Annotated in this window: 51 protein-coding genes (2 of these 51 cut by a window edge); 25 read left to right on the top strand and 26 right to left on the bottom strand. The window is 59.8% G+C overall.

Annotation, left to right across the window (positions count from 1 at the left end; translation table 11 throughout):
• Nucleotides 1–470 carry the 3' portion of a tetratricopeptide repeat protein gene (locus C9383_RS10645; RefSeq protein WP_090366816.1) on the top strand. It extends 280 nt beyond the left edge of the window, so the window shows 470 of its 750 coding nt (coding positions 281–750); its start codon lies beyond the left edge, outside the window; the stop codon is at nt 468–470.
• A 49-nt stretch (nt 471–519) separates the two neighbouring features.
• On the opposite strand, the gene C9383_RS10640 is transcribed toward C9383_RS10645, so the two are convergent.
• The 5 genes from C9383_RS10640 to C9383_RS10620 all read right to left on the bottom strand — a co-directional run bounded on the left by C9383_RS10640 (nt 520) and on the right by C9383_RS10620 (nt 5,729).
• Nucleotides 520–1,683 carry a type III PLP-dependent enzyme gene (locus C9383_RS10640; RefSeq protein WP_090366814.1) on the bottom strand — a complete coding sequence of 388 codons (1,164 nt, stop codon included), beginning with the start codon at nt 1,681–1,683 and terminating at the stop codon, nt 520–522.
• Nucleotides 1,684–2,253: 570 nt separating this feature from the next.
• Entirely contained in the window at nt 2,254–3,411 is a 1,158-nt protein-coding gene (locus C9383_RS10635) for an osmoprotectant ABC transporter ATP-binding protein OsmV (RefSeq protein ID WP_090366812.1), read from the bottom strand.
• Nucleotides 3,408–4,061 carry an ABC transporter permease gene (locus C9383_RS10630; protein WP_090366810.1) on the bottom strand — a complete coding sequence of 218 codons (654 nt, stop codon included), beginning with the start codon at nt 4,059–4,061 and terminating at the stop codon, nt 3,408–3,410. Before C9383_RS10630 ends, C9383_RS10635 begins: the two co-directional genes overlap by 4 nt.
• A 12-nt stretch (nt 4,062–4,073) precedes the next feature.
• A complete protein-coding gene (locus tag C9383_RS10625; RefSeq protein WP_090366809.1) occupies nt 4,074–4,967 on the bottom strand; it encodes a glycine betaine ABC transporter substrate-binding protein in 894 nt (297 codons plus the stop codon).
• Nucleotides 4,968–4,976: 9 nt separating this feature from the next.
• Nucleotides 4,977–5,729 carry an ABC transporter permease gene (locus tag C9383_RS10620; RefSeq protein WP_413037832.1) on the bottom strand — a complete coding sequence of 251 codons (753 nt, stop codon included), beginning with the start codon at nt 5,727–5,729 and terminating at the stop codon, nt 4,977–4,979.
• Nucleotides 5,730–6,024: 295 nt separating this feature from the next.
• On the opposite strand from C9383_RS10620, the gene C9383_RS10615 reads away from it, so the two are divergent.
• The 3 genes from C9383_RS10615 (at nt 6,025) to C9383_RS10605 (ending at nt 8,393) form a co-directional block, all read left to right on the top strand.
• Entirely contained in the window at nt 6,025–7,608 is a 1,584-nt protein-coding gene (locus C9383_RS10615; RefSeq protein ID WP_060754891.1) for a peptide chain release factor 3, read from the top strand.
• Between the two features lie 178 nt (nt 7,609–7,786).
• Complete coding sequence (locus tag C9383_RS10610; protein WP_090366805.1) at nt 7,787–8,032, top strand: hypothetical protein; 246 nt, start codon at nt 7,787–7,789, stop codon at nt 8,030–8,032.
• A gap of 97 nt (nt 8,033–8,129) precedes the next feature.
• A complete protein-coding gene (locus C9383_RS10605) occupies nt 8,130–8,393 on the top strand; it encodes a hypothetical protein (protein ID WP_090366803.1) in 264 nt (87 codons plus the stop codon).
• 114 nt (nt 8,394–8,507) lie between these two features.
• On the opposite strand, the gene C9383_RS10600 is transcribed toward C9383_RS10605, so the two are convergent.
• The 11 genes from C9383_RS10600 to C9383_RS10550 form a co-directional block, all read right to left on the bottom strand.
• Nucleotides 8,508–9,479, bottom strand: a complete 972-nt coding sequence (locus C9383_RS10600) for a peptide ABC transporter ATP-binding protein (RefSeq protein ID WP_090366801.1) — start codon at nt 9,477–9,479, stop codon at nt 8,508–8,510.
• Complete coding sequence (locus C9383_RS10595; RefSeq protein ID WP_060754895.1) at nt 9,479–10,447, bottom strand: ABC transporter ATP-binding protein; 969 nt, start codon at nt 10,445–10,447, stop codon at nt 9,479–9,481. The genes C9383_RS10600 and C9383_RS10595 overlap by 1 nt, the downstream gene beginning before the upstream one ends.
• A 10-nt stretch (nt 10,448–10,457) precedes the next feature.
• Nucleotides 10,458–11,369, bottom strand: coding sequence for an ABC transporter permease subunit (locus tag C9383_RS10590; RefSeq protein ID WP_060754896.1), 912 nt, complete (start codon nt 11,367–11,369; stop codon nt 10,458–10,460).
• A 10-nt stretch (nt 11,370–11,379) separates the two neighbouring features.
• Complete coding sequence (locus tag C9383_RS10585; RefSeq protein WP_090366799.1) at nt 11,380–12,390, bottom strand: ABC transporter permease subunit; 1,011 nt, start codon at nt 12,388–12,390, stop codon at nt 11,380–11,382.
• Nucleotides 12,391–12,465: 75 nt separating this feature from the next.
• Nucleotides 12,466–14,064 carry an ABC transporter substrate-binding protein gene (locus C9383_RS10580; protein ID WP_090366798.1) on the bottom strand — a complete coding sequence of 533 codons (1,599 nt, stop codon included), beginning with the start codon at nt 14,062–14,064 and terminating at the stop codon, nt 12,466–12,468.
• 80 nt (nt 14,065–14,144) lie between these two features.
• Nucleotides 14,145–15,539 (bottom strand): OprD family porin, encoded by a 1,395-nt coding sequence (locus C9383_RS10575; protein ID WP_090366796.1) that lies wholly within the window; start codon nt 15,537–15,539, stop codon nt 14,145–14,147.
• A 170-nt stretch (nt 15,540–15,709) separates the two neighbouring features.
• Entirely contained in the window at nt 15,710–17,314 is a 1,605-nt protein-coding gene (locus C9383_RS10570) for an ABC transporter substrate-binding protein (protein WP_090366794.1), read from the bottom strand.
• A gap of 300 nt (nt 17,315–17,614) precedes the next feature.
• Nucleotides 17,615–19,243 carry an ABC transporter substrate-binding protein gene (locus C9383_RS10565; protein WP_090366793.1) on the bottom strand — a complete coding sequence of 543 codons (1,629 nt, stop codon included), beginning with the start codon at nt 19,241–19,243 and terminating at the stop codon, nt 17,615–17,617.
• Nucleotides 19,244–19,501: 258 nt separating this feature from the next.
• Nucleotides 19,502–21,103, bottom strand: a complete 1,602-nt coding sequence (locus tag C9383_RS10560; protein WP_090366791.1) for an ABC transporter substrate-binding protein — start codon at nt 21,101–21,103, stop codon at nt 19,502–19,504.
• A 102-nt stretch (nt 21,104–21,205) separates the two neighbouring features.
• On the bottom strand, nt 21,206–24,367 hold the full coding sequence (locus C9383_RS10555; RefSeq protein WP_107338865.1) for a dermonecrotic toxin domain-containing protein: 3,162 nt from the start codon (nt 24,365–24,367) through the stop codon (nt 21,206–21,208).
• 325 nt (nt 24,368–24,692) lie between these two features.
• On the bottom strand, nt 24,693–25,406 hold the full coding sequence (locus tag C9383_RS10550) for an SIMPL domain-containing protein (protein ID WP_090366787.1): 714 nt from the start codon (nt 25,404–25,406) through the stop codon (nt 24,693–24,695).
• A 218-nt stretch (nt 25,407–25,624) separates the two neighbouring features.
• Here C9383_RS10550 and C9383_RS10545 point away from each other — a divergent pair, with 218 nt between their 5' ends.
• The 3 genes from C9383_RS10545 (at nt 25,625) to C9383_RS10535 (ending at nt 29,264) form a co-directional block, all read left to right on the top strand.
• Complete coding sequence (locus C9383_RS10545; RefSeq protein WP_090366785.1) at nt 25,625–26,887, top strand: ATP-binding protein; 1,263 nt, start codon at nt 25,625–25,627, stop codon at nt 26,885–26,887.
• Entirely contained in the window at nt 26,880–27,440 is a 561-nt protein-coding gene (locus C9383_RS10540) for a response regulator transcription factor (protein ID WP_003171731.1), read from the top strand. The genes C9383_RS10545 and C9383_RS10540 overlap by 8 nt, the downstream gene beginning before the upstream one ends.
• A gap of 99 nt (nt 27,441–27,539) precedes the next feature.
• A complete protein-coding gene (locus tag C9383_RS10535; protein ID WP_090366783.1) occupies nt 27,540–29,264 on the top strand; it encodes an ABC transporter ATP-binding protein/permease in 1,725 nt (574 codons plus the stop codon).
• 196 nt (nt 29,265–29,460) lie between these two features.
• Here C9383_RS10535 and C9383_RS10530 read toward each other — a convergent pair whose 3' ends face one another.
• A complete protein-coding gene (locus C9383_RS10530; RefSeq protein ID WP_060754907.1) occupies nt 29,461–29,898 on the bottom strand; it encodes a Z-ring associated ZapG family protein in 438 nt (145 codons plus the stop codon).
• Nucleotides 29,899–30,044: 146 nt separating this feature from the next.
• Between C9383_RS10530 and C9383_RS10525 the strand changes: the two genes are divergently transcribed.
• From C9383_RS10525 to zapE, 3 genes are all read left to right on the top strand, one after another.
• Complete coding sequence (locus C9383_RS10525; RefSeq protein WP_060754908.1) at nt 30,045–30,674, top strand: alpha/beta hydrolase; 630 nt, start codon at nt 30,045–30,047, stop codon at nt 30,672–30,674.
• 24 nt (nt 30,675–30,698) lie between these two features.
• Nucleotides 30,699–32,054, top strand: a complete 1,356-nt coding sequence (locus C9383_RS10520) for a tryptophan--tRNA ligase (RefSeq protein ID WP_090366781.1) — start codon at nt 30,699–30,701, stop codon at nt 32,052–32,054.
• Between the two features lie 79 nt (nt 32,055–32,133).
• Entirely contained in the window at nt 32,134–33,228 is a 1,095-nt protein-coding gene (gene zapE, locus C9383_RS10515) for a cell division protein ZapE (protein WP_060754910.1), read from the top strand.
• Nucleotides 33,229–33,360: 132 nt separating this feature from the next.
• On the opposite strand, the gene C9383_RS10510 is transcribed toward zapE, so the two are convergent.
• Nucleotides 33,361–34,281: a GlxA family transcriptional regulator gene (locus C9383_RS10510; protein WP_174554048.1), complete on the bottom strand. Its 921-nt coding sequence runs from the start codon at nt 34,279–34,281 to the stop codon at nt 33,361–33,363.
• Between the two features lie 220 nt (nt 34,282–34,501).
• On the opposite strand from C9383_RS10510, the gene C9383_RS10505 reads away from it, so the two are divergent.
• Nucleotides 34,502–35,638, top strand: a complete 1,137-nt coding sequence (locus tag C9383_RS10505) for an acyl-CoA dehydrogenase family protein (RefSeq protein WP_060754912.1) — start codon at nt 34,502–34,504, stop codon at nt 35,636–35,638.
• 113 nt (nt 35,639–35,751) lie between these two features.
• Here the strand turns inward: C9383_RS10505 and C9383_RS10500 are convergent, their stop codons facing one another.
• Nucleotides 35,752–36,792: an NADP(H)-dependent aldo-keto reductase gene (locus C9383_RS10500; protein WP_090366779.1), complete on the bottom strand. Its 1,041-nt coding sequence runs from the start codon at nt 36,790–36,792 to the stop codon at nt 35,752–35,754.
• A gap of 248 nt (nt 36,793–37,040) precedes the next feature.
• Between C9383_RS10500 and rplM the strand changes: the two genes are divergently transcribed.
• The 8 genes from rplM (at nt 37,041) to C9383_RS10460 (ending at nt 42,841) form a co-directional block, all read left to right on the top strand.
• A complete protein-coding gene (gene rplM, locus C9383_RS10495) occupies nt 37,041–37,469 on the top strand; it encodes a 50S ribosomal protein L13 (RefSeq protein ID WP_060754914.1) in 429 nt (142 codons plus the stop codon).
• Nucleotides 37,470–37,483: 14 nt separating this feature from the next.
• Nucleotides 37,484–37,876 (top strand): 30S ribosomal protein S9, encoded by a 393-nt coding sequence (gene rpsI, locus C9383_RS10490; RefSeq protein ID WP_016971570.1) that lies wholly within the window; start codon nt 37,484–37,486, stop codon nt 37,874–37,876.
• Nucleotides 37,877–38,142: 266 nt separating this feature from the next.
• Entirely contained in the window at nt 38,143–38,739 is a 597-nt protein-coding gene (petA, locus tag C9383_RS10485; RefSeq protein WP_060754915.1) for a ubiquinol-cytochrome c reductase iron-sulfur subunit, read from the top strand.
• Nucleotides 38,739–39,950 carry a cytochrome b gene (locus C9383_RS10480; protein ID WP_060754916.1) on the top strand — a complete coding sequence of 404 codons (1,212 nt, stop codon included), beginning with the start codon at nt 38,739–38,741 and terminating at the stop codon, nt 39,948–39,950. Before petA ends, C9383_RS10480 begins: the two co-directional genes overlap by 1 nt.
• Nucleotides 39,950–40,729 (top strand): cytochrome c1, encoded by a 780-nt coding sequence (locus tag C9383_RS10475; RefSeq protein WP_060754917.1) that lies wholly within the window; start codon nt 39,950–39,952, stop codon nt 40,727–40,729. The genes C9383_RS10480 and C9383_RS10475 overlap by 1 nt, the downstream gene beginning before the upstream one ends.
• Before the next feature lie 149 nt (nt 40,730–40,878).
• Nucleotides 40,879–41,496 carry a glutathione S-transferase N-terminal domain-containing protein gene (locus tag C9383_RS10470; RefSeq protein WP_060754918.1) on the top strand — a complete coding sequence of 206 codons (618 nt, stop codon included), beginning with the start codon at nt 40,879–40,881 and terminating at the stop codon, nt 41,494–41,496.
• A gap of 17 nt (nt 41,497–41,513) precedes the next feature.
• The gene (locus C9383_RS10465) at nt 41,514–41,933 is read left to right on the top strand and encodes a ClpXP protease specificity-enhancing factor (RefSeq protein WP_060754919.1); all 420 of its coding nucleotides are present in this window, start codon (nt 41,514–41,516) and stop codon (nt 41,931–41,933) included.
• Nucleotides 41,934–42,091: 158 nt separating this feature from the next.
• Nucleotides 42,092–42,841 carry a FadR/GntR family transcriptional regulator gene (locus tag C9383_RS10460; RefSeq protein WP_090366777.1) on the top strand — a complete coding sequence of 250 codons (750 nt, stop codon included), beginning with the start codon at nt 42,092–42,094 and terminating at the stop codon, nt 42,839–42,841.
• 3 nt (nt 42,842–42,844) lie between these two features.
• Here the strand turns inward: C9383_RS10460 and C9383_RS10455 are convergent, their stop codons facing one another.
• On the bottom strand, nt 42,845–43,999 hold the full coding sequence (locus C9383_RS10455; protein WP_060754921.1) for a hypothetical protein: 1,155 nt from the start codon (nt 43,997–43,999) through the stop codon (nt 42,845–42,847).
• A gap of 232 nt (nt 44,000–44,231) precedes the next feature.
• On the opposite strand from C9383_RS10455, the gene kdgD reads away from it, so the two are divergent.
• From kdgD to C9383_RS10430, 5 genes are all read left to right on the top strand, one after another.
• A complete protein-coding gene (gene kdgD, locus C9383_RS10450; protein ID WP_060754922.1) occupies nt 44,232–45,143 on the top strand; it encodes a 5-dehydro-4-deoxyglucarate dehydratase in 912 nt (303 codons plus the stop codon).
• Between the two features lie 54 nt (nt 45,144–45,197).
• Nucleotides 45,198–46,643, top strand: a complete 1,446-nt coding sequence (locus C9383_RS10445; RefSeq protein ID WP_090366775.1) for an aldehyde dehydrogenase family protein — start codon at nt 45,198–45,200, stop codon at nt 46,641–46,643.
• 96 nt (nt 46,644–46,739) lie between these two features.
• Nucleotides 46,740–48,104 (top strand): MFS transporter, encoded by a 1,365-nt coding sequence (locus C9383_RS10440; protein WP_090366773.1) that lies wholly within the window; start codon nt 46,740–46,742, stop codon nt 48,102–48,104.
• Nucleotides 48,105–48,115: 11 nt separating this feature from the next.
• The gene (gene garD / locus C9383_RS10435) at nt 48,116–49,669 is read left to right on the top strand and encodes a galactarate dehydratase (protein WP_090366771.1); all 1,554 of its coding nucleotides are present in this window, start codon (nt 48,116–48,118) and stop codon (nt 49,667–49,669) included.
• A gap of 344 nt (nt 49,670–50,013) precedes the next feature.
• Nucleotides 50,014–50,955, top strand: a complete 942-nt coding sequence (locus C9383_RS10430) for an AEC family transporter (RefSeq protein ID WP_060754926.1) — start codon at nt 50,014–50,016, stop codon at nt 50,953–50,955.
• On the opposite strand, the gene C9383_RS10425 is transcribed toward C9383_RS10430, so the two are convergent.
• The 6 genes from C9383_RS10425 to gatC form a co-directional block, all read right to left on the bottom strand.
• Complete coding sequence (locus tag C9383_RS10425; protein ID WP_060754927.1) at nt 50,952–51,332, bottom strand: carboxymuconolactone decarboxylase family protein; 381 nt, start codon at nt 51,330–51,332, stop codon at nt 50,952–50,954. The two genes, C9383_RS10430 and C9383_RS10425, sit on opposite strands and share 4 nt — an antisense overlap.
• Nucleotides 51,329–52,384 carry a calcium/sodium antiporter gene (locus C9383_RS10420; protein ID WP_162843544.1) on the bottom strand — a complete coding sequence of 352 codons (1,056 nt, stop codon included), beginning with the start codon at nt 52,382–52,384 and terminating at the stop codon, nt 51,329–51,331. Before C9383_RS10420 ends, C9383_RS10425 begins: the two co-directional genes overlap by 4 nt.
• Nucleotides 52,385–52,434: 50 nt before the next feature.
• A complete protein-coding gene (locus C9383_RS10415; RefSeq protein WP_090366767.1) occupies nt 52,435–52,806 on the bottom strand; it encodes a septal ring lytic transglycosylase RlpA family protein in 372 nt (123 codons plus the stop codon).
• Nucleotides 52,807–52,951: 145 nt separating this feature from the next.
• A complete protein-coding gene (gene gatB, locus C9383_RS10410) occupies nt 52,952–54,397 on the bottom strand; it encodes an Asp-tRNA(Asn)/Glu-tRNA(Gln) amidotransferase subunit GatB (RefSeq protein WP_060754930.1) in 1,446 nt (481 codons plus the stop codon).
• A gap of 10 nt (nt 54,398–54,407) precedes the next feature.
• Nucleotides 54,408–55,859: an Asp-tRNA(Asn)/Glu-tRNA(Gln) amidotransferase subunit GatA gene (gene gatA, locus C9383_RS10405; RefSeq protein WP_060754931.1), complete on the bottom strand. Its 1,452-nt coding sequence runs from the start codon at nt 55,857–55,859 to the stop codon at nt 54,408–54,410.
• Between the two features lie 16 nt (nt 55,860–55,875).
• Nucleotides 55,876–56,163 (bottom strand): Asp-tRNA(Asn)/Glu-tRNA(Gln) amidotransferase subunit GatC, encoded by a 288-nt coding sequence (gene gatC, locus C9383_RS10400; RefSeq protein WP_003188556.1) that lies wholly within the window; start codon nt 56,161–56,163, stop codon nt 55,876–55,878.
• A gap of 210 nt (nt 56,164–56,373) precedes the next feature.
• On the opposite strand from gatC, the gene mreB reads away from it, so the two are divergent.
• On the top strand, nt 56,374–56,603 hold the start of the coding sequence (gene mreB, locus C9383_RS10395; RefSeq protein ID WP_002555108.1) for a rod shape-determining protein MreB. It continues 808 nt past the right edge of the window; 230 of the gene's 1,038 nt are visible here — the first part of the coding sequence; it begins with the start codon at nt 56,374–56,376; its stop codon lies off the right edge, out of view.

Here is a 56,603-nt window from a genome sequence, read left to right as displayed (position 1 = left end):
TCGACGAGGCGGCGGCTGCGCGGGAATATCGCCTGGCGGCGCAGGCTGGGTTGGATTGGGGTCAGTACAACTATGCCAATCTGCTGGCGACCGGCCGAGGTGTCGCTGAAGACCGACGGCAAGCGTTGAGGCTGTATCGCCTGGCGGCAGAGCAGGGCCATGCCAAATCCATGAATCTGGTGGGCCGTTATCTGGAAGACGGGCAGTGTTGCCCAAGGGATCTGGACGCCGCCGTCGAGTGGTATCGCCGCTCCGCCGAGGGCGGTGATTTTCGCGGGCAATTCAGCTACGCGGCGGTGCTGGCCGATAGAGCGCAAATCGATGAAGCGTTGGGTTGGCTGCGCAAAGCATTGGCGGGCGGCAATCGCAAGTTTCTGCTGACGGCGTACAAGGCGTTGGCGGCGGCCAATGATCCGCAGGTCCGCGCAATGGCCGATGCCTACCGGCAACGCGCCGCCAGCTTGTCTTGAGGCATAAAAAAACCCATGACCTGTCATGGGTTTTTTGTATGCGGCGGGCTTACACGTAGTAAGACTTCAACGGTGGGAAGCCGTTGAATTCAACCGCGCTGTAGCTGGTGGTGTACGCACCGGTCGACAGCCAGTACAGGCGATCACCGATCGCCAGGTTCAGCGGCAGGCCATATTTGTAGTTTTCGTACATGATATCGGCGCTGTCGCAGGTAGGACCGGCGATGACCACTTCTTCCATCTCGCCTTTCTTCTCGGTCCAGATCGGGAACTTGATGGCTTCGTCCATGGTTTCGATCAGGCCGGAGAACTTGCCCACGTCGGTGTACACCCAACGCTCGACGGCAGTACGGGACTTACGCGCCACCAGCACCACTTCGCTGACCAGGATACCGGCGTTGGCAATCAACGAACGCCCTGGCTCCAGGATGATTTCCGGCAGGTCGTCGCCGAAGTCTTCCTTGAGGAAGCGGATGATTTCTTCCGCGTAGGTTTCCAGGCTGTTGGTGCGGGTGATGTAGTTGGCCGGGAAGCCGCCGCCCATGTTGATCAGCTTGAGGTGGATGCCGTCTTCTTCTTTCAGACGTTCGAAGATCACTTTGACCTTGGCGATCGCCGCGTCCCAGACGCTGATGTCGCGCTGCTGCGAACCCACGTGGAACGAGATGCCGTACGGCACCAGGCCCAGGTCGCGGGCGAGGATCAGCAGGTCCATGGCCATGTCGGTCTGGCAGCCGAATTTACGCGACAGAGGCCAGTCGGCCGTGGTCGAGCCTTCGGTGAGGATACGGACATACACTTTCGCCCCCGGCGCAGCCTTGGCGATGTTGCGCAGGTCGGCTTCGGAGTCGGTAGAGAACAGGCGCACACCCTTTTCAAAGAAGTAGCGGATGTCCTTGGATTTCTTGATGGTGTTGCCGTAGCTGATACGGTCCGGGCTGACGCCGCGGCCCAGTACCTTGTCCAGCTCGTAGATCGAGGCGATGTCGAAGCTCGACCCCTTGTCTTTCAACAGGTCGATGATTTCGACGGCTGGGTTGGCCTTGACCGCGTAATAGACCTTGGCGAATTCGAAACCGGCGCGCAGGTCATCGTAGGCCTGGCTGATCATCGCGGTGTCGATCACCACGAACGGGGTTTCTTGCTTGTCGGCGAACGCCTTCATTTTGTCAAAAGTGGCGCGCGCGAAATAATCTTCGACCTGGATCGACATGCTGGGAACTCCTAAGGGCAAACTGAAATTAGCAATGGGTGCAAATGAACGTCCTCCGTATCCCCACTTTGGTTCGCCTACTTCCCAAGGCATGTCGCCGAAAGCAAAAAGGCCATGGGATCAACCGCTTCCCTTGGCCTTGCTGTCTCGTCGTCAGTACTTGAGCCGGATGGATCGTTTCCAGCATGGACGTTCGGCGCGAACTTTAGGACGTGAGGGGCTATAGATCAACTAAAAATGTCGCGTTTTTGCACGCGTTCGTCGCGGCACCCCGTGCAGCTACTTATGTAACCGACCGGTGTGACGGATTGATGTTCCCCGGATGGGCCAAGAATGATCGTCCCCACGCTCTGCGTGGGAACGCATCCGATGACGCTCTGCGTCAGGAGCGGCGGGACGCAGAGCGTCACGGGCGGCATTCCCACGCAGAGCGTGGGAACGATCACCCCGAGGGGGAAATGTGGGAGGGGGCTTGCTCCCGATAGCAGTGTGTCAGTCAGCTTATCGGTAGCTGTCACACCGCCATCGGGAGCAAGCCCCCTCCCACAGTTTTAACTGCGTTGTGTCAGGTCAAGCCAATGCGGTCTCGGCAGGGGAGACGATGCTGGTTTTGCCCCCACGCGACTTACCGGAACTCAGGTACTCGGCAATCGACTCCTGGGTCACTTCACCGAGGAACACCCGCTCTGCATCCATGACCGGCAACCACGAGCGGTTGAATTCGTACATGCGCGACAGCAGGATGCGCAAATGTTCGTCATACGCGGCGGTGGCGTTGAACTCGCGCAGGTATTGGCCGCAGGTGCCGGTCTGACGGTGCAGGTCGCGACGTCGTACATACCCCAGCGCCTTGTTCTCGGCGCAGGTGACCACCACGTAACGACGGTCATGCTCATCCATCAGTTCCAGCGCATCGGCCACCGGAGTCTCCGGGCTCACCGATGGGGCGTTGTCCGCCGCGTCCTCGGCCTTCACCAGCAGCAGGCGCTTGAGGGTGCTGTCCTGGCCTACAAAATTGCTGACGAACTCGTCGGCCGGGTGGGCCAGCAGGGTGTCCGGATGGTCGATCTGCAGGAGCTTGCCGGCGCGGAAGATCGCGATCTTGTCACCCAGCTTTATCGCCTCGTCGATGTCGTGACTGACCATGATCACCGTCTTGTTCAACGCCCGTTGCATCTCGAAGAACTCGTTCTGGATCATCTCGCGGTTGATCGGGTCGACCGCGCCGAACGGCTCATCCATCAGCAGCAACGGCGCATCGGCCGCCAAGGCGCGGATCACACCGATCCGCTGTTGCTGGCCGCCGGACAATTCACGCGGGTAGCGGTGCAGGTACTGCTTGGGTTCCAGCTTGATCATGCTCATCAACTCGCGGGCGCGGTCGTGGCATTTCTGCTTGTCCCAGCCGAGCAGTTTGGGCACCACCACGATGTTTTCCTCGATGGTCATGTTGGGGAACAAACCGATCTGCTGGATCACATAGCCGATGTTGCGACGCAGGGTCACTTCGTCGAGGTCGGTGGTGTCTTCGCCGTTGATCAGAATCCTGCCCGAAGTCGGTTTGATCAGGCGGTTGATCATCTTCAGCGTGGTGCTCTTGCCGCAACCCGACGGGCCGAGGAATACGCAGATTTCGCCTTCGTTGACGGTCAGGCTGACATCGTTGACGGCAGTGATGGTCTTGCCGTTGCTTTGGAAGGACTTGGACAGGTTTTGGAGTTCGATCATTTGAGCAATCCTTTTGGAGTCAGCGAGCGTTGCAGGCATTGCAGAAGCAGGTCGGCGAAAATGGCCAGGAGGCTGACCAGTACGGCGCCGACAATCAGCATCGACATATCGCTGCGGCTGATGGAAGCCAGAATCAGTACACCCAGGCCGCCGGCGCCGATGGTGGCGGCGATGGTCATCACACCGATATTCATCACTACGGCGGTACGCACACCGGCGAGGATCACCGGTACGGCGATGGGCAATTCGACCATGCGCAGGCGCTGGCCGAAGGTCATGCCGATGCCGCGTGCGGCCTCACGAATGCCCGGCTCGACGCCGGTGAGGGCCAGGTAGGTGTTACGCATGATCGGCAGCAGGGAGTAGAGGAACACCGCCGTGATTGCCGGCATCGGCCCCAGGCCCTGGCCGAACTTGGAGTAAAACGGCAGCAGTAGGCCGAACAGGGCGATGGACGGCACGGTCAGTAAGACCGTGGCGCTGGCCTGCAACGGGCCGGCGAGGGACGGGAAGCGCGTCATCAGGATGCCCAGCGGCACGCCGATGAGGATCGCGAGGATCACGGCAATGCCAACAAGGGTGATGTGCTGCCAGGTCAGGTGCAGGACTTGGGCCCAATCAAGATGGGAAAAGGCGTTCAGGAATTCCATGTCTTCTCCTATTTAGTTGATTGGATGTTGGCGCAGGAAATCGGCGGCCACGGCGGATGGGCTCTCATGGTCGACGTCGACCCGCGCATTCAGTTGGCGCATGGTTTCATCGTCGAACAGGGCGGCCAGCGGCTTGAGGTCAGCTGCCAATTGCGGATGGGCGTCGAGATAAACCTGACGAACCACCGGGGCTGCGGTGTAGTCCGGGAAGTAGTGCTTGTCGTCTTCCAGCAGCTTCAATTTGAAGGCGTTCAGGCGACCGTCGGTGGTGTAGACCAACCCGGCGAACACCTGGCCATTGCGCAACGCGGTGTAGACCAGGCCCGCGTCCATCTGCCGAGTGTTTTTGCGCGTCAGGTTCATGTCATACAGCTTGACCATGCCGGCCAGGCCGTCGGAGCGGTTGGCGAACTCGGTGTCCAGGGCCACCAGACGGTTTTCCTTGGCGTCTTGTGCCAAGGCTTGGGTCAGGTCGCTGATGCTGTTGATTTGAGGGTGTTCCTCGGCAACCTTCTCCGGCAGCGCCAGGGCGTAGGTATTGCTGAAACGCGACGGTGCCAGCCAGGCCAGGCCTTTTTTCGCGTCGAGTTCTTTAACCCGTGCGTAGGATTGTTCGCTGTCGAGTTTCTCGTCGATGTGGTTGTAGGCCACCAGCGACACGCCGGTGTATTCCCAGATCAGGTCCAGTTGCCCGCTTTCCTGGGCGCTGCGTGCCAGGTTGCTGCCCAGGCCGCCAGTCACGCGAGTGTCATAGCCTTTGGTGCGCAGGTATTGGGAGGTGATTTCGGCAAGCAGGGTCTGTTCGGTGAACACCCGGGCGCCGATGCGAATGACGGGTTTTTCCGCCGCCTGTGCGAAACCTGCACACAGCAGGACGCAACTCAGTATCAAGGTCAGTGTTTTCATGTCGGTTCCTTAAGACGCGCGCAGCCCGCGTTCCAGCCAGAGGCGGCTGGTCAGGGTCACCAGGCCGTCAAGCAGCAACGCCAGCAGCGCGGTGCATGCGGCGCCGAGCAGCAGTTGCGGCTGATTGTTCAGGGCGATGCCGGGGAAGATCAGGCTGCCCAGGCTGTTGGCGCCGATCAGGAACGCCAGCGGTGCGGTGCCGACGTTGATCGCCAGGGCCACGCGCACGCCACCGATGATGATCGGCACGGCATTGGGCAATTCCACACGAAACAACACCTGGCGCGGCGTCATGCCGATGCCGGTGGCGGCTTCTTTCAGGGAACCCTGGACGTTTTTGAGGCCTTCGTAGGTGTTGCGCACGATGGGCAGGAGGGAGGCCAGGAACAACGCGAAGATGGCCGGGCCGCTGCCGATGCCGAGGACGCCGAGGGCGATGGCCAGTACTGCCAGGGGAGGGACGGTATTGCCGATGTTGAATATCTGCATGAAGCGTTCTGCGCGCCCGACCATGTTCGGTCGGCTGAGCAGGATACCGGCGGGGATGCCCATAATGAGGGCGGCCAGCATGGAGACAAGAACGAGGATCAGGTGAGCTTGCAGGTAAAACAACAAATCGTCGCGGTACAGTTCGATCGTGTTGATGCCGATCCAGTGGACCAGCAGGGCCAGGAGCGCGACGACAACCACGCCTCCTATCAGCCCTTTGCCATAGCGAATAGCCACAGGCGGACTCCTTTTTTCTTCTGTCGGCGAACACATTCCGTGGCGGCAATGCCATTGCTGGCTGTCTTCGAATGCGTTCGCGAAAAGCAGCTCGCCGATACCGTCAACGCGGTATGCGATCGAGCCATGAGCGCAGCCTCGTCAGGCTAACTTGCTGATTTTTCAGCCCCTGTTACGAGTGCGATAACAGGGGAATGGACGTCTCTACCTTTTTAAAGGTTCCATACTTGGCAGTATTTAGCCACCCCTCATCGGGTGAACGGTGGTCCGGGCCACGGGGTTTGCGCTATACTCGCCGCCCTTTTTTGACTCACCTGCCAGGCGATTTCCCATGACCCACCAGGCCGCCGAAGTCGCGAAACGCCGCACTTTCGCCATTATTTCCCACCCCGATGCCGGTAAAACCACCATCACCGAGAAGCTCCTGCTGATGGGCAAGGCAATCGCGGTGGCCGGCACGGTGAAATCCCGCAAATCCGACCGCCATGCCACCTCCGACTGGATGGAAATGGAAAAACAACGGGGTATTTCCATTACCACGTCGGTCATGCAGTTCCCGTATCGCGACCACATGGTCAACCTGCTCGATACCCCCGGCCACGAAGACTTCTCCGAAGATACCTACCGCACCCTGACGGCGGTGGACTCGGCGCTGATGGTCCTCGACGGCGGTAAAGGTGTCGAGCCACGGACCATCGCCCTGATGGATGTCTGCCGGCTGCGTGACACGCCCATCGTCAGCTTCATCAACAAGCTCGACCGTGATATCCGCGACCCCATCGAACTGCTCGATGAAATCGAAGCCGTCCTGAAGATCAAGGCCGCGCCGATCACCTGGCCGATCGGTTGCTACCGCGACTTCAAGGGCGTGTACCACCTGGCCGACGACTACATCATTGTCTACACCGCCGGCCACGGTCACGAACGTACCGAAACCAAGATCATCGAGAAGCTGGATTCGGACGAAGCCCGCGCTCATCTGGGCGACGAGTACGACCGTTTCGTCGACCAGCTGGAACTGGTGCAGGGCGCCTGCCACGAATTCAACCAGCAGGAATTCCTCGACGGCCAGCTGACGCCGGTATTCTTCGGCACCGCCCTGGGCAACTTCGGCGTCGACCACGTGCTCGACGCCGTGGTGGACTGGGCCCCGCGCCCGCTGCCGCGGGTGGCCAACGAGCGCACCGTGGAGCCGGTTGAAGAGAAGTTCTCGGGCTTCGTGTTCAAGATCCAGGCGAACATGGACCCCAAGCACCGTGACCGCATCGCCTTCATGCGTATCTGCTCCGGCAAATACGAAAAAGGCATGAAGATGCGCCATGTGCGCACCGGCAAGGACGTACGCATCGGCGACGCCCTGACGTTCTTCTCCTCCGAGCGTGAACAGCTCGAAGAAGCCTACGCCGGCGACATCATTGGCCTGCACAACCACGGCACCATCCAGATCGGCGACACCTTCACCGAAGGCGAAGCGCTGGGCTTCACCGGTATCCCGCACTTCGCCCCGGAGCTGTTCCGCCGCGTACGCCTGCGCGATCCGCTGAAATCCAAGCAGTTGCGCCAAGGTTTGCAGCAATTGGCGGAAGAAGGCGCGACCCAGGTGTTCTTCCCCGAGCGCAGTAACGACATCATTCTCGGCGCTGTCGGTGTGCTGCAGTTCGATGTGGTGGCCAGCCGCTTGAAAGAGGAATACAAGGTCGAATGCTCCTACGAGCCGATCACCGTGTACTCCGCGCGCTGGATCGATTGCAGCGATAAGAAGAAGTTGGAAGAGTTCTCCAACAAGGCCGTGGAAAACCTGGCGATGGACGGCGGCGGTCACCTGACCTACCTGGCCCCGACCCGGGTCAACCTGGCGCTGATGGAAGAGCGCTGGCCGGACGTGAAATTCCGTGCGACCCGCGAACACCATTAAGGTCTGAGCGGTAGAGAAAGGGCGAAGCTGTGATGGCTTCGCCCTTTTTCATGGCCGCTGCAAAAGCCGATGGGGATGGCGGCTTGATCTCCACTCGGCGGTCGAATTGGCGAGAAGCCCACATCCGGTCTAGCGTTTCAACTATTTCATTCTCTCACCGACGGATCAGGAGACGCCCGTGCGTATAACTCAACGTGCCATTCAACTGGTGCTGCTGGGCGCCTTGGGGCTGTGCGCCACCTGGGCCCTGGCGGATGCAGGCACCCCCCAGTGGAAGGACACCGGGGCGGTGAGCAAGAAAAAGCAGAAGGAGGTCAACTCAGGCAGTTGGCAGCCCCAGGCCCAACCCGCGCCTAAGGAAGATGCGGAAAACCCTTACAACGAAGGCGAGGACAGTGGAACCTACGATGACGGCGATACCTGAGGCACAAGTGGCTTGAACCCTGTAGCGCAACTAGCTTGATCCACAGCGCCGGCCGAACGCTGGCGCACATGATTCACTGACTGGACGGAAATCGACCATGACTATCTTTCAACGTTTAGTGCTGGTGCTAAAAGTGCTGGTGATGTTGTCCCTGGGCATTTCGTCTGCATGGGCCAATACGGCTGTGCAGAGCCAGGTCCCGGGGTTTGTGGCGGCCAATACGGTGCAAACCGGCGGTTTGCAGCTGGCCAAGAGTGAATCGGAACCCGGTGATGAAGACCAGGGCGGCTCCAAGGATGACGACGACCAGCAAGCCCCGCCCGATGACAGCGACGACAGCGACGGTGACAGCGATACCTGAGTCGATCTGAAAAAAAAGCCCCACCTGCCAGACTGATGCGCAATCTGACGGGCGGGGCGGTAGAACGCCTGCAATGCCCTGGGCCAAATCGCCCAGGGCATTTTTATTACGTGGTCAGGCGACGAACTGCTCCGCGTAGTGGCACGCCACCTGGCGGTTATCCAAGGCGCGCAACTGCGGTTCCTCGCTGCTGCAACGTGCGGTCGCATACGGGCAGCGCTTGTGGAAGGCGCAGCCAGGCGGCGGGTTCAGCGGGTTGGGCAGCTCGCCGACGATCTTGATCTTCGGCTTGTTCGGGTCCGGGTGGATGGTCGGGGTGGCCGACAGCAGCGCCTGGGTGTAGGGGTGCAGTGGGCGCGCGTAGATGTCGGCCTTGGGGCCCACTTCCACTGGGCGGCCGAGGTACATCACCATCACGTCGTCGGCGACGTGCTGCACCACCGCCAGGTTGTGGGAGATGAACACGTACGCGGTGTTGAACTCCTGCTGCAGGTCCATGAACAGGTTGAGCACCTGCGCCTGGATCGACACGTCCAGTGCGGAAGTCGGTTCATCCGCCACCAGCACTTTGGGTTGCAGCATCATCGCCCGGGCCAGGGCGATACGCTGGCGCTGACCGCCGGAGAACATGTGCGGGTAGCGTTGATAATGCTCAGGGCGCAGGCCCACTTGCTTCATCATCGCCTGCACTTTCTCACGGCGCTCGGCGGCCGACAGGTTGGTGTTGATCAGCAATGGCTCGGCCAGTTGATCGCCGACTTTCTGGCGAGGGTTCAACGAGGCGTACGGGCTCTGGAAGACCATCTGCACGTCTTTGCGCAGTTGCTTGCGCTGGGCCTTGTCGGCGCCCGCCACTTCCTGGCCGGCGATTTTCAGCGAGCCTGAAGACGGCTCTTCAATCAGTGTCAGCGCACGCGCCAGGGTGGATTTGCCGCAACCCGACTCGCCTACCACGGCGAGGGTCTTGCCGGCTTCCAGCTCGAAGGACACGCCATTGAGGGCGCGCACTGTAGCGTGGCCCTTGAACAGGCCGCGGGACACTTCGTAGTGACGGGTCAGGTCGCGGGCAGTAAGAACGACGGCCATTACGCCACCTCCTGGTTCAGCGGGTAGAAGCAGCGGGCGAGGCTGTGGCTTTTCGGGTCAAGGCCTGGGCGCTGGGCACGGCAGGAGTCCTGCACGTACGGGCAGCGCGGCGACAGCAGGCAACCCTGCGGGCGGTCGTAGCGGCCGGGCACGATACCCGGCAGCGTGGCCAGGCGCGTGGCGCCCAGGCTGTGCTCGGGGATCGCCTTGAGCAGCGCTTCGCTGTAGGGATGCGCCGGAATATCGAACAACTGCGGCACCTGGCCGACTTCAACCGCTTGGCCGGCGTACATCACGCACACGCGCTGGGCGGTTTCAGCCACCACCGCCAAGTCGTGGGTGATCAGCACCAGGCCCATGTTCTGCTCTTTTTGCAGGGCCAGCAGCAGGTCCATGATCTGCGCCTGGATAGTCACATCCAGTGCCGTGGTCGGTTCGTCGGCGATCAGCAGCTTGGGTTCGCCGGCGATCGCCATGGCGATTGCCACACGCTGGCTCATGCCGCCGGACAGTTGGTGCGGGTAGGCATCCATGCGGCTGGCCGCGCCTGGAATTTCCACTTTTTGCAGCAACTCGATAGCCCGTTTGCGCGCTTGCTTGCCGGACATCTTCAGGTGCAGGCGCAACACTTCTTCAATCTGGAAACCCACGGTGTAGCTGGGGTTCAGCGCGGTCATCGGGTCCTGGAAGACCATGGCCAGGTCCTTGCCGACGATCTGGCGACGCTGACGGTTGCTCAGCTTGAGCATGTCCTTGCCGTCAAAGGTCAGCGCGTCGGCGGTCACGATGCCCGGGTGCTCGATCAGCCCCATCAGCGCCATCATGGTCACGGATTTACCCGAGCCCGACTCGCCAACGATCGCCAGTACTTCGCCTTTGTCGACCTTGAGGTCGAGGCCATCGACCACCGGTACGGCGGTCTTGTCGCCGAAGCGGACGTTGAGATTCTTGATTTCTAACAGTGACATGGGAATCTCCTCAGGCGGCGTTCTTGAGTTTCGGGTCCAGCGCATCGCGCAGGCCGTCGCCCATCAAGTTGATTGCCAGCACGCTGAGCAAAATGGTCAAACCCGGCAGGCTCACGACCCACCAGGCACGTTCGATGTAGTCGCGCGCCGAGGCCAGCATGGTGCCCCACTCCGGAGTTGGCGGTTGTACGCCAAGGCCGAGGAAGCCCAGGGCTGCGGCATCGAGGATCGCGGAGGAGAAACTCAGCGTGGCCTGTACGATCAGCGGCGCCATGCAGTTAGGCAGCACCGTGATGAACATCAGGCGTGGCAGGCCGGCACCGGCCAGGCGGGCGGCGGTCACGTAGTCGCGGTTCAGTTCGCCCATCACCGCTGCGCGGGTCAGACGCACGTAGGACGGCAGCGACACGATGGCGATAGCGATCACGGTGTTGATCAGGCCTGGGCCGAGGATCGCGACAATGGCAACGGCCAGCAGCAGCGATGGCAGGGCCAGCATGATGTCCATCAGACGCATGATGGTCGGGCCGAGCACGCGCGGGAAGAACCCGGCGAACAGACCCAGCAGGATGCCCGGGATCAGCGACATCACCACCGACGACAAGCCGATCAGCAGCGACAGGCGCGAGCCCTGGATCAGGCGCGAGAGCAAGTCACGGCCCAGTTCGTCGGTGCCGAGCAGGAACTGCATCTGGCCGCCTTCCAGCCAGGCCGGCGGGGTCAGCAGGAAGTCGCGGTATTGCTCGCTCGGGTTATGCGGCGCCACCCACGGCGCGAAGATCGCGCAGAACACGATCAGCAACATGAACAGCAGGCCGGCAACCGCGCCTTTGTTCTTGGAGAAGGCTTGCCAGAATTCTTTGTACGGCGATGGGTACAGCAGGCTTTGATCGACTGCTGACACTTGAGTAGGTGTGGTCATGGTCATGATCTCAGCGCTGGTGACGGATGCGTGGGTTGGCGAAGCCGTAGAGGATATCCACCACGAAGTTCACCAGGATCACCAGACAGGCGATCAACAGGATGCCGTTTTGCACCACCGGGTAGTCCCGTGCGCCAATGGCTTCGATCAGCCATTTGCCGATGCCGGGCCACGAGAAGATGGTTTCGGTCAATACCGCACCGGCCAGCAGCGTGCCCACTTGCAGGCCGACCACGGTCAATACCGGGATCAGCGCGTTGCGCAGGCCGTGCACGAAGACCACGCGCGCTGGCGACAGGCCCTTGGCCTTGGCGGTGCGGATATAGTCCTCGCGCAAGACTTCGAGCATGGAGGAGCGGGTCATCCGCGCGATGACCGCCAGCGGGATGGTGCCGAGCACGATGGCCGGCAGGATCAGGTGGTGCAGCGCGTCGAAGAAGGCGTCCGGCTCGTCAGCCAGCAGGGTGTCGATCAGCATGAAGCCGGTGCGCGGCTCGATATCGTAGAGCAGGTCGATACGCCCGGAAACCGGGGTCCAGCCCAGGCTGACCGAGAAAAACATGATCAGGATCAGGCCCCACCAGAAGATCGGCATCGAATATCCCGCCAGGGAGATGCCCATCACCCCATGGTCGAACAGGGACCCTCGCTTCAAGGCCGCGATCACCCCGGCCAACAGGCCCAGGACACCGGCGAACAGCAGGGCGGCCATGGACAGTTCCAGGGTCGCCGGGAAAAGGGAGGTGAACTCGGTCCACACGCTGGTGCGGGTGCGCAACGATTCGCCGAGGTCGCCCTGGGCAAGCTTGCCCACATAGTCAAAATATTGCGCATACAACGGTTTGTTAAGACCGAGGCGTTCCATTGCCTGTGCATGCATCTCGGGGTCGACGCGCCGCTCGCCCATCATCACTTCGACGGGGTCGCCAGGGATCATGCGAATCAACGCAAATGTCAGCAACGTGATGCCGAAAAACGTGGGGATCAATAACCCCAATCGGCGGGCAATAAAACTAAACATCTTGGTGTGTACCTCAATCAGCCGGTTAGGCAGGTCCGGCGCCGTCGATGTCGACGGCACCGAGCGTTTTTCTTATTACTTCACCTGGGTAGTGGCGAAGTTATTGGTCGTCAGAGGGCTTTGGGTATAACCCTCGACGTTCTTGCGCATGGCGGTGAACATTTTCGGATAGGCCATGGGGATCCAGGGTTGGTCTTTCTCGAAAACGTCCATTGCTTGTTCATAGAGTGCCGCGCGCTGGGTCGGTTCAGCATTGGCACGGGCCTTGTCGATCAAGTCCTGGAACTCTTTGTTGCACCAACGCGCGTAGTTTTCGCCGTTTTTGGCGGCGTCGCAACTCAGGTTCGGGGTGAGGAAGTTATCCGGGTCCCCGTTATCCCCCGCCCAGCCGGCCGACACCATGTCGTGTTCGCCGGCTTTGGCGCGCTTGAGCATTTCGCCCCATTCCATGACCTTGATATTGACCTTCAGGCCGATCTGGGCCAGATCCGCTTGCATGCGCTGGGCGCCGAGCAGCGGGTTAGGGTTGGTCGGGCCGCCGCCGTTACGGGTGAACAGGGTGAACTCGGTACCCTCCGGCACGCCGGCTTCCTTGAGCAGGGCGCGGGCCTTGTCGAGGTCGCGTGGCGGGTTCTTCAACTTATCGTTGAAACCCAGCAAGGTCGGCGGATACGGGCCGGTGGCGTCGACGGCATTGCCTTTGCCGTACAGCGATTCGTTGTAGCCTTTCTTGTCGAACGCGATGTTGATCGCGTGGCGCACCCGCGCATCGCTTATGTACTTGTGCGTGGTGTTCATGGCGGTGTACGCGGTGGTCATCGCCGCCAATTCATCGACTTTCAGGTTCGGGTCTTTCTTGATGCTCGGGATATCGTCGGGCTTGGGATACAGCGCGACCTGGCATTCGTTGGCCTTGAGTTTCTGCAGGCGCACGTTGTTATCGGTGGTGATTGCCAGAATCAGCGGATCAGCCGGTGGCTTGCCACGGAAGTACTCCGGGTTGGCCTTGAAGCGCACCTGGGCGTCCTTGGCATAGCGCGTGAAGATGAACGGCCCGGTGCCGATCGGCTTGGCGTTCAGGTCATCGGTCTTGCCGGACTTGAGCAACTGGTCGGCATATTCGGCGGAGTGAATCGAGGAGAACGCCATGGCCAGGTCGGCCAGGAACGGTGCCTCAGGGCGGGTCAGGGTAAAGACGACGGTATGATCATCGGTCTTCTCTACGCTCTTGAGCAGTTCCTTGAAGCCCATGCTTTCGAAGTACGGGTAGCCCACAGCGGACTTGTTGTGCCAAGGATGATTCGGGTCCAGCTGGCGCTGGAAACTCCAAAGTACGTCGTCGGCGTTCATATTGCGCGTGGGTTTGAAATAGTCGGTGGTGTGGAACTTGACGTCGTCACGCAGGTGAAAGGTGTAGGTCAGGCCGTCGGCACTGATTTGCGGCAGGTCTTTGGCCAATGCCGGTACGACTTCAGTGGTGCCGGGCTTGAAGTCCACCAGGCGGTTGAACATGGTTTCCGCGGCGGCGTCAGCGGTGACGGCCGTGGTGTACAAAACCGGGTCAAAACCTTCCGGGCTGGCTTCGGTGCAGACCACCAGCGGTTTGGCCGAAACGCCGATCGCCACGCTCAGCAGCGCGGCGGCCATGGCGGCTTGTAACGGGAGCATTTTCATTCAGAACCCTCTGCAATCGATGGAGCCAGACAAGCGTAGACGGCAGGCTCGTCCTGAGCCCGCCGTGTACCTGGCGCTAATTAAAGAATGTTGAACGGGATGGTGGTGACCAGGCGGAATTCACGGATGTTGCCGTCAGCCTGATTGGCGGTGGCACGGTGAGTCACGTAGGTTCCACGGACAGTAGTGGCCTTGAGTGCGCCGCTCTGGATCGCGTAGGACGCGCCTACGCCGTATTCCTGGTGCTTTTCGCCGTCCTGGGACTGAATGCCGTTATAAGCAAAGCCGGTACGGCCGCCGTCGCCGGTGTAGTGAGTACCGTCGATACCCCAGCCGCGAGCCGAGTAGACGTTGAACTTCAAGCCTGGCACGCCGTATTCAGCCATGTTGATGGCGTAAGCGATCTGGAACGATTTCTCCCGCGGGCCGTTGAAGTCGGAAGTCAGGGAGTTGGCCAGGTAGATGCCGTTGGTTTCGTGCAGGTAGTCGAAGTATTCGTCACCCAGCACTTGCTGGTAGGCGAAGGTCAGGCTGTGAGCCTGGTGGGTCAGGCCGAACGACAGCGAGTAGGTGTCGTTGTCGATCTTGCCCATCAACTTTTTGCCTTGGTCGACGGTCTTGTAGTAGTTCAGGCCAGTGGTCAGGGCCAGGGTGTCGCTATCACCCAGTTCGTGGGTAGCGCCGAAGTAGTACTGGTTCCAGAAGTCTTTGACCTGGGCGCCGAACAGGCTGGTTTTCAGGCTTTGGAATGGCTGGTAGTTGACGCCTGCGGTGTAGACCTTATCGGCTTCTGCGCCATTGCCGTATTCGGTACGGAATTTCGACAGACTTTGTTCGGTACGTGGCGAGACGCGGTCAAACACGCCGCCCTGGAATGACAGATTGCTGAATTCTTTGCTGTCGATGCTCACGCCTTCAAAGCTCGAAGGCAGCGCACGGTTGCCGATGGTGTCGACGATGCCGCTGCTGAAGTTCTGACGACCGGCGGTCAGGGTGGTGTTCGACACACGGAACTTGACGTTGGCCAGGCCCAGTTTGCTCCACTGATCGACAGCCTCACCGTTGTGGTCTGCCAGGGTACGGTTGGAACCACCCTTGATGTCGCGCTTGCTGCGGTCCAGGACCAAGGCGTTGTAGAGCGCCACTTCCGTGCTCACGCCAACGGTGCCCTGGGTGAAACCCGAGGTGGCGTTGAGGATGGTGCCCTGTACCCAGTTGGTACGGTAGGCGTCAGTACGGGCTTCACCATGTTTTTGATAGGTGAATTTTCCGCCACGGAATTTCTGTTCGTTGGAAAACCAGTTCCGGGTAGTACCGCCCAGGCTTGCTCCATCGATAAAGCCCTTGGCCTCGCTTTGGGCGCTGGTGCCGGCCAATGTGGTTGGAACGAAGTCCTGGCTCTGGGTTTCAGCGAAGGCGGTTGCCGTGATGCTGCTGATGGCCAGGGCCAGAAGCGCTTTGCTGCTCAATTTCATGGGTGGAGCTCCTTTGGTTCTCTTTTTATGCCGGTCTTTTTAGGTGAACCGGCTATTGGTGTGTAACTCGTTCAAGCTTTTGCAAACGTTTGGCGTAGGAAAAATCCCAACAAAAGGCTGCGCGTTTGCAGCAGAGCCGTTCCCGCTCTGCGCAATCCGGTTATTTATTTTTATGGGTTGAGACTGACGCCCGAGAACACGTTGCGGCCGAAAGGGCTTACCTTGAAGCCTTCGACTTTGGCGCTTAACGGCTGGTTGACCGTCGAGTGGGCGACTGGCGTGATCGGCACCTGCGCTTTAAGCAGTTGCTGCGCCTGTTTGTACAGAACAGTCCTTTGTTCACGGTCGGTGACGACCTTGGCTTGCTTGATCAGCTTGTCGTACGCCGGGTCACACCACATGGAGTAGTTGTTCCCGCCGATGGCGTCGCAGCTGTAGAGGGTGCCCAGCCAGTTGTCCGGGTCACCGTTGTCGCCGGTCCAACCGATCAGGCTGATATCGTGCTCACCGTTCTTGGTGCGCTTGATGTACTCGCCCCACTCGTAGCTGACGATCTTGACCTTGAGGCCGATCTTGGCCCAGTCGCTTTGCAGCATCTCGGCCATCAGCTTGGCATTGGGGTTATACGGCCGTTGTACCGGCATGGCCCACAGGGTGATCTCGGTGCCTTCCTTCACGCCGGCAGCCTTGAGCAATTCCTTGGCTTTTTCCGGGTTGTAGACGGCGTCCTTGATCGTGTCGTCGTAGGACCACTGAGTCGGCGGCATCGCGTTGACGGCCAGTTGCCCGGCGCCTTGGTACACAGCATTCAGGATGCTTTGCTTGTTCACCGCCATGTCCAGCGCCTGGCGCACTTCGAGCTGGTCGAAAGGTTTGTGGCGCACGTTGTAGGCGATGTAGCCGAGGTTGAAGCCGGGCTTGGTCAGCAGTTGCAGGTTCGGGTCAGCCTTGAGCGCGTCGACATCGGCCGGGCGCGGGTGCAGGGTCACCTGGCATTCGCCGGCCTTGAGTTTTTGCACGCGTACAGAGGCGTCGGTGTTGATGGCGAAGATCAGTTGGTCGAGCTTGACCCGGCTCGGGTCCCAATACTGTTTGTTCGCCACATAACGGATCTGTGAATCCTTCTGGTAGCGCTGGAACACAAACGGGCCGGTACCGATGGGCTTCTGATTGATATCGCTGGGCTTGCCTTCCTTGAGCAACTGCTCGGCGTATTCGGCCGAAAGGATCGCGGCAAAGCTCATGGCGATGTTCTGCACGAATGCGGCGTCGACCGTGTTCAGGGTCATTACCACGGTATGCGGGTCGGTTTTCTCGACCTTGGCAATGTTCTTGTTCAGGCTCATCCCGTTGAAGTACGGAAACTCGGTGGGGTAGGCCTTGCGAAACGGATGGTCGGGGTCAAGCATGCGGTTGAAGGTGAACAGCACGTCGTCGGCGTTGAAGTCGCGCGTCGGCTTGAACTCCTTGTTGCTGTGGAACTTCACCCCTTCGCGCAGGTGAAAGGTGTAGGTCAGGCCGTCTGGCGAAATATCCCACTTGGTTGCCAGCCCAGGCACCACATTGGTCGCACCCTTTTCGAACTCAACCAGGCGGTTGTACAACGGCTCGGCCGCATCGTTGTCGGTGGCTGTGGTGTATTGCGCGGTGTCAAACCCTGCCGGGCTGCCTTCAGAGCAGAACACCAGGCTCTTCTTGTCGGCGGCTTGGCCTATTGTGGCCACAGCCAGCAGGCTGGTGCCAAAAATTGCGGATAGAACGGTGGTATGGCGCATGACGATCCCGATCCTTGTTTGTAGTTATCAACCAGCGAGCCATTTCCCGGGACTAAGGGAAACCTCACTGATCCCACACGCAGCAAGTACCTTTCTCAGAATGAAGCTGCTGCTGTCCTACGACGTTATGGGTCGCGGATCTTGCAGTAAATGCGTCAAATCTGACTGACCTTGTAGGTAACGGAGCCACGGTTCGCAGTTCATTGCTGTAGGACGGCAATGAGTTCGCTGTGGCCTGTTTCCTAGTGTCTCGGTGGATGCAATAACGGCGACGCCCTGAAGCGTCGCCGTCACAGATCCTTACTTGTCGCTTACGCTGACGCCGTAGAAGGAGTTCAAGCCAAACGGGCTGATCTTGAAGTCCTGCACGGTGTTGCGCATGGGTTGATACACCGTCGAGTGCGCGATAGGTGTCATCGGGACTGCATCTTTGAGGATATGTTGCGCCTGCTTGTACAGCTCGGTGCGTTTGGCGACGTCCGATGTGGCCTTGGCTTCTTTCACGATGCCGTCGAACTTTTTGTCGCACCATTTGGAGAAGTTGTTACCGGACAGCGAGTCGCAGCCGAACAGTACGTTCAGCCAGTTGTCCGGGTCACCATTGTCGCCGCTCCAGCCAATGATCATGGCCTGGTTCTCGCCGCCTTTGGAGCGCTTGATGTACTCGCCCCATTCGTAGCTGGTGATCTTGACCTTAAGGCCTATCTTGGACCAGTCGTTCTGCAGCATTTCAGCCATCAGCTTGGCGTTCGGGTTGTACGGACGCTGGACCGGCATGGCCCACAGCACGATTTCGGTGCCTTCCTTGACGCCGGCTTCCTTGAGCAGCGCCTTGGCTTTCTCAGGGTCGTACTTGGCGTCCTTGATGGTGGTGTCGTAGGACCACTGGGTCGGCGGCATGGCGTTGACGGCCAGTTGACCGGCGCCCTGGTATACCGAGTCAATGATCTGCTGCTTGTTCACCGACATGTCCAACGCCTCACGCACGCGCAGGTCGGCCAGTGGGTTGGGCTGGTCGCTGCCCTTGACCTTGTCCATGACGTTGTAGGCGACATAGCCCAGGTTGAAACCGGCCTGGTGCGGCAGTTTCAGATCCTTGTCTTCGCCCAGCGCCTTGAGGTCGGCCGGACGTGGGAACAGGGTGACCTGGCACTCGTTCTTCTTGAGTTTCTGGATACGCACCGACGGGTCGGTGGTAATGGCGAAGATCAGGTTGTCGATCTTCACGTCTTCAGGTTTCCAGTAGTCCTTGTTGCCGGTGTAGCGGATGTTGGAGTCTTTCTGGTAGCTCTTGAACACGAACGGGCCAGTGCCGATCGGCTTCTGGTTGATGTCGGAGGCCTTGCCTTCCTTCAACAGCTGCGCGGCGTATTCGGCGGACTGGATCGACGCGTAGCTCATTGCCAGGTTCTGGATGAAGGCGGCGTCCACGGTGCCAAGGGTGAACTTGACGGTGTGGTCATCGACTTTCTCGATGTTCTTGATGTTGGTGTCCATCCCCATGTCCGTGAAGTACGGGAACTCGGTGGGGTAGACTTTGCGGAACGGATCGTCCTTGTTGATCATGCGGTTGAACGTGAAGAGCACGTCATCGGCATTGAAGGTACGAGTAGGTTTGAAGTACGAGGTGGTATGGAACTTCACGCCGTCGCGCAGGTGGAAGGTGTACGTCAGGCCATCCGGGGACACGTCCCAGCTGGTAGCCAGCCCAGGAATCACAGCGGTACCGCCGCGTTCGAACTGGGTCAGACGGTTGAACATGGTTTCGGCCGAGGCATCGAAGTCTGTTCCGGTGGTGTACTGGCCCGGGTCAAAACCAGCGGGGCTGCCTTCGGAGCAGAACACCAGGTTAGTCGCCGCTTGGGCGAAAGGGGCTGCGGCCATAAGGCCAGCGCTCACAATTAACGGAATGACTGCGTGTTTAAGCATGTTGGCCTCATGATTTGTTGTCATTTTTGGTGGTGAGGGCGACCTCGTGAGTCGGCCTGCGGATACTTATGCAGGGGCCATACCCAATGCAAGATGCAGAACCGTTGCGAGACTGAAAGTGTGGTACGAACGTACAGGAATGTCGCAAATCTGAAAGTTTCTACATAATTGCGTACATTTAGAGGGTTTTTTCGGTGCAGGGTGCGCACCAAAAATGCCCAACCAAGGCGTCTGGCGCACTTGGTTGGGGCGCAGCTGTTACTTATCCAGGCTGACACCATAGAAAGGCGTGAGGCCAAAGGGGCTGATCTTGAAGTCCCGCACCTCCTTGCGCAGCGGTTGGAAAACCGTCGAGTTTGCAATAGGCGTTATAGGTACTTGTTCCTTAAGAATTTTTTGCGCCTGTTGATACCACTTTATACGCTGCTCACGTTCGTTGCTGACCTTGGCCTGCTGCACGAGTTTGTCGTAGGCAGGGTTACACCATTTGGCGTAGTTACTGCCCTTGACGGCGGCACAACTGTAGAGCACTCCAAGCCAGTTATCCGGGTCGCCGTTGTCGCCGGTCCAGCCATAAATCATCGCGTCGTGTTCGCCGTTTTTGGCGCGCTTTATGTATTCTCCCCACTCATAGCTGACGATATTGGCTTTGATGCCGATTTTTTCCCAATCCTGCTGGATCATCTGGGCGGACATCCGCGCGTTCGGGTTGGAGGCGCGCTGGACGGTCATTGCCCACAGATTGATGGTGGTACCCGGTGCAACCCCTGCTTCTTTTAGTAGCGCCCGAGCCTTGGTCGGATCGTAGGGAGCGTCCTTGATGGTAGGGTCATAAGACCACTGCGCTGGAGGCAGGGCGTTCTGCGCCAATTGTCCGGCGCTCTGGTACACCGCCTTGATGATGGCCGGCTTGTCGATAGCCATATCCAGGGCCTGACGCACTTTGAGTTGGTCCAATGGCGGGTGGGTCACGTTATAAGCCAGGAACCCCAGGTTGAAACCGGCTTGTTGCAGCACGCGCAGGTTGGGGTCCTGCTTCATGACGTCGATATCGGAGGGGCGCGGGTAACCGCTGACCTGGCATTCGCCGGCCTTGAGTTTCTGCAGGCGTGCGGCGGCGTCCGGGGTGATGGCAAATATCAGGTTGTCCAGCTTCACATCCTCGGGCTTCCAATACTGTTTATTGGCCGCGTAGCGGATCTGCGAGTCTTTCTGATAGCGCTTGAATACAAACGGGCCAGTGCCCACCGGCTTCTGGTTGATGTCGGAGGCGGTGCCTTCCTTTAATAGCTGGGCGGCATACTCGGCCGATTGCACCGAGGCGAAACTCATGGCCAGGTTCTGCACGAACGCCGCATCGACGTTGTTCAGGTTGAAACGCACGGTGTGTTCGTCGAGTTTTTCGACGCTCTTGATCGTGGTGTTCAAGCCCATATCGGTGAAGTAGGGCGATTCGGACGGATACGCCTTGCGGAATGGGCTTTCGGCATCCAGCAGGCGATTGAAGGTGAACAACACATCGTCCGCATTGAAGTCGCGGGTGGGCGTGAAGAAATCGGTGGTGTGGAACTTGACGCCTTCGCGCAGGTGGAAGGTATACGTCAGGCCATCCTTGGACACCTCCCAGCTCGTCGCCAGGCCGGGTTCCACTTCGGTGCCGCCGCGCTTGAATTGCGTGAGGCGGTTGAACACGGTTTCGGCAGAGGCATCGAAATCGGTACCGCTGGTGTATTGGCTGGGGTCGAAACCGGCGGGGCTGGCTTCGGAGCAGTAAACCAGGGTGCTCGCCGCCTGGGCGATGGGCATAAAGGCCAGCAGGCCTGCGGCGAGGAGGAGCGGTTTGAAGGCGATTCTTTGCATAAAGACCCCTGAAATGGCAGGCATATATAAGCTGCCCAAACGAAAACGGCGCAACCGAGGTTACCGCCGTTGACGTTTGTCAGATAGGGGCTGTTTAGGTGATCACTTCAGTACAAGCGTGAACTCAATGTTGGATGGCGCTTTTTTGTCGATAACGTAGACGTTGGCGGCATCTTGGGTCTCATTGCTTTCGGTGATCGTGAGGGTACGTTTGGTGATGATTTCAACCTCCGGAATTTTATAGCGTTCAGTTTCCGGTTGGCTGATAGTGCTCTTGCCCACGAAATTGACCTTGGCTTGGCGGGTCACGGCGTCATATTCGATGATGATCTCGGTGTCTTTCCCACCCAGGTAAAAGCCGCTGTGCAGACCGGTGGCCTCGTCGTTCAAGTACTTTGTAGACGGCGCCAGTGAGCCTTGGTGAGCCACTTCGGAAATGCGCGCCCGCAACTTCGGGTTGGGAATCAGCGCTTCAAATTGGCGAAGTTTTTCCGCGGTATTTTCCAGGCCGTCCTGCGCTGTGCTCGTAAGCACCGTGCGGGTTTCAGTCAGGCCGTTCTTGACCACTACAGAGTAATTGAACCGCGCAAGGTCTTTGGTGAACTGTTCTGAATACTCGCTTGAACTGAAATCCGACGGGCCGGCAGCCTCGCTCGCATAGATTTGAAAGTCGTTCTCCGCCAAGTCCCAGGAAATACCGATTTTGGATTTTATGACGCCATTGTCTTCAACGTTACGAATGGAGTATTCGTAAGCCACGTTGTCGTCCATTTGCAGGTATTCATCGATCTGCTCGGCGCCTTCGAGCTTTCGGCCTTCCAGATCAACAAACGCGTCAGAGACTTTCGGCAGGGGCTTGGCCTCTTTTCCCGGTGGTGCAGAGGGTTTGTTCCACGGCCACTTGCCGCCTGGGCCAAGACCACGAGCCCATTCGCCGTCCGCCGTGGCGTGCACGGTCATTACCGGCTTGCCCGTCTCGCGGTTGATGATCTGCACATAATCATGACTCAGCTTGAAGTCGCCTCTGACCTCATACACTCGGCCGACGCCCGTTGTGTCGGTATACCGGATAAACCAGTGGTCCAAGCCTGAAACCTGATCTTTTACCTGGTAGATACCCTTGGCATTGCGCGTGGCGTTTTCGATGAGCTGCTCACCGTTCGCGGCCGCGTGTTCGCTGATGTTACCGGCTTGGCTGGGTTGCAGACGGTTGACCGGAACTCGCGGTTGCAGGCTTTCAACCACAGGGGCTTCGCCCGGGGCGGGAACGATCGGTTGATCTTCCGGCGGCAGGAACGGGTCCTCCACAGAACCGCTGGCCCCGACCGAAAACAACACATTCAGCAAGCCATCGAAGGCTTTGGACGCGCCGTCGTTACGCTCGGCCTCAGTGTCGCCGGAGAGGGCTTTTTCCGTTCCCAGCACGCCTTCGGCCAGGCCTGTGACGGCGGCAAGGGCGGCCACCGGTGCGGCGATGGGGGCGAGCCTGGCCAGTAAGCTGGCAGCCACCGTAATGTCGTTGAGCCAGGTATCGCGATTGACCTCACTGTTGGATTTGATCATCACATCAGCGTCGCCCGTCATGCGTTCTTTAGCGGCGGTGGTGAGTGTGGAAAACACATCCCCTTCAATCGGTGAATGACCATCGTTGATGGTCGGGCCCTTCAACGTGCCGGTCGCCATTTTCTCGAAGATTGTGTCCAGGCCTTCTTTCTTGTCGCCCACATGGGAGAACCAGAGTATGGGCATCAGCGTTGTCGCCGCCTTCTCGGCGAAACCTGCCGCATGGTCCTGGCGATAGATCAGCGGAAAGTGAGCGACCAAGGCCTCGCGTTTTTTGGGATCCCTGGTTTGCTCGGTCACCCATTGGTTCAGCTTTTCCAGAGAGTCGAATCTGAGGAAGGCGGGCTGCGCCCCTGGTATGTAGAGGACTTGTCGGCCGCCGTCGGCGCTGAAGCGCAGGATATCGCTGGACATGAACCCGTGAATGTTCAGCGCATGTGCCTGAACGCGGCCGTTGGCGGTAGCCTTCGCCTTGAGCTGTTCAACGCTGAGCGGTGCGTTTTCATCACTCGGCAGGTTGGGTACGGCCCCCATTACCAGGCGGTAATCCTCCCGGGTGAAACGGTGTTCGGGCGCCTGCAGCGCGCGTTCAGCCGGTGGCCAGGCTTGCGCAGCCTTCAACTGTTTGCGGGCCTGGTAGACGAACTCGCCTCTGATTGCCGTCTCGTAGTCCCCGGTGTGGGCGCTCCAGAAGTTGTCGATCTTTTGCGTCATCCCTGCCTGGAAGTCGGTCTTCCAACTGGCGTGCATGAGTGCGCAGGGAGCCAGGGGAAACTGGTTGTGCGCGCCATATCCACCCTTCGCACTTTGCCCCGGGCCCGCCAGGTACAAGCCGGCCTCCTGATCCAGGCTGCCTGGCACGCCATCGTGTTCGGAGAAGTTTTCAAGCAGCGCATCCGGCAGGCGCAACGATGAGTAAGGTTCTTCGCCTGGGTGCTCCCAGCCTGTGGCGGTGGCCGTCTCGGCGCTCAATGGGGTGTTTGCTGTCTTGAAGCGGTTCAGGTAGATCGTATCGGCATCCACCTGTTTGCCCGTCAATTGGAAGATCAGCGTTTCGGCCCACAGCTTGGCTTGCGCCCGTGTATTGGGCAGGTTGTTGGCGACATCCACGGCCAAACGCTTGAAAGCCAAAGCCTGGGGAGCGCTCGCGTAGTACTGCGCGGCATGCTGTTTATGCACGCCCAGCGCCTGCGCCGAGCGGCTGGCAGCCGGGCGCAGCGGGTCGTTGGGGGCGATCGGGTCGAAGGCTTTGTTGTGCTCGAGTCGCCTGATCTGTGCCCTGGCCTCGGTAACGTTTTTCGGCAGGTATTCGCCGTAGAAGTCGGCCACCAGCTTGACTTTCACTTGCAGGGTTTCACCGTCAAAGGTCGGTTGCAGGCTGCTGCCAGGGACGGGGGATACAACCTTTGCGGCCGCCAGCAGCGGGCCTGAAACCTGGCCCCAGCCACTGTTATCGCGGGGCAGAAAGGTTTTCCTGACGCCCTCGACTTCGGCGGACAGGGCTCCGGTTGCGGGGTTGATCGACACGCTCGCGGTGTCGATGTTCTGTTCGCGCATCCAGCCGCTTACGACAGGGTGTTCCAATTGATTGCGATAGTGTTTCAGCCATTGCCCCAGGGCGCTCTGAGGCGAAACGGTGACCAACCCGACTTTTTGCTTGAGGACCTTGCGTTGAACGGCGGCGAGGTAGGCCGCAAGCACTGCTGTTTCATCGGGGTGCACCGACGCTGGGGCTTGCGCTACTACAGGCTGAGCCGAGGCCTGCGCAGTGGGGGGCCTGGAAATTGGGGGGATAAGAGCAAGGTGGGGCGTGTTCAGGGAGACTGGCATGGGGTTCGATTCTCGTCAGTGAAATACAAGCCGGCAATGCGCTCCCTGCGAGCCTTGGCGGTATCTGTGTCGCGAGAACCGATGGTTTGATTCCATCGGGTGTACAGCTGGATATGACGAAACGGGTGTATCCCCTTGCCCAAAAAAAACGGCGCGAGCCTGAGGCCGCGCCGTTCTTGCTGTCGGAAAACGTTGGTTATTGAAGCACTTCGATGACCCCGTCCGCGCTTATGGTGACCTGGCTGGTGCCGGCTTCGACTTCCGGTGTCGGTGCCGAATCCATCATCGCTGCTTTCATCATAATCCCGCCATTGCGGGCGTAGGGTTGCGGGTAACCGTTGGTATTGAAGTTCAGGTTGACGATTTTGTAGCCCTTGCCACCCAGTGCATCGGTGGCCAGTTGCGCACGGGCCTTGAAGGCAGCCACGGCGTCTTTGAGCAGGGCATCTTCGCTGGCCTTGCGCGTGGCATCGGCGATGGCGAAGTCCATGTTTTCCATTTTCAATGTGTTGAGCAGTTCGCCGGTGAGCTTGGACAGCGCCGGGAAGTCCGCGCTTTCCAGGCGCAGTTCGGCGCGCTCGCGCCAGCCGGTGATCTTCTGGTTCTTGCTGTCGTAGATCGGGTAGCTGTTGCGGCTGCCCTGGCGCAGGGTCACGCCCTTGACTTCGCGGGCCTGGCCCAGGGCGGTGTTCAGGGTAGTGGTGATTTCGGCAGCGAGTTTGGCGGGGTCGCTGTTTTGCGATTCGGTGTAGAGGGTGACGATCATCTTGTCGCGGGCAACCTCCTGGCTGGCCTCGGCGCGCAGGGAAATCTGGTTGTAGTTCAGCCCTTCGGCGGCCACGGCCGGAAGGCTGGCCAGGGTGGCGACACCGAGGGTGATAACAGCTGCACTGCGAGTCAAACGTGACATGTAAATTCCTTGAGAGAGTCGTGTTGGGATACTCGTGTTCGGTATGACTGTAGACGGCGGCGTAGGGTTCTTCGGGTTTACACATTCGCTACAAGTTGGGGAATGGCGACGAACGGTCATTTGCCCGGCCTGCGTCAAAGAGCCACAGATGCCGTGCCGGGCGGTCCGCTTCGTTTATACTCCTGCCGATCCGCCTGCTGCGCTCATCGGGAGAGCTCATGCTCGCCGCCGTAAAACTGACTTCCGCCACCCGCCAGAACCTCTGGCGCCTGACGTTCATTCGTACCTTGGTGCTGGCCGCCCAGGCCGGCTCGGTCGGGCTTGCCTACTGGTTCGACCTGCTGCCGTTGCCGTGGCTGCAATTGGCCGTGACCCTCGGTTTCTCCACGGTGCTGTGTGCGTTCACCGCGATCCGGTTGCGCACCACGTGGCCTGTGACTGAGCTTGAATACGCCCTGCAACTGGCCTGTGACCTGTTTATCCACAGTGTGTTGCTGTATTTCTCCGGCGGGTCCACCAACCCGTTCGTGTCGTATTACCTGGTGCCGCTGACCATTGCCGCCGTGACGTTGCCGTGGCGTTACTCGGTGGTGCTGTCGGGCATTGCGCTGACGCTCTACACCTTGCTGCTGGCACAGTTCTATCCGTTGCAAACCTTCCCCATCGCCCGGGAAAACCTGCAGATCTACGGCATGTGGCTGAGCTTTGCATTGTCCGCCGCGGTCATCACCTTCTTTGCGGCACGCATGGCCGAGGAGCTGCGCCGCCAGGAAGAACTGCGCGCCATTCGTCGTGAAGAGGGGCTGCGTGACCAGCAATTGCTGGCGGTCGCCACTCAGGCGGCCGGTGCGGCTCATGAGCTGGGCACGCCGCTGGCGACGATGAGCGTGCTGCTCAACGAGATGACCCAGGATCACCACGACCCCGCACTGCAAGAAGATCTCGGTGTGCTGCGCGAACAGGTCAAACAGTGCAAGCTGACCTTGCAACAACTGGTGCGCGCTGCCGAAGCCAATCGTCGCATGGCGGTGCAAATGCAGGATGTGACCCAGTGGCTCGACGAGGCCCTGAACCGCTGGCACTTGATGCGCCCCGAAGCCAGTTACCGTTTTCATCTGCTGGGGCAGGGCAGCGTACCGCGCCTGGCGCCACCGCCGGACCTGACCCAGGCGCTGCTCAATCTGTTGAACAATGCGGCCGACGCCTGCCCCGAGGGCTTGGGCGTACAGTTGGATTGGGATGCGGAAAACGTGACCATCAGCATTCGTGACCACGGTGCGGGCGTGCCGCTGGCCATTGCCGAGCAGATCGGCAAACCCTTCTTTACCACCAAGGGCAAAGGTTTCGGCCTGGGCCTGTTTTTGAGCAAGGCCAGCGTGACCCGCGCGGGCGGCTCAGTGAAGCTCTATAGTCATGAGGAAGGTGGCACGCTTACCGAGCTGCGCCTGCCGCGTGTCGCACGAGGAGATATCGATGAGTGACGAGATCCAAGTCGAAGGCGAAGAACTGCCACACCTGTTGCTGGTAGATGACGACGCTACCTTTACCCGCGTCATGGCGCGGGCCATGAGCCGTCGCGGTTTTCGCGTGAGCACCGCCGGTTCCGCCGAGGAGGGCCTGACCATTGCCCAGGCCGACCTGCCGGACTACGCCGCGCTCGACCTGAAAATGGACGGCGATTCCGGCCTGGTGCTGCTGCCCAAGCTGTTGGAACTCGACCCGGAAATGCGCGTGGTGATCCTCACCGGTTATTCCAGCATCGCCACCGCCGTCGAGGCGATCAAGCGCGGCGCCTGCAACTACCTGTGCAAACCGGCGGACGCCGACGACGTGCTGGCGGCCTTGCTCTCCGAGCACGCCGACCTCGACACCCTGGTGCCGGAAAACCCAATGTCGGTGGACCGTTTGCAGTGGGAGCACATCCAACGTGTGCTGACTGAGCACGAAGGCAATATTTCCGCCACTGCCCGCGCCCTGGGCATGCATCGCCGGACCCTGCAGCGCAAATTGCAGAAACGCCCGGTACGGCGCTGAACAAAGTCTGAACAATCTTCTTCAGGCTGCACGGAGCCCTGAACCGATCGTCTAAGATCGGTTCAAACGCCTGTCATTTTTTCCTACCGAGCCTGAACAATGAACCAGAACGCTGAGTATTGCGCGGTCAACGACGCGGTGCGTGGGCATTTTTTTCGCCGAACCTGGGCGATGATCACGCCCTATTGGCGCAGTGAAGAGAAGGGCAAGGCCTGGCTGTTGCTGGCTGCAGTTATCGGCCTGTCGCTGTTCAGCGTGGCCATCTCCGTGTGGATCAACCACTGGTACAAGGATTTCTATAACGCTCTGGAGAAGAAGGACACGGCAGCCTTCTGGCAATTGATCGGCTATTTCGGCGGCATCGCCGCCGTGGCGATTCTTGGCGCGGTGTATCGGCTGTACCTGACTCAGATGCTGACGATCCGCTGGCGTGCCTGGCTGACCGAAAAACACTTCGCACGATGGCTCGCCGACAAGAACTACTACCAACTGGAGCAGGGCGGTTACACCGATAACCCGGACCAGCGGATTTCCGAAGACCTCAACAATTTCACCTCCAGCACCTTGAGCCTGGGCCTGGGCCTGCTGCGCAACGTGGTCAGCCTGGTGTCGTTCTCGATCATCCTGTGGGGCGTGTCGGGTAGTATCGAAGTGTTCGGCGTCACCATCCCCGGCTACATGTTCTGGTGTGCGCTGCTGTACGCCGCCGTCGGCAGCTGGTTGACGCATCTGATCGGCCGTCGCCTGATCGGCTTGAGCAACCAACAACAACGCTTCGAAGCGGACCTGCGTTTCTCCATGGTGCGCGTGCGTGAGAATGCCGAGAGCATCGCTTTGTACAACGGCGAGCCGAATGAAAACCAACGCTTGAGCGCGCGCTTCGGCAAAGTCTGGCATAACTTCTGGGACATCATGAAAGTGTCCAAGCGCCTGACCTTCTTCACCGCCGGTTACAGCCAGATCGCAATCATCTTCCCGTTCATTGTTGCCGCGCCGCGCTACTTCGCCGGCAAGATCGAGCTGGGCGAGCTGATGCAAATCAACTCGGCGTTCGGCAATGTGCAAGAGAACTTCAGTTGGTTTATCAGCGCGTATTCGGAACTGGCGTCGTGGCGCGCCACCAGCGACCGTCTGCTGAGCTTCCACCAGGCGATGAGTGATAACGAACAACGTACGCCCGCCATCGATGTACGCCCCGAAGGCGAACGCTTGGTGGTGAAAAACCTGGGCATGGACCTGGCCGATGGCCGTCACCTGCTCACTGATGCGGATATGACCGTGGAGCCCGGCCAGCGCGTCATGCTCAGCGGGCGTTCCGGCAGCGGCAAAAGTACGCTGTTGCGGGCCATGGGCCACCTGTGGCCGGCCGGCCACGGCAGCATTCTCCTGCCGGCCGCGCGTTACTTGTTCTTGCCGCAAAAGCCTTATTTGCCGATTGGCACGCTCAAGGCCGTACTGAGTTACCCACAGGACGACAGCGTCTACCCACCAGAACGTTATGCACAGGTGCTGCAAACCTGCCGCTTGCCGCATCTGGTCGACCGCCTTGATGAAGCCAACCACTGGCAGCGCATGCTTTCACCAGGCGAGCAGCAACGCCTGGCCTTTGCCCGCGCCTTGTTGTTCGCACCGCAATGGCTGTACATGGACGAGGCGACCTCGGCCATGGATGAAGAGGATGAAGCGACACTTTATCAAGCGCTGATCGATGAACTGCCGGGCCTGAGCATCGTCAGCGTCGGTCATCGCAGCAGCCTCAAGCGATTCCATGGGCGGCATGTGCGGATCGAGGGTGGGCAACTGCGGGAACAACAACCGGCTTAAGGTCGTACTCGGTCAGTGTGGGAGGGGGCTTGCCCCCGATGGCTGTGGGTCAGTCACAGCATCTGTAACTGATAGACCTCTATCGGGGGCAAGCCCCCTCCCACAGTGGATCTCTGGTGTGCTTGAGAGTGAGCACCCAATAAAAAGCCCGGCTGATCAGCGATCAGCCGGGCTTTTTGTGTGCTTGAAAAATGACTTATTTCTTCAAGCCGTAATGCTCATCCAGCATGCCGGGAGCGTTCGGCGATTTTGGCGCGTAGTCCCGTGGCGGCTCCTGGTTTTCCCGTGGCGGGGTCAGGCGCTCGCGTGGGGCTTGCGGCGCATCGGAATGCAGCGCGGCCAGCAGACGCTGACGGGTGATGTCGTCGAGGGCCAGGCGGTTGGCGCCATCGGCGAGGTGATCCTGTACTTCCTGGTAGCTCTGGGTGAGCTTCTTGACCAGGGTCGCGGTGCTGTTGAAGTGGGTAACAACCTCGTTCTGATAACTGTCAAAACGTTCCTGAATGTCATCCAACTGACGCTGCGTGCGGTTAGGCGCGGCATTCGGCAGCAGGCGAGCAACCAGGAATCCAATGGCGACACCGGCAACCAGGGCGAGAGTCGGCAACAACCAAACTAAGAGCGAGTGTTCCACGAGTCCTTCCTCTATAAACGGCTTTGCTTTACGTTAACGGCTCGGACCTGCGCTGTATACCGCGATTAAGCTCGCAATGATGCCATGCACAGACTTTTAGCTAGACGAGTCGACCCTTTGAGAGGTCACGGAGTTCATCCTTGCTCATGCGTGAAACCCCCGTTTTGATCGATGGCCCGGCGGGTCAATTGGAAGCCTTGTACCTGGATCACCCCGAGCCACGTGGCCTGGCGCTGATCTGTCATCCCAACCCGGTGCAGGGTGGGACCATGCTCAATAAAGTCGTGTCGACCCTGCAACGCACAGCCCGCGATGCCGGTTTGATTACTTTGCGTTTCAATTACCGGGGTGTCGGTGCCAGTGCGGGCACCCACGACATGAGCACCGGTGAAGTGGATGATGCCGAAGCGGCCGCTGCCTGGCTGCGGGAAAAGCACCCGGACTTGCCGATCACACTGCTCGGTTTTTCCTTCGGCGGCTATGTGGCCGCGAGCCTCGGTGGGCGCCTGGAAGCCAAGGGCGAAAAGCTGGCGCACTTGTTCATGGTGGCGGCTGCGGTGATGCGCCTGCGCGATACCGACCTGCTGCCGCTGGGCTGTCCGCTGACCCTGATCCAGCCGGAAACCGACGAAGTGGTCGACCCGCAGGTCGTCTATGACTGGTCCGCTGCCCTCAAACGCCCCCATGAGCTGCTGAAAGTGGCAGAATGCGGACACTTTTTTCATGGCAAGCTGACCGATCTCAAGGATCTGGTGCTGCCGCGCCTCTCGAATTGATAGCAGTCTGATAAGCGATTACCCATGACGACTCGTACCCGTATCCTCACCGGCATCACCACCACCGGCACGCCGCACCTGGGCAACTACGCCGGCGCGATCCGTCCGGCGATCCTCGCCAGCCAGGACGCCAATGCCGATTCCTTCTACTTCCTGGCCGACTACCACGCCCTGATCAAATGCGATGACCCGCAACGCATCCAGCGCTCGCGTATGGAAATCGCCGCGACCTGGCTGGCCGGCGGCCTGGATGTGGACCGGGTAACGTTCTACCGCCAGTCCGATATCCCTGAAATCCCCGAGCTGACCTGGCTGCTCACCTGCGTCGCCGCCAAGGGCCTGCTCAACCGTGCCCACGCCTACAAGGCCTCGGTGGACAAGAACGTGGAAGCCGGCGAAGACCCGGATGCGGGCATCAGCATGGGCCTGTATAGCTACCCGGTACTGATGGCGGCGGACATCCTGATGTTCAACGCGCACAAGGTGCCGGTCGGCCGCGACCAGATCCAGCACGTTGAAATGGCCCGCGATATCGGCCAGCGCTTCAACCACCTGTTCGGCAACGGCAAAGAGTTCTTCACCATGCCCGAGGCGCTGATCGAAGAGAGCGTCGCCACCTTGCCGGGCCTGGATGGCCGCAAGATGTCCAAGAGCTACGACAACACCATCCCGTTGTTCACCAGCGCCAAGGACATGAAGGATGCGATCTCGCGCATCGTCACCGATTCCCGTGCCCCCGGCGAAGCCAAAGACCCGGACAACTCGCATCTGTTCACCCTGTACCAGGCGTTTGCTACGCCGGCCCAGGAGCAGGAGTTCCGTGCCGAACTGTTGCAGGGCCTGGGTTGGGGCGAGGCGAAGAACCGTCTGTTCCAACTGCTGGATGGCCAGCTGGGCGAAGCCCGTGAGCGTTACCATCAATTGATGTCGCGCCCGTCCGACATGGAAGACCTGCTGCTGATCGGCGCCAAGAAAGCCCGTGCCGTGGCGGCGCCATTCCTGGCTGAGTTGCGTGAAGCGGTGGGCCTGCGTTCGTTCGTAAATCAAGCGGCAGCGCCGGTGGCGGCCAAGAAGAAAGCTGCGAAAGCCGCGCGCTTCGTGAGTTTCCGTGAAGATGATGGTAGCTTCCGCTTCCGCCTGCTGGCCGCCGATGGCGAGCAACTGCTGCTGTCGCGCAACTTTGCCGACGGTAAAGCCGCTGGCGCGGTGACCAAGCAACTGCAAAGTGCCGACGCCCTGGACGTGCGCACCGAAGCCCTGGGTTTCAGCGTCTGGCTGGACGGCGTGGCGGTGGCCGACAGCGCCGAGTTCGCCGACGAACAGTCGCGCGATGCGGCCATCGCGGCCTTGCGCGTCGCGCTGACCCCCCTCGAGGATTAACCCGACCAAGGGTTGATTGCCATTATCCGGGGCCGTCGCTACAGTGACGGCCCGTTTTTGTTGCCTTGCTAACGAAATTATGACGCCCCTAGAACGATATCAAGCTGATCTGAAGCGCCCTGAATTCTTCCATGACGCAGCCCAGGAAACCGCGGTGCGTCATTTGCAGCGCCTGTACGACGACCTGCTCGCGGCCTCGCAAAGCAAGCCAGGGATGCTCAGCAAGCTGTTTGGCAAAAAAGACCGCACGCCGGTCAAGGGCCTGTACTTCTGGGGCGGCGTCGGCCGGGGCAAGACCTACCTGGTCGACACCTTCTTCGAAGCGCTGCCGTTCAAGGAAAAGGTCCGTACCCACTTCCACCGCTTCATGAAGCGCGTGCACGAAGAGATGAAGACCCTGCCGGGCGAGAAGAACCCGCTGACCATCATCGCCAAGCGCTTCTCCGAAGAAGCGCGGGTGATCTGTTTCGATGAGTTCTTCGTCTCCGACATCACCGACGCCATGATCCTCGGCACCCTGATGGAAGAGTTGTTCAAGAACGGCGTGACCCTGGTCGCCACTTCGAACATCGTGCCCGACGGCCTGTACAAGGACGGCCTGCAACGTGCGCGCTTCCTGCCGGCCATCGCGCTGATCAAGCAGAACACCGAGATCGTCAACGTTGACAGTGGCGTCGACTACCGCCTGCGTCACCTTGAGCAAGCTGAGCTGTACCACTTCCCGCTGAACGAAGCGGCCCACGAGAGCCTGAAAAAGAGCTTCCGTGCGCTGACGCCGGAATGCACCCAGGCGGTGGAAAACGACAAGCTGATGATCGAGAACCGCGAAATCATCGCGCTGCGCACCTGCGATGACGTGGCCTGGTTCGACTTCCGCGCACTCTGCGATGGCCCGCGCAGCCAGAACGACTACATCGAGCTGGGCAAGATTTTCCATGCGGTGATCTTGAGTGGCGTGGAGCAGATGAGCGTCACCACCGACGACATCGCGCGGCGCTTTATCAACATGGTCGACGAGTTCTACGACCGTAACGTCAAGCTGATCATCTCGGCTGAGGTCGAGCTCAAGGACCTGTATACCGGTGGCCGCTTGAACTTCGAATTCCAGCGTACCTTGAGCCGCCTACTCGAAATGCAGTCCCACGAATTCCTGTCGCGCGGACACAAACCTTAAGAACGCTATACACACAAACTGTGGGAGGGGGCTTGCTCCCGATAGCGGTGTATCAGTCAACCTGTACAGTGACTGGCACCCAGCTATCGGGAGCAAGCCCCCTCCCACATTTGCCTTGTGCGTATCCCTGATTCAGGCCGCTTGCTGGAACTGCTGGCGATATTGGTTCGGCGACAGCTCCGTGTGCTGCCTGAACAACCGCGCAAAGAAACTCGCATCGTCGTAACCCACCTCGTAACTGATGGTCTTGATGCTCTTGCGGCTGCCCGAGAGCAGGCCTTTGGCCGTCTCGATTCGCAGGCGTTGCAGGTAATGCAGCGGCTTGTCACCGGTGGCGGTCTGGAAGCGGCGCATGAAGTTGCGAATGCTCATGCCGTGCTCCCTTGCGACGTCTTCAAAGCGGAACTTGTCGGCGAAGTGCTCTTCGAGCCAATGCTGGATCTGCAGGATGATCACGTCCTGATGCAGCTTCTGCCCACCAAAACCGATGCGCCCCGGCGCGTAGCTGCGCTGCACTTCGTAGAGGATATCGCGGGCCACGGCCTGGGCGATGTTGGCGCCGCAGAAGCGTTCGATCAGGTAGATGTAAAGGTCGCACGCCGAGGTGGTGCCACCGGCGCAATACAGGTTGTCGGCGTCGGTGAGGTGTTTGTCCTGATTGAGTTGGACCTTGGGGAAGCGCTCGCTGAAAGCGTTGAAGAAACGCCAGTAGGTGGTCGCCTCCTTGCCATCGAGCAGGCCGGCCTCAGCGAGCCAGAACACCCCTGTGGCTTCGCCGCAGAGTACGGCGCCGCGGGCATGTTGCTCGCGTAGCCAAGGCAGCACTTGCGGATAGCGAGTGCACAGGGCGTCGAAATCATCCCAGAAAGCCGGCAGCACAATGATGTCGGCGTTTTCCAGGCCGCCATCCACCGGCATGATCACGTCGCTGAAGCTGCGCACCGGTTGCCCATCAGGGCTGACCAGGCGCGTTTCGAACGCTGGGGTCAGGCCCAGGCCCTGCTGTTTGCCATAGCGCAGGCTGGCAAGGTGGAAGAAATCCTTGGCTTGCATGAGGGTCGAAGCAAATACCCGATCAATGGCCAAAATGCTGACGCGCCGCAAGGGCGTGGAGATTTGGTTAGACATAATTTCATTTATTCTTATAGGGGAAAGTGGTCACCAGACGGCTGGATCGTCTTATTTTTTGTCGCATGTGTCCAGTGTCCCGTGACGCCATCGGGGCATAGTCTCTGGGGTCTCGTCCTTGTCCGACAATTCTTGCAGGTGACCCATGATTCCCAGAACCTTGTTCAGTCCCGAGCACGAACTCTTTCGCGAGAGCGTGCGCACCTTCCTCGAAAAAGAGGCGGCGCCATTCCACAGTCAATGGGAGAAGCAGGGCTATATCGACCGCAGCTTGTGGCGCAAGGCAGGGGAGGCGGGGATGCTGTGTTCCCATCTGCCGGAGACGTATGGCGGGCTGGGCGCGGACTTTCTCTACAGTGCGGTGGTGATCGAGGAGATCAGTCGCCTGGGGTTGACTGGCATCGGTTTCTCTCTGCATTCGGACATCGTCGCGCCCTACATCCTGCATTACGGCAGCGAGGCGCTGAAGCACAAATACCTGCCCCAATTGATCTCGGGCGAGATGGTCACGGCCATTGCGATGACCGAGCCGGGTGCCGGTTCCGACCTGCAGGGGGTCAAGACCACAGCGGTTCTGGACGGCGATGAGTACGTGATCAATGGCTCCAAGACCTTTATCACCAACGGCTTCCTGGCCGAGCTGGTGATCGTCGTAGCCAAGACCGACCCCAAGGCCGGCGCCAAGGGCACCAGCCTGTTTCTGGTGGAGGCCGATACGCCTGGCTTTGACAAGGGCAAGCGTTTGGAGAAGGTGGGCATGAAGGCCCAGGATACGTCGGAGCTGTTTTTCCAGGACGTGCGCGTGCCCAGGGAAAACCTGCTGGGCCAGGCGGGCATGGGGTTCGCTTACTTGATGCAGGAGCTGCCCCAGGAGCGATTGACCGTGGCGATTGGCGCCCTGGCGTCCGCCGAGGCTGCGTTGGAATGGACGTTGGAGTACACCCGTGAGCGCAAGGCCTTCGGCAAGGCCATTGCGGATTTTCAGAACACCCGCTTCAAACTGGCAGAGATGGCGACCGAGATTCAGATCGGTCGTGTATTCGTCGACAAGTGCATGGCGTTGCATCTGGAGGGCAAGCTTGATGTGCCTACGGCGGCGATGGCCAAGTACTGGGCGACCGACCTGCAATGCAAGGTGCTCGACGAATGCGTGCAGCTACATGGCGGTTACGGTTTCATGTGGGAATACCCGATTGCACGGGCCTGGGCGGATGCGCGGGTGCAGCGGATCTATGCGGGGACCAACGAGATCATGAAGGAAATCATTGCGCGGGCGCTTTGAGGGGGGGGCGTCGTTGAGGGCCCCATCGGGAGCAAGCCCCCTCCCACATTTGAATGTATTCACAGATCAAAATGGGGGAGGGGGCTTGCTCCCGATAGCAGTCTAAAGGTCAATCAAGGCGCAGGATTCGGATGATCCTTCTGAATCGCCTCTATCCCTTCCAACACCTCTTTGGACAGCTTCAGGTCAGCACTGGCGATGTTGCTGTCCAGTTGCTCCAGCGACGTAGCCCCGATGATGTTGCTGGTCACGAACGGCTGCTGTGTCACGAACGCCAGCGCCATCTGCGCCGGGTCCAGGCCATGCTCGCGCGCCAGGGCCACATAACGGCTGCACGCCGCCTCCGACTGCGGGTTGAAGTAGCGGCTGAAACGGCTGTACTCGGTCAGGCGTGCCTTTGCCGGGCGTGCCCCGCCTTCGTACTTGCCGCTGAGCATGCCGAAGGCCAGGGGCGAGTAGGCCAGCAGGCCGCACTGTTCGCGAATGGCGACTTCGGCCAAGCCCACTTCGAAGCTGCGGTTGAGCAGGTTGTAGGGGTTCTGGATCGACACCGCACGGCTCCAGCCGCGCGCTTCGGCCAGGGCCAGGAACTTCATGGTGCCCCACGGGGTTTCGTTGGACAGGCCGATGTGGCGGATCTTGCCGGCCTTCACCTGTTCGTCCAGTGCCTCGAGGGTTTCCTCAAGGGGGGTGAGGTCGTCTTCGTCCTTGTGCTTGTAGCTCAGTTGGCCGAAGAAATTGGTGCTGCGTTCCGGCCAGTGCAACTGGTAGAGGTCGATCCAGTCGGTCTGCAGGCGCTTGAGGCTGGCATCCAGCGCCAGGGCGATGTGCTTGCGGTTGTGGCGCAGGTGGCCGTCGCGGATGTAGTCGATGGTGTTGCCGGGGCCGGCGATCTTGCTGGCCAGGATCCAGTCAGCCCGGTCGCCGCGACTCTTGAAGTAGTTGCCGATGTAACGCTCGGTGGTGGCGTAGGTGTCGGCCTTGGGTGGCACCGGGTACATCTCGGCCGTATCGAGGAAGTTGATCCCCGCGGCCTTGGCTCGTTCGATCTGCGCAAAGGCCTCTGCCTCGCTGTTCTGCTCGCCCCAGGTCATGGTGCCCAAGGCTATCGCGCTCACGTTCAGATCCGTACGGCCCAGCTGTCGATAATCCATCGGGTACTCCTTCAGGGAAAACAATCATAAAAGCAGGTTGAATTTTTTTTCGCAATCTGCATAATTGCCCACCTCTTTCTGCAGTGGAAGTGATGCGCCGCCTGCCGAAGAATCTTGCCGTTGAACGGACGCGCCGACCCGAGCCCCCGATAGCGTCTGTATCCGGCTGCCTTTGACCTTGTCAAAGTACGCACTATTCAGTAAGATCCGCCGTCTAATTTACAGGCGGCCCCTGAGGCTATTAAAGAATGACAACTTTTACTGCAAAACCGGAAACAGTTCAGCGCGACTGGTTTGTCGTCGACGCCGCTGGTCAGACCCTGGGTCGTCTGGCCACTGAAGTCGCCAGCCGTCTGCGTGGCAAGCACAAGCCTGAGTACACCCCGCACGTTGATACCGGTGACTACATCGTGATCATCAACGCTGAGCAGGTTCGTGTAACCGGCAACAAAGCAAGCGACAAAATGTACTACCGTCACTCCGGTTTCCCAGGCGGTATCAAGTCTTCCAACTTCGAAGGCCTGATTTCCAAGAAGCCTGAAGCCCCGATCGAAATCGCGGTCAAAGGCATGCTGCCGAAGGGCCCACTGGGTCGCGATATGTTTCGCAAGCTGAAAGTCTATGCGGGCGCAGCTCACCCTCATGCTGCTCAGCAGCCCCAAGAACTGAAGTTTTAACGGAATAGTTCATTATGTCGGCGACTCAAAATTACGGCACTGGCCGTCGCAAAACCGCAACCGCACGCGTTTTCCTGCGTCCGGGCACTGGTAACATCTCGATCAACAACCGCTCCCTGGACAACTTCTTCGGCCGCGAAACTGCCCGCATGGTAGTTCGTCAGCCGCTGGAACTGACCGAGACCGTTGAAAAGTTCGACATCTACGTCACCGTTATCGGTGGCGGTGTAAGTGGTCAAGCTGGCGCAATCCGCCACGGCATCACTCGCGCTCTGATGAGCTACGACGAAACCCTGCGTAGCGCTCTGCGCAAAGCTGGCTTCGTTACTCGCGATGCCCGTGAAGTTGAACGTAAGAAAGTCGGTCTGCGTAAAGCGCGTAAGCGTCCGCAGTACTCGAAGCGTTAATTCGCTTTACGTTCCACAAAAGCGCCCAGTCTCCTCACGGAGCTGGGCGTTTTTTATTGCCTGCGATTTATGCAGAAATTTTACCGTGACAACTTGCCACATCCGTAGACCCCCTATACTACAAGGCTTGGAGAGGGAGCCCCGGGCAATTCCCTTGTCATACGTGGGGCTTTTCATTACCATCCGTCAAAATTTTTATAAGTAAAGATTCAACACTTAGTAGACGCCTGATTTAACAGGCCAAAAAGCTGATGGGAGAGGACTGAATGAGCAATGACGGCGTGAATGCAGGCCGGCGTCGCTTCTTGGTAGCAGCCACATCCGTGGTGGGTGCTGCAGGAGCGGTGGGGGCTGCGGTCCCGTTCGTGGGGTCATGGTTTCCCAGTGCCAAGGCGAAAGCCGCAGGTGCACCGGTGAAGGTGAATGTCAGCAAGATCGACCCAGGCCAGCAAATGATTGCTGAGTGGCGCGGTCAGCCAGTATTCATCGTTCGTCGTACCGAGGAAATCCTGGGGAATCTGAAGAAAATCGAAGGTCAACTGTCTGACCCCGACTCGAAGAATTCCGACCAACCCGCTTACGTCGATAAGGAAATCCGTTCGATCAAGCCAGAAATCCTGCTGCTGATCGGTATCTGCACCCACCTGGGCTGCTCGCCTACTTTCCGTCCTGAAGTTGCTCCCGCCGACCTTGGCAAAGACTGGGTAGGTGGCTACTTCTGCCCTTGCCACGGCTCTCACTACGACCTGGCCGGTCGCGTCTACAAGGCACAACCCGCACCCTTGAACCTGCCGGTTCCGCCCCATCACTACGAGACTGACAGTGTCATTGTCATTGGTGTCGACCAAGGGGAGAAAGCCTGATGAGCAAGTTCATGGATTGGGTGGATGCACGCTTCCCCGCGACTAAAATGTGGGAAGACCATCTCAGCAAATATTACGCACCAAAAAACTTCAACTTCTTCTACTTCTTCGGTTCCCTGGCGCTGCTGGTGCTGGTCAACCAGATCGTCACCGGCGTCTGGCTGACGATGAGCTACACCCCGTCGGCGGAAGAGGCGTTCGCCTCCGTCGAGTACATCATGCGCGACGTCGAGTACGGCTCGATCCTGCGCCTGCTGCACTCCACCGGCGCATCGGCGTTCTTCATCGTTGTCTACCTGCATATGTTCCGTGGCCTGCTCTACGGTTCGTACCAGAAACCCCGCGAACTGGTCTGGGTCTTCGGCATGCTGATCTATCTGGCGCTGATGGCCGAAGCCTTCATGGGTTACTTGCTGCCTTGGGGCCAGATGTCGTACTGGGGAGCCCAGGTGATCATCTCGTTGTTCGGCGCGATCCCGGTGATCGGTAACGACCTGACCCAGTGGATTCGTGGTGACTACCTGATCTCCGGCATCACCCTGAACCGCTTCTTTGCTCTGCACGTCGTAGCCCTGCCGATTGTGATTCTCGGCCTGGTAGTACTGCACATCCTGGCGCTGCACGAAGTGGGCTCCAACAACCCCGATGGCGTGGATATCAAGAAGCACAAAGACGAAAATGGCGTACCGCTGGACGGCATTCCATTCCATCCGTACTACACGGTAAAAGATATTGTCGGTGTGGTCGTCTTCCTGTTTATCTTCTGCTCGATCGTGTTCTTTTTCCCGGAGATGGGCGGTTATTTCCTGGAGAAACCCAACTTCGAACAGGCCAACGCCTTCAAGACGCCTGAGCATATTGCCCCGGTCTGGTACTTCACGCCGTTCTACGCCATCTTGCGGGCGATCCCCGACAAACTGATGGGTGTCATGGCGATGGGGGCTTCGATCGCCCTGCTATTCGTGCTGCCCTGGCTGGACCGAAGCCCGGTCAAGTCCATGCGCTACAAAGGCTGGCTGAGCAAAATCTGGCTGTGGATATTCTGCATCGCGTTCGTGATTCTGGGCGTACTCGGCGTATTGGCGCCAACCCCCGAGCGTACGCTGCTGTCGCAGATCTGCACCTTCCTGTACTTCGCCTACTTCATTCTGATGCCGTTCTACACCCGGCTCGAGAAGACCAAACCGGTTCCGGAAAGGGTGACTGGCTGATGAAAAAGTTATTCGTTGCTTTGATGCTTGCGGCGCTGCCGCTCCTGTCCTTCGCGGCCGAACATGGTCCTGAGCTGGAAAAAGTCGATATCGACGTGTCCGATAAGGCTGCCATGCAAGACGGCGCACGCACGTTCGCCAACTACTGCATGGGTTGCCACAGCGCCAAGTTCCAGCGGTACGAGCGCGTCGCCGACGACCTGGGCATTCCTCACGAAGTGATGCTCGACAAGCTGGTATTCACTGGCGCCAAGATTGGCGACCATATGAACATCGGCATGCAGCCGGCGGACGCCAAGGCCTGGTTCGGTGCGGCACCGCCCGATCTGACCCTGGTGGCCCGCGTGCGTGGGACTGACTGGCTGTATGGCTACCTGAGATCTTTCTACGAAGATCCGGCGCGCCCTTGGGGGGTGAACAACAAGGTGTTCCCGAACGTCGGCATGCCTAACGTTCTGGTAAGCCTGCAGGGCCGGCAAGTGGTAGGATGCAAGCAGGTTCAGGTCGTTGAAGACGGCAAGAAGCAATATGATCCGTTGACCGGTACGCCGTTGACCCACGAAGCGTGCGATCAACTGACCATCGTGCCCAAGACCGGTACGCTGAATGAAGAGCAGTTCGACGAGAAGGTCAAGAACCTGGTGACCTTCCTGGCCTACTCGGCCAACCCGGTCAAACTGCAGCACCAGCGTATTGGTACCTATGTATTGCTGTACCTGGCTTTCTTCTTTGTATTCGCTTATCTGCTCAAGCGCGAATACTGGAAGGATGTGCATTGATCCAACCGTAAGCAATTGCTGTTAATCTTGCGCGCCCAGCGGCATCTCTGAACATGTAGCAGTCTGGTTGAACCGGACGTTACGGAGATGCTCACTGGGCGCGCTCGTTTTTGAGCTTTCGATAATTTCAACAAGCGAGGAGGACCGCCATGGGCGTGACCAATCGGTTGGCCTGTTACTCCGACCCCGCCGACCACTATTCCCACCGAGTACGTATCGTGCTCGCCGAGAAGGGTGTCAGCGCAGAGATCATCAGTGTGGAGGCGGGCCGTCAGCCGCCGAAGCTGATCGAAGTGAACCCCTACGGCAGCTTGCCCACTCTGGTCGATCGTGACTTGGCGTTGTGGGAGTCGACTGTGGTGATGGAATACCTGGATGAGCGTTACCCGCATCCCCCTTTGCTGCCGGTGTACCCGGTGGCGCGTGCCAACAGCCGCCTGCTGATCCATCGGATCCAGCGTGACTGGTGCGGGTTGGTGGATCTGATTCTGGATTCGCGTACCAAAGAAGCCGCTCGGGTGCAGGCGCGTAAGGAATTGCGCGAGAGCCTGACCGGTGTTTCTCCGTTGTTCGCCGATAAACCTTTTTTCCTCAGTGAGGAACAAAGCTTGGTGGATTGCTGCCTATTACCGATACTCTGGCGCTTGCCGATTCTCGGTATCGAACTGCCGCGGCCGGCCAAGCCGTTGCTTGATTACATGGAGCGCCAGTTTGCGCGTGAGGCTTTCCAGGCGAGTCTGTCTGGTGCCGAACGCGATATGCGCTAAGGCTTAAGGAGCCGCTGATGAACTCCAGTCGACCCTACCTGGTCCGCGCGCTCTATGAGTGGATTGTGGACAACGATTGCACCCCGCACATGCTGGTCAATTCCGAGTTTCCTGCGGTTCAGGTACCGCAGGGTTTTGCCAGTGACGGGCAGATCGTCCTGAACGTATCACCCAGCGCCGTGCGCCACCTGCACATGGACAACGAGGCAGTCAGCTTCGAAGGGCGTTTCGGCGGCGTGCCACATACGCTGTACGTGCCTATTGGTGCCATCCTCGGGATTTACGCCCGGGAAAATGGCCAGGGCATGGTGTTTGATCTGGAGTCGTCTCTCGCAGATGACGAATCGATCGAAGGCGAAGATGGCGATGATGTGCCACCACCGGATACCGAGCCACCGCGCCCTAGCGGCCGGCCGAGTCTGAAAGTGGTGAAGTAATGGGTTGACCCTTGAGGTCTGCCTGGAAAATGCCTCGACCTGGTTCGGGGCATTTTTTTTGCGCGGATGATAAAGATGAAAGTCGCGACAGGACGGTGATCGTACAACCGCCATGGGCTATGATGCGTGCTCAAGTTCGCCGAAAAAGATGATTCATCATGGATAACGCCCACGCCGCCCCTCGTCTTCCCCGCAAGCGCCGCAGCCTTGCCCAGGAACTGGTCACGGTGTTGTCCGAGCAGATTCGCGACGGCCAGCTCAAGCGCGGTGATAAATTGCCCACCGAGTCGGCGATCATGGATGCCCACGGGGTCAGTCGCACGGTCGTGCGCGAAGCGATCTCGCGATTGCAGGCCGCAGGGCAGGTGGAAACCCGTCACGGCATCGGCACTTTCGTATTGGACACGCCAAGCCCCAGCGGCTTTCGGATTGACCCGGCCACGGTCGTGACCTTGCGTGATGTGCTGGCGATCCTGGAGCTGCGCATCAGCCTGGAGGTGGAGTCTGCCGGCCTGGCGGCGCTACGTCGCAGTGATGAGCAGTTGGCAGCCATGCGCGCCGCCCTCGACGCCTTGAATGAGAGCGCGGCTCATGCCGGTGATGCGGTGGCGTCCGACTTTGCATTCCACCTGGAAATTGCGCTGTCTACCGGCAACCGTTACTTCACCGACATCATGACCCACCTGGGCACCAGCATCATTCCGCGCACACGGTTGAATTCGGCGCGCCTGGCCCATGATGACCAGCAGCACTATATGAGCCGCTTGAGTCGTGAGCACGAAGAAATCTATGAAGCGATTGCGCGGCAGGATTCGGATGCGGCGCGGGCGGCCATGCGGCTGCATCTGACCAACAGCCGGGAACGGCTGCGCCATGCCCATGAAGAGGCGCAGGCGCAGCGCGGTTAAGGGTCAGGCGGGTTGGTTGGGCTTATAGTCCTTGAGCAACAGGTAGGTGCTCCACCCCCACCAATCATTCGTCCAGTGCTTGTCGTTCAGGTCATTCACGTCCTTTCGGCGCAGCACCTTGTCTCCCTCCATCTTGAACAGCGGCGAGAAGTTATTCGCCGGGTTCTGCGCGGCATTCAGGTCCGGCACATACAGCGGTGCCTTGAAGTTGGCCGGAGAGGGCGCGACCCCGCTGATAAAAGTGTCGAAGATCTCATCCGCTGAAGCCTGTACCGCACGTTTGACCTGTACGCGATTGGCCGCGTCAATCGCATCGAAGTAGCGTTTGTCCCCATAGGCGTGCCACTGATCACCCATGGCATTGCGTACGTTGAGTCCGAATTTGCTGTCTTCGTCGTGCATGAAACGACTGATCAGCGAACCCAGATCGCCCGGCGTCACCACGGCCGCCAATTGTTTGCGCGGTACACGCAAATGGCCGGCGGAGAACAGGTCGGTCAAAAAGTGATCGGCGAAACTGTTCATGGCATACGCCAGCTCCAATGCCTGGTCGGTACCGGTCTGATGGGCGACGACGGCTTGTTGAAGTGCCGCCGTGTGCCCCGCCAGATAGGCCGAAAGCGCCCATTCGCCGAAGTGATCGGCATTGTCCGCCGCCAGTTTCAGGTAGCGTCCCAGCGGGATCAGCGCCGAAACCGCACTGCCGCCGCCGGTGATTCGGTTCCATTCTTCAGACAACGTATCACCCAGAGCGTCATAGGCTTCATGGGGTTGCTTGCCGTCCTTGATGGCCTGGTTGACCGCGTTGATCTCCTTTTGCATCACCGCGAGAATTTTTTTGGCTTCTTCCCGTGAGGCCGGCAGCACGGCCAGCGAGTTAAACGCTGCCGTGAAGCGTTGCACACGGTCGGCAGGGGACGCGCCATCGCTGATGGGTTGGCCGGGGATGCCATAGAAGTCGCCGCCCAGGGCGATCACTTGGCCATACGTCAGTGCGAGGCCGTTGGGCAGGTGCAACTCGACCTGGTGGGCGGGAATCGCCGGAGCGCCTTTGACGAAGCGCAACAGGGTGTCATCGCCGATGGCGGTGTGTTCACCCCCTTCGAAGCGCAATGTCGGCGGGCTTTTTTCGGGTGCTGCGAATTCAAGATCTGACATGTTAGCTCCTTGCTATGTCGTAGGAATCTTCCTTGATAACTGTATGTATATACAGTTAATTTGAAGATAGAGGAAAATTTTCCTACGTCAAGAAGGCTCGTCCAGACACCCCGCGCACTGCAGCCTGATGAATTGCGGTTGACGAATTTATTTATAGTTGTACGATGACGTACGACATCACGAAAACCAACAATACCTTTCACATGAAGTCTTTGCCCAGGGTGTTCGAATAATGAATCCACAAGAACTGAAGTCCATCCTTTCCCACGGTCTGCTGTCTTTTCCGGTGACCGATTTCAACGCCCAGGGTGACTTCCACCAGGCGGGCTACATCAAGCGCCTCGAATGGCTGGCCCCCTACGGTGCGACGGCGTTGTTCGCCGCCGGCGGTACCGGTGAGTTTTTCTCCCTGGCCGCCAGCGAATATTCCCAAGTGGTGAAAACCGCTGTTGATACCTGCGCCAGCAGCGTGCCAATCCTCGCCGGTGTGGGCGGTTCGACCCGCCAGGCGATCGAGTACGCCCAGGAAGCCGAACGCCTCGGCGCCAAAGGCTTGTTGCTACTGCCGCACTACCTCACCGAAGCCAGCCAGGACGGGGTTGCCGCCCACGTTGAGGCGGTGTGTAAATCGGTCAAGATCGGCGTAGTGGTCTACAACCGCAACGTCTGCCGCCTGACTGCGCCATTGCTGGAGCGCCTGGCGGAACGTTGCCCGAACCTGATCGGCTACAAGGACGGCTTGGGTGACATCGAGTTGATGGTGTCGATCCGCCGTCGTCTGGGTGACCGATTCAGCTACCTCGGCGGCCTGCCGACTGCAGAGGTTTACGCCGCTGCCTACAAGGCCCTGGGCGTTCCGGTGTACTCCTCGGCGGTGTTCAACTTCATCCCGAAAACCGCGATGGACTTCTATCACGCGATTGCCAAGGACGATCACGCCACGGTCGCCAAAATCATCGACAATTTCTTCCTGCCTTACCTCGATATCCGTAACCGCAAGGCGGGTTATGCCGTGAGCATCGTCAAGGCCGGCGCCAAGATCGCCGGCTATGACGCAGGCCCGGTCCGTACCCCGTTGACCGACTTGCTGCCGGAAGAATACGAAGCCCTGGCGGCGCTGATCGACCAGCAAGGTCCGCAGTAACTTATCAACAAGGCCGCTGAGCAATCAGCGGCCTTTTGCGTCAGGAGAAGATTTGTGTCCCAAGCCAAGCGTTTTGAAAACTACATCAACGGCGAGTGGGTGGCCGGTACCGACTACTGCGTCAATCTCAACCCGTCGGAGTTGTCCGATGTCATCGGCGAATACGCCAAGGCTGACGTCGCCCAGGTCAACGCCGCTATCGATGCCGCCCGCGCCGCGTTCCCAGCCTGGTCGACGTCCGGTATCCAGACGCGTCACGATGCGCTGGATAAAGTCGGCAGCGAAATCCTCGCCCGCCGTGAAGAGCTGGGCACCCTGCTGGCCCGGGAAGAGGGCAAGACCCTGCCCGAAGCCATTGGCGAAGTGACGCGTGCAGGTAACATTTTCAAGTTTTTCGCCGGTGAATGCCTGCGTCTGTCCGGCGATTATGTGCCGTCGGTGCGCCCTGGCGTCCACGTTGAAGTGACCCGCGAAGCGCTGGGTGTGGTCGGCTTGATCACGCCGTGGAACTTCCCGATTGCCATCCCCGCCTGGAAAATCGCCCCGGCCCTGGCCTACGGTAACTGCGTGGTGATCAAGCCCGCCGAGCTGGTGCCGGGCTGTGCCTGGGCCCTGGCGGAAATCATTTCTCGCGCCGGTTTCCCGGCCGGTGTGTTCAACCTGGTGATGGGCAGCGGTCGTGTGGTCGGCGATGTGTTGGTCAACAGCCCGAAAGTCGATGGCATCAGCTTCACCGGCTCGGTGGGCGTGGGTCGTCAGATCGCCGTGAGCTGTGTGTCGCGCCAGGCCAAAGTGCAGTTGGAAATGGGCGGCAAGAACCCGCAGATCATCCTCGATGATGCCGACCTCAAGCAGGCTGTCGAGCTGTCGGTACAAAGTGCGTTCTACTCCACCGGCCAGCGTTGCACCGCATCCAGTCGCTTGATTGTCACGGCCGGCATCCACGACCGGTTCGTCGCGGCCATGGCCGAGCGCATGCGCTCTATCACTGTCGGTCACGCGCTGAAAAGCGGCACCGATATTGGTCCGGTCGTGTCCCAGGCCCAGTTGGACCAGGATCTGAAATACATCGACATCGGCCAAAGCGAAGGCGCTCGGCTGGTCAGTGGCGGCGGCCTGGTGACCTGTGACACCGAAGGCTACTACCTGGCGCCGACGTTGTTTGCCGACAGCGAAGCCGCCATGCGCATCAGTCGTGAGGAGATCTTCGGTCCGGTGGCCAACGTGGTCCGCGTGGCGGACTACGAGGCGGCGTTGGCGATGGCCAATGACACCGAATTCGGTTTGTCGGCCGGTATTGCCACCACGTCGCTGAAATACGCCAACCACTTCAAGCGCCACTCCCAGGCCGGGATGGTCATGGTCAACCTGCCGACCGCGGGTGTGGATTACCACGTGCCGTTCGGTGGCCGTAAGGGCTCGTCCTATGGTTCGCGTGAGCAAGGTCGTTATGCACAAGAGTTCTACACCGTGGTGAAAACCAGCTACATCGGGTCGTAGGACGCGCCCGTCGTAGGAGCCGGTTGCCTGCCGGCTCCTACCTTCAACACAGAAATGATTACCCGCAAAAAAAATAATTAGTGGGAGTACTTCTTCATGCAAGCGACCAAGCCGACCCACGTCCGCTATTTGATCCTGCTCATGCTGTTTCTGGTGACGACGATCAACTATGCCGACCGGGCCACTATCGCCATCGCAGGCTCCAGCCTGCAAAAAGACCTCGGTATCGACGCGGTCACCCTCGGTTACATCTTCTCCGCATTCGGTTGGGCCTACGTGGCTGGGCAAATTCCCGGTGGCTGGCTGCTGGACCGGTTCGGCTCGAAAAAAATCTATGCCTTGAGCATCTTCACCTGGTCTTTGTTCACCGTGCTGCAAGGCTATGTCGGTGAGTTCGGGGTTTCCACCGCAGTGGTCGCGTTGTTCATGCTGCGCTTTCTGGTGGGCCTGGCTGAGGCACCGTCGTTTCCCGGAAATGCCCGTATTGTCGCAGCGTGGTTTCCTACGGCGGAGCGCGGTACGGCGTCGGCGATCTTCAACTCGGCGCAGTACTTCGCCACGGTGCTGTTTGCGCCGCTGATGGGCTGGATCGTCTTCACCTTCGGCTGGCAGCACGTGTTTATCGTGATGGGCGTGATCGGCATTCTGTTTTCGCTGATCTGGCTCAAAGTGATCCACAGCCCGCGCCAGCACCCGATGATCAACGAAGCCGAGTTCAATCACATCGCGACCAATGGTGCGATGGTCGATATGGATCAGGATAAAGGCAAAGGCAAGAAAACCGACGGCCCGAAGTGGAATTACATCCGCCAGTTACTGACCAATCGCATGATGCTCGGCGTGTACCTGGGCCAATATTGCATAAACGGCATCACGTACTTCTTCCTCACCTGGTTCCCGGTGTACCTGGTGCAGGACCGTGGCATGACCATCCTCAAGGCCGGCTTCATTGCGTCGTTGCCGGCGATCTGCGGGTTTATCGGCGGCGTGCTCGGTGGGGTGATTTCCGATTACCTGCTGCGCAGGGGCCATTCGCTGACCTTCGCGCGCAAGGCGCCGATCATTGGCGGGCTGTTGATTTCCAGCAGTATCGTGGCCTGCAACTACGTGGATATCGAATGGATGGTGGTCGGCTTCATGGCCCTCGCGTTCTTCGGCAAGGGCGTTGGCGCACTGGGGTGGGCGGTGGTGTCCGACACCTCGCCGAAACAGATCGCCGGCCTCAGTGGCGGCTTGTTCAATACCTTCGGTAACCTCGCGTCGATCACCACGCCGATCGTCATCGGTTACATCATCAGCACCACCGGCTCGTTCAAGTGGGCCCTGGTGTTTGTCGGCGCCAACGCGCTGGTGGCGGTGTTCAGCTACCTGGTCATCGTTGGCCCGATCAAGCGTGTAGTACTCAAAGAGCCTCCAAGCAAGGGGCCTGAGCTGACCCATCTGTCCGAAGCGCATTCCTGAGGGGCCGTGTGATGCAATTGATTGAACATGCCGATTCGCCGCGCTCGATTCGTTTGCACGAGCGCGACAACGTGGTGATCGTGGTCAACGATCAGGGGGTACCGGCCGGGACCGAGTTTGCGGACGGCCTGGTGACGCTGGAGTTTATTCCCCAGAGCCACAAGGTGACCCTGGAAGATATTCCCGAAGGCGGTCGGATCATTCGTTATGGCCAGACCATCGGGTATGCCTTGGCGCCGATTCCACGTGGCAGTTGGGTGCAGGAAGATCAACTGCGCATGCCCACCGCGCCACCGCTGGACAGCTTGCCGCTGTCCACCGAGGTCCCGCAAACCCAGGCGCCGTTGGAGGGCTTTACGTTCGAGGGCTATCGCAACGCCGATGGTACCGTGGGGACGCGCAATATCCTCGGTATCACCACCACGGTGCAGTGCGTCACGGGCGTGCTGGATCATGCGGTCAAGCGCATCAAGGACGAATTGCTGCCCAAGTATCCGCACGTTGACGACGTGGTGGCGCTCACCCACAGCTACGGCTGCGGCGTGGCGATCACCGCGACGGATGCCTATATCCCGATCCGCACGGTGCGCAACCTGGCACGCAACCCCAACCTGGGGGGCGAAGCGCTGGTGATCAGCCTGGGTTGCGAGAAATTGCAGGCCGGGCAAGTGATGCATGAGCACGACAGTTCCGTCGACCTGAGCGAGCCATGGTTGTACCGCCTGCAGGACGCCAGCCACGGCTTCACTGAAATGATCGAGCAGATCATGGCGCTGGCCGAAACCCGCTTGAAGAAGCTCGACCAGCGTCGTCGTGAAACCGTGCCGGCCTCTGAGCTGATCCTGGGGATGCAATGCGGGGGCAGTGATGCGTTTTCCGGCATCACCGCCAACCCGGCGCTGGGGTACGCCTCGGACTTGCTGTTGCGGGCCGGGGCGACGGTGATGTTTTCCGAAGTGACTGAAGTCCGAGACGCCATCTACCTGCTGACTTCTCGCGCACAGAGCGAGGACGTTGCTCGGGAGCTGGTCAGGGAAATGGACTGGTACGACCGTTACCTGGCCAAGGGCGAGGCGGATCGCAGCGCCAATACCACGCCAGGCAATAAGAAGGGCGGGTTGTCGAACATTGTCGAGAAGTCTTTGGGGTCTATCGTCAAATCCGGCAGCAGTGCGATCAATGGCGTGCTTGGCCCCGGCGAGCGATTCAAGGGCAAGGGTCTGATTTTTTGCGCCACGCCGGCTAGTGATTTTGTGTGTGGCACCTTGCAACTGGCGGCGGGAATGAACCTGCATGTGTTCACCACCGGGCGTGGCACGCCGTATGGGCTGGCGATGGCGCCCGTGGTGAAAGTGTCGACGCGCACGGAGTTGGCGCAGCGCTGGCCGGATCTCATCGATATCGACGCCGGGCGCATTGCCACAGGGCGCGCGAGTATCGAGGAATTGGGCTGGGAGTTGTTTCAATTCTACCTGGACGTGGCCAGCGGCAAGAAGCAGACGTGGGCCGAACGGCATAAGCTGCATAACGACATCACCCTGTTCAATCCTGCGCCTATCACCTGAACTTGCCTTGTAGTGAGCGGGCTTGCCCCGCGCTGGGCGGCAAAGCCGCCCCAATCGCCGCGGTGTTTCAGAAAGACCGAAGCGCTTGGGATTAGGGCCGCTTCGCAGCCCATCGGGAGCAAGCCCCCTCCCACAGTGACAGCGTTAAGCCTTGACTGGCTGGTATTAGGGCGTGCCTCGCCCTCAACCCAGGCGCCTCGGTCTTTCTGAAGCGTCTTGGGAGGGCTCGTTGGGGCGGCTGCGCCACCCAGCGCGGGGCGAGCCCGCTCACTACAACCGGACGGGGTGGCCTGTGGTGGCTTATCATTGGCTACCTGACGACGTCGACCAAGGTTCTCCCCGGCATGCTGGCTATTTTCTTCACCACTCTCACCATCACGGCGCCGGTGTTTGCCATGCTGTTCCTCGGTGTGCTGCTCAAGCGCATCAACTGGATCAACGACAACTTTATCCACACGGCCTCGTCCCTGGTGTTCAACGTCACCATGCCGGCGCTGCTGTTCCTGGGCATCCTGCATGCCGACCTGCATTCGGCGCTCAAGCCGGGTTTGCTGATCTACTTTGCCGTTGCCACCTTGCTCAGCTTTGCATTGGCCTGGGGTTGGGCGATTGTTCGTTGCCCGCGTGAAGATCGGGGCATTTATACCCAGGGTGCGTTTCGCGGCAACAACGGGGTCATCGGCCTGGCGCTGGCAGCCAGCATGTACGGTGACTACGGCATTTCCCTGGGCGCTATCCTCGCGGCGTTGGTGATCCTGTTCTACAACACGCTGTCGACCATCGTGCTGGCGGTGTATAGCCCGGTGATCAAGTCCGACCCGTGGAGTATCTGCAAAAGTGTGCTGGCCAACCCGTTGATCATCAGCGTGATTGCGGCCGCGCCGTTTGCGATGTTCAAGATCGGCCTGCCGGGTTGGCTGGAGTCTTGCGCCCGGTATTTGGCGGACATGACCCTGCCGCTGGCGTTGATCTGCATCGGTGGCACCTTGTCGCTGGCAGCGCTGCGCAAGAGTGGCAACATGGCGCTCAGCGCCAGCCTGGTAAAGATGCTCGGCTTGCCGCTGGTGGCGACGCTGGGCGCCTGGTTGCTGGGCTTCCGGGGGCCGGAGCTGGGCATTCTGTTTCTGTACTTCGGCGCGCCGACGGCCGCTGCGAGTTTCGTGATGGCCAGGGCGGCCGAGGGTAATCATGAACTGGCGGCGGCGATTATCGTGATCACCACGCTGATGGCGGCGGTGACCACGAATATCGGGATCTTTGTGTTGCAGGCAGGCGGCTGGATCTAACCTTCCTTCTGGTAGCTGTCGATGACTTCCTGGGCCGCACGAAACGCATCGATCGCCGCCGGCACCCCGGCATACACCGCGCAATGCAGCAGCGCTTCGCGAATTTCTTCGACGGTGCAGCCATTATTCAGTGCGCCCCGCACATGGCCTTTGAGCTCTTGCGGGCATTTGAGCGCGGTCAGGGCGGCGAGGGTGATCAGGCTGCGCGTCTTCAGGGGCAAGCCTTCGCGATTCCACACGCTGCCCCACGCGTGCTCGTTGACGAAATCCTGCAACGGTTGGGTGAACTCGGTGGCATTGCCCAGGGCGCGTTCGACGAACGCGTCGCCCATGACTTGGCGACGCATTTCAACCCCGGGCTTTTTCTGATCGGTCATTGCGATTCCCTCTTGTGTTGACGACGCCAGGCCCGTAGCGATGTGAACAACAGCAACGCCACCAGCACCGGCAGAACGTAGTACAGCATCAATTGTTCGAGCTTATTGGCCAGGGGCATGCCGGTGGTGAACGCCATCACATGCAGGCCATACGCAAGGTACAGCCCCAGCAGCACCAGGCCTTCGGCGCGAGTGACGCGGTAACCGGTATAGAACACCGGCAAGCACAGGGTGATTGCGCCGAGCATCACCGGCAGGTCGAAGTCCAGGGCGTTGGGTGACACCGACAGTGGCGACGGTGCGATCAACGCCGTAAAACCCAGTACGCCCAGCAGGTTGAACAAATTGCTGCCAATCACGTTGCCCACGGCTATTTCCCGCTCGCCACGCAGGGCTGCAATCAACGAGGTGGCCAGGCACGGCAGAGAAGTACCGACGCCGATCAGCGTGAGGCCGATGATGCGTTCCGACAGGCCCAGGTCACCGGCCACATCCACCGCCGCGCCCAGCAGCAAATGCCCGGCCAGCACCAGCACCAGGAACCCGCCCAGCATCAGCAATACGCTACTCAGCCAAGGCGCTTTGGCCACGGTATCCCGTGTACGTGGGCGGCGTGAGTGGCGGGTCTGGTAATGCAACAGGCCCAGATAGCCCGCCAGGGCGGCGAGCAGCAGCAGGCCATCGAAGGGTGTCAGCGCTTCGTTGGCCGCCAGGGCAAAGACCAGCAGCCCGGCGAGGATCATGACCGGGATGTCCAGGCGAACCAATTGTCGTGACACTCGCAATGGAATGACCAGGGCGGACAAACCCAGGGTCACCAGGATGTTGAAGATGCTGCTGCCGATCACGCTGCCCACGGCAATATCGGTGTTGCCGGCCAGGGTGGCTTGCAGGCTGACGGTCATCTGCGGCGCGCTGCTGCCGAAGGCGACGATACTCAAGCCGATGATCAGCGGCCGTACCTTGAGGCTGGCGGCCAGGCGCACGGCGGCCCGCACCAGGATTTCGGCACCGACGATCAGCAGCAGCAGGCCGCTGATCAGTTCAGCCAGGCTCCAGGGCGAGAGTGCGTTCAATCCAAAAATACTCAAGGCGGCCTCGATCAGTTGCTCATGGCTTGCACACGAACCCGTGCGGTGCCGCTGCCCAGCATACCCAGTTGCTCGGCTGCTTTGCGCGACAGATCGATCAAGCGCCCTCGGGTGTGCGGGCCACGGTCATTGACGCGGACCACCACGGTTCTGTTGTTGGCGAGGTTGGTCACCCTGACCTGGGTGCCGAAGGGCAGGCGCCGGTGGGCGGCCGTCAGGGCGTTCTGGTTGAAGGGTTCACCGCTGGCGGTTCTTTTGCCATGGTGCTTGGCACCGTAATAGGAGGCGGTGCCGGTTTCGTCGTAGCCGTTGGGATCAATGAGGCCGCTGGCGCAACCGGTCAACAGGGAGAACAGGGCCAGGAGGCCGAATAGACGCTTCATTTCCAGGTATCCCACTATCAAATGTGGGAGGGGGCTGGCCCCCGATAGCGGTGAGTCAGTCAATAGAATTGCTGACTGGCACACCCTCATCGGGGGCAAGCCCCCTCCTACAGTAGACCGAGCTCACCCGGTCTCTTCATCGCTGTCAGCCTTCGAGCTTGCTTTTCAGCAGTTCGTTCACCTGTTGCGGGTTGGCCTTGCCTTTGGATGCTTTCATCGCCTGACCGACAAAGAAGCCGAACATCTTGCCGCGTTTGGCTTCGTCGGCCGCACGGTATTGTTCGACCTGCTCGGCGTTGGCCGCGAGCATTTCGTCGAGAACGGCGGAAATCGCACCGCTGTCGGTCACTTGCTTGAGGCCACGCTGCTCGATGATCTCGTCGGCGCTGCCTTCGCCTGCGGCCATGGCTTCAAACACGGTCTTGGCGATTTTGCCGGAGATCGTGTTGTCCTTGATACGCAGCAGCATGCCGCCCAGTTGCTCGGCGGTGACTGGGGCTTCGTCGATTTCCAGGCCCTGTTTGTTCAACAGGCTGCCCAGCTCGACCATCACCCAGTTGGCCGCCAGTTTGGCGTCGCCGGCGATGCTCAGCACTTTTTCGAAGTAGTTGGCTTGTTCGCGGCTGGACGCCAGGACGCTGGCATCGTAGACCGACAGGCCGAACTGCTCCTGGAAGCGCTCGCGTTTCTGCTGCGGCAGTTCCGGCAGGGTGCTGCGGATGTCATTGAGGAACGAGTCCTCCAGCACGACCGGCAACAGGTCCGGGTCGGGGAAGTAACGGTAGTCGTTGGCTTCCTCCTTGCTGCGCATGGCGCGGGTTTCGTCTTTGTTCGGGTCGTACAGGCGGGTCTGCTGGATGACCTTGCCGCCGTCTTCGATCAGTTCGATCTGGCGACGCACTTCGCTGTTGATCGCCTTTTCGATGAAGCGGAACGAGTTGACGTTCTTGATCTCGCAGCGGGTGCCGAATTCGACCTGGCCCTTTGGACGGACCGACACGTTGCAGTCGCAACGCAGCGACCCTTCGGCCATGTTGCCGTCGCAGATGCCCAGGTAGCGCACCAGTGCGTGGATCGTCTTGACGTAGGCTACGGCTTCCTTGGCGCTGCGCATGTCCGGCTCGGACACGATCTCCAGCAGCGGCGTGCCGGCACGGTTCAAGTCGATGCCGGTGGCCCCCGGGAATTCTTCATGCAGGCTTTTGCCGGCGTCTTCTTCCAGGTGGGCGCGGGTTACACCGACACGTTTGATCGTGCCGTCTTCCAGGGGAATGTCCAGGTGGCCCTTGCCGACGATCGGCAGTTCCATCTGGCTGATCTGGTAGCCCTTGGGCAGGTCCGGGTAGAAGTAGTTCTTGCGCGCGAACACGTTGTGCTGGCCGATCTGGGCGTCAATCGCCAGGCCGAACATCACCGCCATGCGCACCGCTTCCTGGTTCAGCACCGGCAGTACGCCGGGCATGCCCAGGTCAACCAGGCTGGCCTGGGTGTTGGGCTCTGAGCCGAACGTGGTGGCGCTACCGGAGAAAATCTTCGATTGGGTGGCAAGCTGGGTATGAATCTCCAGCCCGATCACAACTTCCCATTGCATAGTGTTCTCCTCAGAAGCCGGTAGGGGTGCGAGTGTGCCAGTCAGTGTTCAACTGGTACTGGTGCGCCACATTGAGCAGGCGGCCTTCCTGGAAATACGGTGCGAGCAATTGCACGCCCACCGGCAGGCCGTCGACGAAACCGGCCGGCATGGACAGGCCAGGCAAGCCCGCGAGGTTGGCGGTGATGGTGTAGAAATCTTCCAGATACTCGGCGATCGGGTCGTTGTTCTTGGCGCCGATCTTCCAGGCCGGGTTAGGCGTGGTTGGGCCGAGAATCACGTCGACTTCATTAAAGGCGCTCATGAAGTCGTTCTTGATCAGGCGACGGATTTTTTGCGCCTTGAGGTAGTACGCATCGTAGTAACCAGCCGACAGCGCGTAGGCACCGACCATGATCCGGCGTTGTACTTCCACGCCAAAGCCTTCGCCACGCGAGCGCTTGTACAGGTCGGTCAGGTCTTTCGGGTTTTCGCAGCGGTAGCCGAAGCGCACACCGTCGAAACGCGACAGGTTGGAGGAGGCTTCCGCCGGGGCGATCACGTAGTAGGCCGGAATCGCGTGCTGGTTGTTCGGCAGGCTGATTTCCTTGATCACGGCGCCGAGCTTTTCCAGCTCCTTGATGCTGTTGTGCACCAGCTCGTTGATACGTGGGTCGAGGCCTGCGCTGAAGTATTCCTTCGGCACGCCGATACGCAGGCCCTTGATCGACGTATTCAGGCTGGCGCTGTAGTCTGGCACTGGCTCATCGATGCTGGTGGAGTCCTGTTTATCGAAGCCTGCCATGCCTTGTAACAAAATTGCGCAGTCTTCCGCGGTCCGAGCCAGCGGGCCACCCTGATCCAGGCTGGACGCGTACGCGATCATGCCCCAACGGGAAACACGACCGTAGGTCGGCTTCAGGCCAGTGAGGTTGGTGAACGCGGCAGGCTGGCGGATCGAACCGCCGGTGTCGGTGGCGGTGGCGGCCGGCAGGAAACGTGCGGCGACGGCCGCAGCCGAGCCCCCGGACGAGCCGCCGGGCACATGCTCCAGGTTCCACGGGTTTTTCACTGCGCCGTAGTAGCTCGACTCGTTGGCCGAGCCCATGGCGAATTCGTCCATGTTGGTCTTGCCCAGGGTTACGGCCCCGGCGGCGGCCAGCTTGGCGACTACGGTGGCGTTGTAGGGCGCCTTGAAGTTGTCGAGCATCTTCGAGCCGCAGCTGGTGCGGATGCCCTGGGTGCAGAACAGGTCTTTGTGGGCGATCGGTGCGCCCAGCAGTGCGCCTTGTTCACCGTTGGCGCGACGCTCGTCGGCGGCCTTGGCCTGGCTCAAGGCCAGTTCCTCGGTGAGGCTGATGAAGCTGTTGACCTTGGGATCGTGCTCGGCGATGCGCGCCAGCAGGGTCTTGGTCAGCTCTTCGGAAGAAAACTTTTTGTCGGCGAGACCGCGGGCGATCTCGGCCAGAGTCATGTGATGCATGAAAGGCTCTTTCCCTTTAGTCGATGACTTTCGGAACCAGATACAGGCCGTTTTCGACCGCTGGCGCGATGGACTGGTAAGCCTCGCGGTTATTGCGCTCGGTCACGACGTCTGCGCGCAGGCGCTGGCTTGCTTCCAGCGGGTGAGCCAGGGGCTCGATACCGTCGGTATTCACGGCCTGCATTTGGTCAACCAGCCCGAGAATGCTGTTCAGGGCTGCGGTGGTCTGTGGAAGATCGGCGTCATTCAGGCCAAGCGAGGCCAGATGCGCGATTTTTTCCACGTCGGAGCGTTCAAGCGCCATGGGATTCTCCAGTGGAAAACAGAACGGAGGGCGTCCGTGTGTTAGATTGTCGGAACACTACCGCATTTCTACGGTCATATGGCCGCGATTGTGGGGGTTGGTGCACAGAAAGTCGGCCAATTTAGCACATTGGCGCCTTGCCCAAAATCCCTGTCGTTGTTAGAGTTTGCCGCACTTTTTTACCCACGCGTTGCCTAGGGTCCCTTTCCCATGTTCAAGAAACTGCGTGGCATGTTTTCCAGCGATCTTTCCATTGACCTGGGCACTGCCAACACCCTTATTTACGTGCGCGAGCGCGGTATCGTCCTGAATGAGCCATCGGTTGTGGCTATTCGGACCCATGGTAATCAGAAAAGTGTCGTTGCCGTCGGCACCGAGGCCAAGCGCATGCTCGGCCGTACACCAGGCAATATTGCTGCCATTCGTCCGATGAAGGACGG

It is taken from the genome of Pseudomonas palleroniana (assembly GCF_003031675.1).
Lineage (GTDB): Bacteria > Pseudomonadota > Gammaproteobacteria > Pseudomonadales > Pseudomonadaceae > Aquipseudomonas > Aquipseudomonas palleroniana.
This window is presented reverse-complemented; position numbering and strand designations above follow the sequence as displayed.

Excerpts from the sequence above, each read along its gene's own strand:
- C9383_RS10510 (WP_174554048.1), bottom strand. The coding sequence starts at position 34,281 with ATGCAAGCCAAGGATTTCTTCCACCTTGCCAGCCTGCGCTATGGCAAA.
- C9383_RS10535 (WP_090366783.1), top strand. The coding sequence starts at position 27,540 with ATGAACCAGAACGCTGAGTATTGCGCGGTCAACGACGCGGTGCGTGGG.
- C9383_RS10455 (WP_060754921.1), bottom strand. The coding sequence starts at position 43,999 with ATGTCAGATCTTGAATTCGCAGCACCCGAAAAAAGCCCGCCGACATTG.
- C9383_RS10465 (WP_060754919.1), top strand. The coding sequence starts at position 41,514 with ATGAACTCCAGTCGACCCTACCTGGTCCGCGCGCTCTATGAGTGGATT.
- C9383_RS10505 (WP_060754912.1), top strand. The coding sequence starts at position 34,502 with ATGATTCCCAGAACCTTGTTCAGTCCCGAGCACGAACTCTTTCGCGAG.
- C9383_RS10585 (WP_090366799.1), bottom strand. The coding sequence starts at position 12,390 with ATGTTTAGTTTTATTGCCCGCCGATTGGGGTTATTGATCCCCACGTTT.
- C9383_RS10595 (WP_060754895.1), bottom strand. The coding sequence starts at position 10,447 with ATGTCACTGTTAGAAATCAAGAATCTCAACGTCCGCTTCGGCGACAAG.
- garD (WP_090366771.1), top strand. The coding sequence starts at position 48,116 with ATGCAATTGATTGAACATGCCGATTCGCCGCGCTCGATTCGTTTGCAC.
- C9383_RS10525 (WP_060754908.1), top strand. The coding sequence starts at position 30,045 with ATGCGTGAAACCCCCGTTTTGATCGATGGCCCGGCGGGTCAATTGGAA.
- zapE (WP_060754910.1), top strand. The coding sequence starts at position 32,134 with ATGACGCCCCTAGAACGATATCAAGCTGATCTGAAGCGCCCTGAATTC.
- C9383_RS10540 (WP_003171731.1), top strand. The coding sequence starts at position 26,880 with ATGAGTGACGAGATCCAAGTCGAAGGCGAAGAACTGCCACACCTGTTG.
- C9383_RS10475 (WP_060754917.1), top strand. The coding sequence starts at position 39,950 with ATGAAAAAGTTATTCGTTGCTTTGATGCTTGCGGCGCTGCCGCTCCTG.
- C9383_RS10590 (WP_060754896.1), bottom strand. The coding sequence starts at position 11,369 with ATGACCACACCTACTCAAGTGTCAGCAGTCGATCAAAGCCTGCTGTAC.
- C9383_RS10430 (WP_060754926.1), top strand. The coding sequence starts at position 50,014 with ATGCTGGCTATTTTCTTCACCACTCTCACCATCACGGCGCCGGTGTTT.
- C9383_RS10580 (WP_090366798.1), bottom strand. The coding sequence starts at position 14,064 with ATGAAAATGCTCCCGTTACAAGCCGCCATGGCCGCCGCGCTGCTGAGC.
- C9383_RS10460 (WP_090366777.1), top strand. The coding sequence starts at position 42,092 with ATGGATAACGCCCACGCCGCCCCTCGTCTTCCCCGCAAGCGCCGCAGC.
- C9383_RS10605 (WP_090366803.1), top strand. The coding sequence starts at position 8,130 with ATGACTATCTTTCAACGTTTAGTGCTGGTGCTAAAAGTGCTGGTGATG.
- C9383_RS10640 (WP_090366814.1), bottom strand. The coding sequence starts at position 1,683 with ATGTCGATCCAGGTCGAAGATTATTTCGCGCGCGCCACTTTTGACAAA.
- C9383_RS10500 (WP_090366779.1), bottom strand. The coding sequence starts at position 36,792 with ATGGATTATCGACAGCTGGGCCGTACGGATCTGAACGTGAGCGCGATA.
- C9383_RS10615 (WP_060754891.1), top strand. The coding sequence starts at position 6,025 with ATGACCCACCAGGCCGCCGAAGTCGCGAAACGCCGCACTTTCGCCATT.
- C9383_RS10575 (WP_090366796.1), bottom strand. The coding sequence starts at position 15,539 with ATGAAATTGAGCAGCAAAGCGCTTCTGGCCCTGGCCATCAGCAGCATC.
- C9383_RS10470 (WP_060754918.1), top strand. The coding sequence starts at position 40,879 with ATGGGCGTGACCAATCGGTTGGCCTGTTACTCCGACCCCGCCGACCAC.
- rplM (WP_060754914.1), top strand. The coding sequence starts at position 37,041 with ATGACAACTTTTACTGCAAAACCGGAAACAGTTCAGCGCGACTGGTTT.
- rpsI (WP_016971570.1), top strand. The coding sequence starts at position 37,484 with ATGTCGGCGACTCAAAATTACGGCACTGGCCGTCGCAAAACCGCAACC.
- C9383_RS10550 (WP_090366787.1), bottom strand. The coding sequence starts at position 25,406 with ATGTCACGTTTGACTCGCAGTGCAGCTGTTATCACCCTCGGTGTCGCC.
- C9383_RS10620 (WP_413037832.1), bottom strand. The coding sequence starts at position 5,729 with ATGTGTTCGCCGACAGAAGAAAAAAGGAGTCCGCCTGTGGCTATTCGC.
- petA (WP_060754915.1), top strand. The coding sequence starts at position 38,143 with ATGAGCAATGACGGCGTGAATGCAGGCCGGCGTCGCTTCTTGGTAGCA.
- C9383_RS10545 (WP_090366785.1), top strand. The coding sequence starts at position 25,625 with ATGCTCGCCGCCGTAAAACTGACTTCCGCCACCCGCCAGAACCTCTGG.
- C9383_RS10425 (WP_060754927.1), bottom strand. The coding sequence starts at position 51,332 with ATGACCGATCAGAAAAAGCCCGGGGTTGAAATGCGTCGCCAAGTCATG.
- C9383_RS10600 (WP_090366801.1), bottom strand. The coding sequence starts at position 9,479 with ATGGCCGTCGTTCTTACTGCCCGCGACCTGACCCGTCACTACGAAGTG.
- C9383_RS10520 (WP_090366781.1), top strand. The coding sequence starts at position 30,699 with ATGACGACTCGTACCCGTATCCTCACCGGCATCACCACCACCGGCACG.
- gatA (WP_060754931.1), bottom strand. The coding sequence starts at position 55,859 with ATGCATCACATGACTCTGGCCGAGATCGCCCGCGGTCTCGCCGACAAA.
- C9383_RS10625 (WP_090366809.1), bottom strand. The coding sequence starts at position 4,967 with ATGAAAACACTGACCTTGATACTGAGTTGCGTCCTGCTGTGTGCAGGT.
- gatB (WP_060754930.1), bottom strand. The coding sequence starts at position 54,397 with ATGCAATGGGAAGTTGTGATCGGGCTGGAGATTCATACCCAGCTTGCC.
- C9383_RS10630 (WP_090366810.1), bottom strand. The coding sequence starts at position 4,061 with ATGGAATTCCTGAACGCCTTTTCCCATCTTGATTGGGCCCAAGTCCTG.
- C9383_RS10480 (WP_060754916.1), top strand. The coding sequence starts at position 38,739 with ATGAGCAAGTTCATGGATTGGGTGGATGCACGCTTCCCCGCGACTAAA.
- C9383_RS10415 (WP_090366767.1), bottom strand. The coding sequence starts at position 52,806 with ATGAAGCGTCTATTCGGCCTCCTGGCCCTGTTCTCCCTGTTGACCGGT.
- C9383_RS10565 (WP_090366793.1), bottom strand. The coding sequence starts at position 19,243 with ATGCTTAAACACGCAGTCATTCCGTTAATTGTGAGCGCTGGCCTTATG.
- gatC (WP_003188556.1), bottom strand. The coding sequence starts at position 56,163 with ATGGCGCTTGAACGCTCCGACGTGGAAAAAATCGCGCATCTGGCCTCG.
- C9383_RS10560 (WP_090366791.1), bottom strand. The coding sequence starts at position 21,103 with ATGCAAAGAATCGCCTTCAAACCGCTCCTCCTCGCCGCAGGCCTGCTG.
- C9383_RS10440 (WP_090366773.1), top strand. The coding sequence starts at position 46,740 with ATGCAAGCGACCAAGCCGACCCACGTCCGCTATTTGATCCTGCTCATG.
- C9383_RS10635 (WP_090366812.1), bottom strand. The coding sequence starts at position 3,411 with ATGATCGAACTCCAAAACCTGTCCAAGTCCTTCCAAAGCAACGGCAAG.
- kdgD (WP_060754922.1), top strand. The coding sequence starts at position 44,232 with ATGAATCCACAAGAACTGAAGTCCATCCTTTCCCACGGTCTGCTGTCT.
- C9383_RS10570 (WP_090366794.1), bottom strand. The coding sequence starts at position 17,314 with ATGCGCCATACCACCGTTCTATCCGCAATTTTTGGCACCAGCCTGCTG.